General features: G+C 63.1%; 55 protein-coding genes (2 of these 55 cut by a window edge). 27 read left to right on the top strand and 28 right to left on the bottom strand.

Annotated elements, in window-relative coordinates; translation table 11 throughout:
- Positions 1-570, bottom strand: the 5' end (the start) of a protein-coding gene (gene hrpB / locus JHW44_RS02210; protein WP_089343763.1) for an ATP-dependent helicase HrpB. The gene continues 1,866 nt to the left of window position 1, outside the view; only the first 570 of its 2,436 coding nucleotides appear in the window; the start codon lies at positions 568-570; its stop codon lies off the left edge, out of view.
- 111 nt (positions 571-681) lie between these two features.
- Here hrpB and JHW44_RS02205 point away from each other — a divergent pair, with 111 nt between their 5' ends.
- Both JHW44_RS02205 and JHW44_RS02200 read left to right on the top strand, forming a co-directional pair.
- Positions 682-2,052 carry a YcjX family GTP-binding protein gene (locus tag JHW44_RS02205; RefSeq protein WP_089343764.1) on the top strand — a complete coding sequence of 457 codons (1,371 nt, stop codon included), beginning with the start codon at positions 682-684 and terminating at the stop codon, positions 2,050-2,052.
- The gene (locus JHW44_RS02200; protein WP_089343765.1) at positions 2,049-3,146 is read left to right on the top strand and encodes a YcjF family protein; all 1,098 of its coding nucleotides are present in this window, start codon (positions 2,049-2,051) and stop codon (positions 3,144-3,146) included. Before JHW44_RS02205 ends, JHW44_RS02200 begins: the two co-directional genes overlap by 4 nt.
- Here JHW44_RS02200 and JHW44_RS02195 read toward each other — a convergent pair.
- Positions 3,143-4,042, bottom strand: a complete 900-nt coding sequence (locus JHW44_RS02195) for a DMT family transporter (protein ID WP_245846965.1) — start codon at positions 4,040-4,042, stop codon at positions 3,143-3,145. The genes JHW44_RS02200 and JHW44_RS02195 overlap by 4 nt on opposite strands.
- A gap of 44 nt (positions 4,043-4,086) precedes the next feature.
- Positions 4,087-5,556 carry an MORN repeat-containing protein gene (locus tag JHW44_RS02190; protein WP_089343766.1) on the bottom strand — a complete coding sequence of 490 codons (1,470 nt, stop codon included), beginning with the start codon at positions 5,554-5,556 and terminating at the stop codon, positions 4,087-4,089.
- 121 nt (positions 5,557-5,677) lie between these two features.
- On the opposite strand from JHW44_RS02190, the gene JHW44_RS02185 reads away from it, so the two are divergent.
- The 4 genes from JHW44_RS02185 (at position 5,678) to JHW44_RS02170 (ending at position 10,721) form a co-directional block, all read left to right on the top strand.
- Positions 5,678-7,336, top strand: a complete 1,659-nt coding sequence (locus JHW44_RS02185; RefSeq protein ID WP_089343767.1) for an NAD+ synthase — start codon at positions 5,678-5,680, stop codon at positions 7,334-7,336.
- Positions 7,337-7,411: 75 nt separating this feature from the next.
- Entirely contained in the window at positions 7,412-8,350 is a 939-nt protein-coding gene (locus JHW44_RS02180) for an ABC transporter permease (RefSeq protein WP_089343768.1), read from the top strand.
- Complete coding sequence (locus JHW44_RS02175; protein ID WP_089343769.1) at positions 8,347-9,159, top strand: ABC transporter permease; 813 nt, start codon at positions 8,347-8,349, stop codon at positions 9,157-9,159. Before JHW44_RS02180 ends, JHW44_RS02175 begins: the two co-directional genes overlap by 4 nt.
- Positions 9,156-10,721: an ABC transporter ATP-binding protein gene (locus tag JHW44_RS02170; RefSeq protein WP_089343770.1), complete on the top strand. Its 1,566-nt coding sequence runs from the start codon at positions 9,156-9,158 to the stop codon at positions 10,719-10,721. The genes JHW44_RS02175 and JHW44_RS02170 overlap by 4 nt, the downstream gene beginning before the upstream one ends.
- A 4-nt stretch (positions 10,722-10,725) precedes the next feature.
- Here the strand turns inward: JHW44_RS02170 and JHW44_RS02165 are convergent, their stop codons facing one another.
- Entirely contained in the window at positions 10,726-12,360 is a 1,635-nt protein-coding gene (locus JHW44_RS02165; RefSeq protein ID WP_089343771.1) for an MFS transporter, read from the bottom strand.
- Positions 12,361-12,733: 373 nt separating this feature from the next.
- Here JHW44_RS02165 and JHW44_RS02160 point away from each other — a divergent pair, with 373 nt between their 5' ends.
- The 3 genes from JHW44_RS02160 (at position 12,734) to JHW44_RS02150 (ending at position 15,396) form a co-directional block, all read left to right on the top strand.
- Positions 12,734-13,549, top strand: a complete 816-nt coding sequence (locus JHW44_RS02160; protein WP_089343772.1) for a L,D-transpeptidase — start codon at positions 12,734-12,736, stop codon at positions 13,547-13,549.
- A gap of 142 nt (positions 13,550-13,691) precedes the next feature.
- Positions 13,692-14,414 (top strand): hypothetical protein, encoded by a 723-nt coding sequence (locus tag JHW44_RS02155; protein ID WP_089343773.1) that lies wholly within the window; start codon positions 13,692-13,694, stop codon positions 14,412-14,414.
- A 58-nt stretch (positions 14,415-14,472) separates the two neighbouring features.
- Entirely contained in the window at positions 14,473-15,396 is a 924-nt protein-coding gene (locus JHW44_RS02150; protein ID WP_245846966.1) for a lytic transglycosylase domain-containing protein, read from the top strand.
- Here the strand turns inward: JHW44_RS02150 and JHW44_RS02145 are convergent.
- Entirely contained in the window at positions 15,393-17,597 is a 2,205-nt protein-coding gene (locus tag JHW44_RS02145; RefSeq protein WP_089343939.1) for a primosomal protein N', read from the bottom strand. The two genes, JHW44_RS02150 and JHW44_RS02145, sit on opposite strands and share 4 nt — an antisense overlap.
- A 119-nt stretch (positions 17,598-17,716) precedes the next feature.
- Between JHW44_RS02145 and fsa the strand changes: the two genes are divergently transcribed.
- The 3 genes from fsa to JHW44_RS02130 are packed head-to-tail and all read left to right on the top strand — an operon-like array spanning position 17,717 to position 20,019.
- Positions 17,717-18,370 (top strand): fructose-6-phosphate aldolase, encoded by a 654-nt coding sequence (fsa, locus tag JHW44_RS02140; RefSeq protein ID WP_089343775.1) that lies wholly within the window; start codon positions 17,717-17,719, stop codon positions 18,368-18,370.
- 33 nt (positions 18,371-18,403) lie between these two features.
- Complete coding sequence (locus tag JHW44_RS02135) at positions 18,404-19,087, top strand: DUF484 family protein (protein ID WP_089343776.1); 684 nt, start codon at positions 18,404-18,406, stop codon at positions 19,085-19,087.
- Positions 19,084-20,019 carry a tyrosine recombinase XerC gene (locus tag JHW44_RS02130; RefSeq protein WP_089343777.1) on the top strand — a complete coding sequence of 312 codons (936 nt, stop codon included), beginning with the start codon at positions 19,084-19,086 and terminating at the stop codon, positions 20,017-20,019. Before JHW44_RS02135 ends, JHW44_RS02130 begins: the two co-directional genes overlap by 4 nt.
- On the opposite strand, the gene JHW44_RS02125 is transcribed toward JHW44_RS02130, so the two are convergent.
- On the bottom strand, positions 20,016-21,107 hold the full coding sequence (locus tag JHW44_RS02125) for a YeeE/YedE family protein (protein WP_089343778.1): 1,092 nt from the start codon (positions 21,105-21,107) through the stop codon (positions 20,016-20,018). The genes JHW44_RS02130 and JHW44_RS02125 overlap by 4 nt on opposite strands.
- A 99-nt stretch (positions 21,108-21,206) precedes the next feature.
- On the opposite strand from JHW44_RS02125, the gene msrA reads away from it, so the two are divergent.
- On the top strand, positions 21,207-21,809 hold the full coding sequence (msrA, locus tag JHW44_RS02120; protein WP_419182506.1) for a peptide-methionine (S)-S-oxide reductase MsrA: 603 nt from the start codon (positions 21,207-21,209) through the stop codon (positions 21,807-21,809).
- Entirely contained in the window at positions 21,806-22,678 is an 873-nt protein-coding gene (locus JHW44_RS02115) for a 50S ribosomal protein L11 methyltransferase (RefSeq protein WP_089343780.1), read from the top strand. Before msrA ends, JHW44_RS02115 begins: the two co-directional genes overlap by 4 nt.
- Positions 22,679-22,785: 107 nt before the next feature.
- Here JHW44_RS02115 and JHW44_RS02110 read toward each other — a convergent pair whose 3' ends face one another.
- Positions 22,786-22,980, bottom strand: a complete 195-nt coding sequence (locus JHW44_RS02110) for a DUF1127 domain-containing protein (RefSeq protein ID WP_089343781.1) — start codon at positions 22,978-22,980, stop codon at positions 22,786-22,788.
- A gap of 197 nt (positions 22,981-23,177) precedes the next feature.
- The gene (locus JHW44_RS02105) at positions 23,178-23,897 is read right to left on the bottom strand and encodes a 16S rRNA (uracil(1498)-N(3))-methyltransferase (RefSeq protein WP_089343782.1); all 720 of its coding nucleotides are present in this window, start codon (positions 23,895-23,897) and stop codon (positions 23,178-23,180) included.
- A gap of 15 nt (positions 23,898-23,912) precedes the next feature.
- On the opposite strand from JHW44_RS02105, the gene ubiA reads away from it, so the two are divergent.
- From ubiA to JHW44_RS02090, 3 genes are all read left to right on the top strand, one after another.
- Positions 23,913-24,851, top strand: a complete 939-nt coding sequence (gene ubiA, locus JHW44_RS02100; protein ID WP_089343783.1) for a 4-hydroxybenzoate octaprenyltransferase — start codon at positions 23,913-23,915, stop codon at positions 24,849-24,851.
- A gap of 63 nt (positions 24,852-24,914) precedes the next feature.
- A complete protein-coding gene (locus JHW44_RS02095) occupies positions 24,915-27,086 on the top strand; it encodes an OmpA family protein (RefSeq protein WP_089343784.1) in 2,172 nt (723 codons plus the stop codon).
- A complete protein-coding gene (locus JHW44_RS02090; RefSeq protein ID WP_089343785.1) occupies positions 27,083-27,412 on the top strand; it encodes a hypothetical protein in 330 nt (109 codons plus the stop codon). Before JHW44_RS02095 ends, JHW44_RS02090 begins: the two co-directional genes overlap by 4 nt.
- 65 nt (positions 27,413-27,477) lie before the next feature.
- On the opposite strand, the gene JHW44_RS02085 is transcribed toward JHW44_RS02090, so the two are convergent.
- The 3 genes from JHW44_RS02085 to smpB all read right to left on the bottom strand — a co-directional run bounded on the left by JHW44_RS02085 (position 27,478) and on the right by smpB (position 30,069).
- Positions 27,478-28,659: an amino acid aminotransferase gene (locus tag JHW44_RS02085; RefSeq protein WP_089343786.1), complete on the bottom strand. Its 1,182-nt coding sequence runs from the start codon at positions 28,657-28,659 to the stop codon at positions 27,478-27,480.
- Position 28,660: 1 nt separating this feature from the next.
- Entirely contained in the window at positions 28,661-29,515 is an 855-nt protein-coding gene (sseA, locus tag JHW44_RS02080; RefSeq protein ID WP_089343940.1) for a 3-mercaptopyruvate sulfurtransferase, read from the bottom strand.
- A gap of 80 nt (positions 29,516-29,595) precedes the next feature.
- Positions 29,596-30,069, bottom strand: a complete 474-nt coding sequence (smpB, locus tag JHW44_RS02075; RefSeq protein WP_089343787.1) for an SsrA-binding protein SmpB — start codon at positions 30,067-30,069, stop codon at positions 29,596-29,598.
- A 171-nt stretch (positions 30,070-30,240) separates the two neighbouring features.
- Here smpB and JHW44_RS02070 point away from each other — a divergent pair, with 171 nt between their 5' ends.
- The 3 genes from JHW44_RS02070 to JHW44_RS02060 all read left to right on the top strand — a co-directional run bounded on the left by JHW44_RS02070 (position 30,241) and on the right by JHW44_RS02060 (position 33,192).
- A complete protein-coding gene (locus JHW44_RS02070) occupies positions 30,241-31,227 on the top strand; it encodes a P1 family peptidase (RefSeq protein WP_089343788.1) in 987 nt (328 codons plus the stop codon).
- A 126-nt stretch (positions 31,228-31,353) separates the two neighbouring features.
- Positions 31,354-32,826, top strand: coding sequence for an NAD-dependent succinate-semialdehyde dehydrogenase (locus JHW44_RS02065; RefSeq protein ID WP_089343789.1), 1,473 nt, complete (start codon positions 31,354-31,356; stop codon positions 32,824-32,826).
- A 111-nt stretch (positions 32,827-32,937) separates the two neighbouring features.
- Entirely contained in the window at positions 32,938-33,192 is a 255-nt protein-coding gene (locus JHW44_RS02060) for a GlsB/YeaQ/YmgE family stress response membrane protein (protein WP_089343790.1), read from the top strand.
- Between the two features lie 66 nt (positions 33,193-33,258).
- On the opposite strand, the gene JHW44_RS02055 is transcribed toward JHW44_RS02060, so the two are convergent.
- Positions 33,259-34,008, bottom strand: coding sequence for a DUF1013 domain-containing protein (locus JHW44_RS02055; protein ID WP_089343791.1), 750 nt, complete (start codon positions 34,006-34,008; stop codon positions 33,259-33,261).
- Positions 34,009-34,196: 188 nt separating this feature from the next.
- On the opposite strand from JHW44_RS02055, the gene JHW44_RS02050 reads away from it, so the two are divergent.
- Positions 34,197-34,832: a ribonuclease T2 family protein gene (locus JHW44_RS02050; protein ID WP_089343792.1), complete on the top strand. Its 636-nt coding sequence runs from the start codon at positions 34,197-34,199 to the stop codon at positions 34,830-34,832.
- 21 nt (positions 34,833-34,853) lie between these two features.
- Here the strand turns inward: JHW44_RS02050 and JHW44_RS02045 are convergent, their stop codons facing one another.
- Both JHW44_RS02045 and JHW44_RS02040 read right to left on the bottom strand, forming a co-directional pair.
- Entirely contained in the window at positions 34,854-35,843 is a 990-nt protein-coding gene (locus JHW44_RS02045) for an NAD(P)H-quinone oxidoreductase (protein WP_089343793.1), read from the bottom strand.
- Between the two features lie 13 nt (positions 35,844-35,856).
- On the bottom strand, positions 35,857-36,513 hold the full coding sequence (locus JHW44_RS02040; RefSeq protein ID WP_089343794.1) for a COQ9 family protein: 657 nt from the start codon (positions 36,511-36,513) through the stop codon (positions 35,857-35,859).
- Positions 36,514-36,606: 93 nt separating this feature from the next.
- Between JHW44_RS02040 and rpsU the strand changes: the two genes are divergently transcribed.
- Positions 36,607-36,813, top strand: a complete 207-nt coding sequence (gene rpsU / locus JHW44_RS02035) for a 30S ribosomal protein S21 (RefSeq protein WP_022705914.1) — start codon at positions 36,607-36,609, stop codon at positions 36,811-36,813.
- A 65-nt stretch (positions 36,814-36,878) separates the two neighbouring features.
- On the opposite strand, the gene JHW44_RS02030 is transcribed toward rpsU, so the two are convergent.
- Positions 36,879-37,346, bottom strand: coding sequence for an Lrp/AsnC family transcriptional regulator (locus JHW44_RS02030; protein WP_089343941.1), 468 nt, complete (start codon positions 37,344-37,346; stop codon positions 36,879-36,881).
- A gap of 158 nt (positions 37,347-37,504) precedes the next feature.
- On the opposite strand from JHW44_RS02030, the gene ald reads away from it, so the two are divergent.
- Positions 37,505-38,623, top strand: a complete 1,119-nt coding sequence (gene ald, locus JHW44_RS02025; protein WP_089343795.1) for an alanine dehydrogenase — start codon at positions 37,505-37,507, stop codon at positions 38,621-38,623.
- A gap of 72 nt (positions 38,624-38,695) precedes the next feature.
- Here the strand turns inward: ald and mscL are convergent, their stop codons facing one another.
- The 3 genes from mscL to JHW44_RS02010 form a co-directional block, all read right to left on the bottom strand.
- A complete protein-coding gene (gene mscL / locus JHW44_RS02020; RefSeq protein ID WP_089343796.1) occupies positions 38,696-39,130 on the bottom strand; it encodes a large conductance mechanosensitive channel protein MscL in 435 nt (144 codons plus the stop codon).
- Positions 39,131-39,302: 172 nt separating this feature from the next.
- A complete protein-coding gene (locus JHW44_RS02015; RefSeq protein ID WP_089343797.1) occupies positions 39,303-39,944 on the bottom strand; it encodes a DsbA family protein in 642 nt (213 codons plus the stop codon).
- A 3-nt stretch (positions 39,945-39,947) separates the two neighbouring features.
- Positions 39,948-40,481 (bottom strand): DUF721 domain-containing protein, encoded by a 534-nt coding sequence (locus JHW44_RS02010; protein WP_089343798.1) that lies wholly within the window; start codon positions 40,479-40,481, stop codon positions 39,948-39,950.
- Between the two features lie 160 nt (positions 40,482-40,641).
- On the opposite strand from JHW44_RS02010, the gene JHW44_RS02005 reads away from it, so the two are divergent.
- A complete protein-coding gene (locus JHW44_RS02005) occupies positions 40,642-41,592 on the top strand; it encodes an A/G-specific adenine glycosylase (RefSeq protein WP_245846998.1) in 951 nt (316 codons plus the stop codon).
- Between the two features lie 10 nt (positions 41,593-41,602).
- Positions 41,603-42,742, top strand: coding sequence for an alkane 1-monooxygenase (locus JHW44_RS02000; RefSeq protein ID WP_089343800.1), 1,140 nt, complete (start codon positions 41,603-41,605; stop codon positions 42,740-42,742).
- Positions 42,743-42,746: 4 nt separating this feature from the next.
- Here JHW44_RS02000 and JHW44_RS01995 read toward each other — a convergent pair whose 3' ends face one another.
- From JHW44_RS01995 to JHW44_RS01970, 6 genes are all read right to left on the bottom strand, one after another.
- Positions 42,747-43,535 (bottom strand): hypothetical protein, encoded by a 789-nt coding sequence (locus tag JHW44_RS01995; protein ID WP_089343801.1) that lies wholly within the window; start codon positions 43,533-43,535, stop codon positions 42,747-42,749.
- A complete protein-coding gene (locus JHW44_RS01990; RefSeq protein WP_179217669.1) occupies positions 43,532-44,578 on the bottom strand; it encodes a GSCFA domain-containing protein in 1,047 nt (348 codons plus the stop codon). The genes JHW44_RS01995 and JHW44_RS01990 overlap by 4 nt, the downstream gene beginning before the upstream one ends.
- Before the next feature lie 106 nt (positions 44,579-44,684).
- A complete protein-coding gene (locus JHW44_RS01985) occupies positions 44,685-45,812 on the bottom strand; it encodes a site-specific DNA-methyltransferase (RefSeq protein ID WP_089343803.1) in 1,128 nt (375 codons plus the stop codon).
- A gap of 90 nt (positions 45,813-45,902) precedes the next feature.
- Positions 45,903-46,535, bottom strand: a complete 633-nt coding sequence (locus JHW44_RS01980) for a ribonuclease HII (RefSeq protein ID WP_089343804.1) — start codon at positions 46,533-46,535, stop codon at positions 45,903-45,905.
- Entirely contained in the window at positions 46,532-47,011 is a 480-nt protein-coding gene (locus JHW44_RS01975; protein ID WP_089343805.1) for an ureidoglycolate lyase, read from the bottom strand. Before JHW44_RS01975 ends, JHW44_RS01980 begins: the two co-directional genes overlap by 4 nt.
- A 23-nt stretch (positions 47,012-47,034) precedes the next feature.
- Entirely contained in the window at positions 47,035-48,285 is a 1,251-nt protein-coding gene (locus JHW44_RS01970) for an MFS transporter (RefSeq protein WP_089343806.1), read from the bottom strand.
- Between the two features lie 279 nt (positions 48,286-48,564).
- Here JHW44_RS01970 and JHW44_RS01965 point away from each other — a divergent pair, with 279 nt between their 5' ends.
- A complete protein-coding gene (locus JHW44_RS01965; RefSeq protein WP_245847005.1) occupies positions 48,565-49,251 on the top strand; it encodes a GntR family transcriptional regulator in 687 nt (228 codons plus the stop codon).
- Between the two features lie 18 nt (positions 49,252-49,269).
- On the opposite strand, the gene JHW44_RS01960 is transcribed toward JHW44_RS01965, so the two are convergent.
- Genes JHW44_RS01960 through JHW44_RS01945 form a run of 4 tightly spaced genes read right to left on the bottom strand, consistent with a single transcriptional unit; the run spans position 49,270 to position 54,719 of the window.
- The gene (locus JHW44_RS01960) at positions 49,270-50,445 is read right to left on the bottom strand and encodes an acetyl-CoA C-acyltransferase (RefSeq protein WP_089343808.1); all 1,176 of its coding nucleotides are present in this window, start codon (positions 50,443-50,445) and stop codon (positions 49,270-49,272) included.
- Complete coding sequence (locus tag JHW44_RS01955) at positions 50,442-52,538, bottom strand: 3-hydroxyacyl-CoA dehydrogenase NAD-binding domain-containing protein (protein ID WP_089343809.1); 2,097 nt, start codon at positions 52,536-52,538, stop codon at positions 50,442-50,444. The genes JHW44_RS01960 and JHW44_RS01955 overlap by 4 nt, the downstream gene beginning before the upstream one ends.
- Before the next feature lie 19 nt (positions 52,539-52,557).
- Positions 52,558-53,385 carry an IclR family transcriptional regulator gene (locus JHW44_RS01950; protein ID WP_089343810.1) on the bottom strand — a complete coding sequence of 276 codons (828 nt, stop codon included), beginning with the start codon at positions 53,383-53,385 and terminating at the stop codon, positions 52,558-52,560.
- A 5-nt stretch (positions 53,386-53,390) separates the two neighbouring features.
- Entirely contained in the window at positions 53,391-54,719 is a 1,329-nt protein-coding gene (locus JHW44_RS01945) for a TRAP transporter large permease (RefSeq protein WP_089343811.1), read from the bottom strand.
- 263 nt (positions 54,720-54,982) lie between these two features.
- On the opposite strand from JHW44_RS01945, the gene JHW44_RS01940 reads away from it, so the two are divergent.
- Positions 54,983-55,853, top strand: partial view of a L,D-transpeptidase family protein gene (locus tag JHW44_RS01940; protein WP_245846968.1) — the 5' portion only. The gene runs 377 nt beyond the window's last position; the window shows 871 of its 1,248 coding nt (coding positions 1-871); the start codon lies at positions 54,983-54,985; its stop codon lies beyond the right edge, outside the window.

Here is a 55,853-nt window from a genome sequence, read left to right as displayed (position 1 = left end):
AGGCAGGGGCCGATCCAGCCAGCGGGTCTCGACCGGAAAGGCCCGTCCTTCGGAGCGAATCACCGGCGCATCATCCAGCAGCGCGGCCACCGGCTCGGCCTCGAGCGTGGCGGACATGACCACCACCGCCAGATCATCGCGCAGCGCGTTGCGCGCCTCCCAGACAAGGGCCAGCCCCAGATCCGCGTTCAGACTGCGTTCGTGGAATTCGTCAAAAATGACGCAGCCGATGCCGCTCAATTCAGGGTCGGATTGCACCATGCGCGTCAGGATGCCTTCGGTGACGACCTCGATGCGGCTGCCCGCGACCGAGTCACCCCGCATCCGATATCCAACCTGCTGGCCGACCGTTTCGCCGAGTTGCTCGGCAAGACGTTCGGCGGCGGCACGGGCGGCAAGGCGGCGCGGCTCCAGCATCAGGATCCGACCCTTGATGCGATCCAGCAGCGCCAGCGGAACCCGCGTGGTCTTGCCCGCCCCCGGCGGTGCCACCAGAACCGCCCGCCCCTGCGCCATCAGCGCATCACACAGCGGATCAAGAACGTCATCAATGGGCAATTTGTTCTGCATGACCGTCTTATGTCGCATGGGCCTGACAAGAGGAACCCCGTGCCCGCCCTATGAAAAGCCTGCCGGGCTGCTTATCTTGCGGAAAAGAACCAGGGCAATGCGGCGGGCAGAATGGGAATCGGCAGCGAATTGATGCGGGGGCTGGGACTGGGCGATCCCGTGATCCGGCTGGGCGTGACCGGGCTGTCGCGGGCCGGCAAGACCGTCTTCATCACGTCTCTGGTGGCCAATCTGATGGATCGCGGCCGCATGCATGCGCTGCGCGCCGCCGCCGATGGCAGCCTCAAGGCCGCATGGCTGCAACCACAGCCCGACGACACCGTGCCCCGCTTCGACTATGAACGATATCTGGCGGCACTGACCGGCCCCCAGCCGCATTGGCCCGAAGGCACACGCCACGTCAGCCAGTTGCGCCTGTCCCTGCGGACCGAACGCAGCGGGTTCCTGTCGGGGCTGCGCGGGCCCCAGACCATCCATCTGGATATCGTCGATTACCCGGGCGAATGGCTGCTGGATCTGCGCCTGATGGAAAAGGATTTCAACGAATGGTCCGCCGAAGTTCTGGGCCGAATGCAGGGCCGCCCCGGAGCCGAAGATTACCAACAGAGCTTGTCCGAGTTGCCCGATGGCGACCGGCTGGACGAACCGACCGCCCAGAAACTGGCGCGCAGCTATACCGCGCATCTGCTCGCCTCGCGCGATGCCGGATGGTCCGATTGCACGCCCGGACGTTTCCTGATTCCCGGCGAACTGGAAGGTTCTCCCGCGCTGACCTTTGCCCCCTTGCCGGAACGGTTTGCGGGCAGCCGCATGCACAAGGAATTCCGGCGTCGGTACGAGGCCTATAAATCCCGGGTCGTCAAACCCTTCTTTCGCGACCATTTCGCCAGGATCGACCGGCAAGTGGTGCTTGTCGATGTGCTGGGCGCGATCCATCAGGGACCCGCGGCCATCGAGGACATTCGCCGCGCCATGGCCGAGATCCTTTCGGCCTTTCAGCCCGGTCGGGCCGGTTGGCTGGCGCAACTTCTGGGCACGCGGCGGGTCGAAAGGATCCTCTTCGCCGCCACCAAGGCCGACCATCTGCATCATGTCCAGCACAACCGCCTGACCGCAATCCTTTCGGCCATGCTGCGCGAAGCCCGTGACCGCGCCGATTTCTCCGGGGCCCGCAGCGAGGCGATGTCTCTGGCGGCCCTGCGAACCACCACCGAAGACATCATCCGTCAGGACGGCGAAGAACTCCCCGCCGTGCGCGGGCGACTGCTGGATGGACGCCAGGCAGCGCTTTATCCCGGCGAATTGCCCGCCGATCCGGTGGCCCTGCTGCAACCGGCACGCTCGGGCGCGACCGAATGGCTGGACGGGGATTACGCGGTGATGAATTTCGCCCCCGCCCCGATGACCGCCCGCCCCGGCGACGGCCCGCCCCATATCCGGCTGGATCGTGCCGCCGAGTTCCTGATCGGAGACCGGCTGTGACCGAAGACAAGAAACCCACCCGCCGCAGACCGGTTCTGGTCGAGATCGAGGACAGCCCGCAGCCGGAACGTGACATTCCTCCGCGCACACATCTGCATGAGGATCCCGGCCCCAATCCCGCCGACGCCCCGCCGATCGACAATGCCGATCCGGTGCTGCCGCGACCGCGCACGATGGAGATGGTCACCCGTCTGGTCGGGCGTCCGCCCTCGAAGCTGACCCGCTTCTTCATCAATTCGGGCGTGGCGCTGTTCACCTTTCTGCTGTCCATTGCGGCGCTGGATTTCATCAACAACCTGTTGAACAGCTATCCCGTTCTGGGTTGGATCGGGATCGCGCTGTTTGCCCTGTTCACTCTTGCCGCATTGGGCATGGCATGGCGCGAATATCGCGCCTGGGCACGCTTTGCCAAGATCGACGCGATTCAACGGCAGGCCGGTGCCGCGCTGGCCGAAGACAGCATCGAACAGGCCCGCAAGGTCTGCAACCAGCTGCAGCTGCTCTATCGCGACCGCCCCGAGTTGCAATGGCAGCGCCAGCGCCTGGCCGATCAGAAGGCCGATATCTTCGATGCCAACAGCCTGCTGACCATGGCGGAAACCGAATTGATGGCACCGCTGGACCAGCAGGCCAGACGGGAAATCGAGGCCGCCGCCCGCACCGTGGCCGCCGCAACGGCGCTGATCCCGCTGGCGCTGGCCGATGTCGCTGCGGCGCTGGCCGCCAATCTGCGGATGATCCGCCGCATGGCCGAAATCTATGGCGGACGCGCCGGAGCGGTCGGCGGATGGCGTCTGGCGCGCACGGTGATGACCCATCTGGTCGCCACAGGTGCCGTGGCCGCCGGTGATGACCTGATTCATACCGTTGCGGGGGGCGGCGTCCTTGCCAAGCTCTCGCGCAGATTCGGCGAAGGTGTGGTGAATGGCGCCCTGACCGCACGGGTCGGCATTGCCGCCATGGAGGTCTGCCGCCCGCTGCCATTCATGGCGCAGCCCCGCCCGCGGGTCGGGAATCTGGTGACGCGCGGGCTTCGGGGCCTGTTCGGGGAAAGCCCGGACGAGGCCGGAAAATCCCCGCCAAGGCAGGATTAGGGCCGGGGCGCGGCGACCTTCTTGCTGCGCGACAGCGTGAACAACCCCGACAGCAGGATCAGCGCCGATCCCACCACCATCGGCAGGGTCAGGCTTTCACCGAACAGAAGTATGCCGAAAGCGATGCCAAAAAGCAGCCGCGTATAGCGAAACGGCGTCACCGCCGAGACCTCGCCCGTGCGCATTGCCTTCATCAGCGAGAAATAGGCCGCGACCCCCGCGATCATTGCCCCGGCAAGGCAGAAGGCGGTCGCGGCATCAGGCCAGACGAATGCCGCACCCTGCCAGATTGCAAAGGCCGCACCGGAAAAGATCACCGCCAGAAAGCCGTAAAAGCCCAATGTCGCGGCCCCCATCCCGACAGGCGCGGCGCGGCTGGCCAGATCGCGACCGGCAAGACCCAGCATGCCGATCACGGCCAGCAGCGACAGCACCGAAAAGCTGTCGCCTCCGGGCTGGATGATGACCAGCACGCCGATCAGCCCGATGACGATCGCGGACCAGCGCCGCCAGCCCACCTTTTCCGAAAACACCAGCGCGGCACCGGCCACGACGACCAGCGGCGTCGCCTGCAGGATCACCGTGGCCGAGGACAGGGGCGTCAATGTGATCGCCAGCCCGTAAAACAGCCGGCCCGTCGCCTCGAAGGCAAAGCGGATGCGCATTGTCCGGTTCAGCACCTCGGGCGCGAACAGCTTTTCTCCGTTGAGCAGCGCAAGGCTGCCGAAGATGATCGACCCACCGCAGCCGAACAGGATCAGGATCTGCCCCAGCGGCAGGGTCGAGGCGCTGGTCTTGACCAGACTGTCCTCCAGCGCAAAGGCCAGCATGGCCAGCACCATCCAGAGGCTGCCCACCAGATTGCGGGTGTCGGCGGGGGGCGACAAACTTGTCATCAAGATCTTCCTGTTCTGACCGGCACCGCCGGTGGCGGCAAGGTCTATTCGCCAGAAGGCGCATCATCGGGCATTTCGGGCGCCTGCGTCGTCGCATCGCCATCGACAGGAACACCAGCCTCGATCAGGCGGTTGTCCTCCCATTTCCCGGCGGCGATCTGCCCGGTGGCATAGCGCATCATGCCCTGCCCCTGCCGCTTGCCGGATTCGAAATGCCCCTCGTAGCGGTCGCCATTGGCATAGGTTGCCACGCCATCGCCATCGATCTCGCCGGCCTTCCAGCCACCTTCATAGATGAACCCGTCCGGCGTCGTCAGCTTGCCCTGACCTTCGCGCAGCCCATTCACGAACTGCCCGGTGTAAACAGTGCCATCGGGATAGGTGGCCTGGCCCTCGCCGTGGCGCTGCCCGTCCTTCCATGCGCCGGTATAGACATAGCCGTCGGGATAGGACATGCGTCCCTGCCCGTCATTGCGGGCATTGCGGAAACTGCCCTCATAGACCATGCCATTGGCATAGCTGGCCTTGCCTTCTCCCTGAATGACACCCGCGGCCCATTGCCCTTCATAGGTCGAACCATCGGGATAGGTGATCTTGCCGGTACCATCCGGGCGATCGTCCTTCATCTGCCCCTCATAGACCGAACCATCGGGATAGGTGATCCGCCCGCGTCCCTCCATCCGGCCTTCGACCCATTGCCCGACATAGACGTAACCATCGGTGCCGGTGAATGTGCCCTGCCCATGCCGGCGGTCGGCCTTGAACTGGCCGTCATAGACATCGCCATTGGCATAGATGGCCACGCCATTGCCCTCGCGCTTGCCATTGAGCATCTGGCCTTCGTAGCGGTCGCCTGACGGCTGGACCAGAACGCCCGTCCCCGACATCTGCCCGGCCGACCACACGCCGTCATAGACCAGCCCGTCGGCCATGGTCAGCTTGCCCTTGCCGGCGCGCTGCCCCGCCAGCATGCTGCCTTCATAGATTGCGCCATCGGGATAGGTGATCTTGCCACGCCCCTCTTTGACGCCGGCATTCCATTCGCCTTCGTAACGATAGCCATTGGGCTGGGTCAGCACCCCCTTGCCCTGATGCAGCCCCTTGACGAAATCACCCTTGTAGACGGATCCATTGGCATAATGGGCCTCGCCCTGACCGGTGATTTCCCCGGCGATCCAGTCGCCCTCATAGGTGCCGCCATCGGCATAGGTGATCTTGCCCTTGCCGTCGGGTTTGCCCTTGGCGAAATGGCCGACATAGACCGATCCATTGGGAAATGTTGCCGTGCCCTGGCCCAGAATTTCACCCTCGACCCAGTCACCTTCGTATTTGTAGCCATTGGGCAGCGTATACAGCCCCTGCCCATGCTGGCGACCGTTCCGGAAGGTTCCCTCGTAGACCCCTCCATCATCATATTGCTTGGTGATGATCTGGGCATGTCCCGACGCCACCGCCGAAATCAGCACCAGCGCCGCCGCGCCTGCCCGGATTGCCGCCTGTCTCGTCGTTGCCATTGCCCGTTCACCTCATCTTTTGCCCCAAGGTCTACCGCAGCCGGGGACGACGCGCAAAGCCCGACTTTTCCTTTCCCGCATGTTCCCCTATCACAGTCTCGAAAAAACTGGAGGCAACGCCATGACCGACCGCTTTCGCCTGACCATCGGACAGCTGAACGCGACTGTAGGCGACCTGAGCGGGAACGCCGCGAAGGCGCGCGCCGCATGGGAGCATGCACGCGAGGCAGGATCAGACATGCTGGCGCTGCCAGAGATGTTCATCACCGGATATCAGACCCAGGATCTGGTGCTGAAACCGGCCTTTACCGAACAGGCCATCGCGGCGGTGATGGCTCTTGGCGAATCCTGTGCGGACGGTCCGGCCATGGGCATCGGTGCCCCCTGGCGCGATGGCGACAAGCTGTTCAACGCCTATTTCGTGTTCAAGGGCGGCAAGCTGGTCGCACGGGTGCTGAAGCACCACCTGCCCCACAAGCAGCTGTTTGACGAAATGCGCCTTTTCGACAGCGGCCCGATCAGCGGCCCCTATCCGGTCGCGGGCGCAAGGATCGGCAGCCCGATCTGCGAAGACAGCTGGTATTCCGATGTGGCCGAAACGCTCGAGGAAACCGGGGCCGAGATTCTGGTCGTGCCCAATGGCAGCCCCTATCACCGCGAAAAGCTGGACCTGCGCATGGGCCATATGGTCGCCCGCGTGGTCGAAACCGGCCTGCCCCTGGTCTATGTGAACATGGTTGGCGGACAGGACGACCAGCTTTATGACGGCGCCAGTTTCGTGCTCAATCCCGGCGGCAAGAAGGTCGTGCAACTGCCGCCCTTCATCGAGTCGCTGACCGAGGTCGATTTCATCCGCACCGCCGAGGGCTGGCAGGCCGAACCCGGCCTGATGGCACCGCAGCCCGATGCTTGGGAACAGGATTATCATGCGATGATGCTGGGGCTGCGGGAATATCTGGGCAAATCGGGCTTCAGGAAGGTGGTTCTGGGCCTGTCCGGCGGGGTGGATTCCGCGCTGGTCGCGACCATTGCCGCCGATGCCATCGGGCCGGAAAACGTGCGCTGCGTCATGCTGCCCTCGGAATATACATCCCAGGCCAGCCTTGATGACGCAGCCGATTGCGCCACCCGCCTGGGCACGCGGCTCGACACGGTGCATATCGACGGCGCGCGCGATGCGGTGGCCGATGCTTTGGCGCATCTGATGGAGGGCACCCAGCCCGATGTCACCGAAGAGAACATCCAGTCCCGCCTGCGCGGGTTGATGCTGATGTCCCTGTCCAACAAGTTCAACGAGATGCTGCTGACCACCGGAAACAAGTCCGAGGTGGCGGTGGGCTATGCCACGATCTATGGCGACATGGCGGGCGGCTACAATCCCATCAAGGATCTCTACAAGACGCGCGTCTTCGAAACCTGTCGCTGGCGCAATGCCAACCACCGCGACTGGATGATGGGACCGGAGGGCGAGGTCATTCCGCCCCAGATCATCAGCAAGCCCCCCACCGCCGAGCTGCGCCCCGACCAGAAGGATCAGGATTCCCTGCCCCCATACGAGGTTCTGGATGCCATCCTTGAAGGGTTGGTCGAAAAGGATCTGGCGCTGGGTGATCTGGTCGCTCAGGGCTTCGACGCCGAGACCGTGCGCAAGGTGGAAAGGCTGCTCTACATCAGCGAGTGGAAACGCTATCAGGCCGCCCCCGGCCCGCGCATCTCGACCCGCGCCTTCTGGCTGGATCGCCGCTATCCGCTGGTGAACCGCTGGCGCGACAAGCTCTAGATGCGCGCGCTGCCTGTCCGCTTGCCCCGCCACGCGCCGCTTTACCCCGCTCTGATCGCGCATTAGCGTTCCTGCATGCTGCGCTATTGCTTCCGCCGGGTCCTGACACTGGCGCTCAGCCTTCTGGCGGCGTCGGTGATCATCTTTCTGATTGTCGAGCTGGTGCCCGGCGATCCGGCCTCATTCATGCTGGGCACCGGTGCCCAGCCCGAGACGCTGGCCGCGCTCCGTCAGCAAATGGGTCTGGATCAGCCCCTGCCGCTGCGCTACGCGCAGTGGCTGCTGGCACTGCTTCAGGGCGATTTCGGGCAAAGCCTGACCTACAAGACGCCGGTCGCACAGATGATTCTGGATCGGATGCAGGTGTCGCTGCCATTGGCCGTCATGGCGCTGACGCTGGCCGCCGCCATTGCCTTTCCGGCCGGACTCTTCGCAGCCTCACGCCGGGGCAGGCCGGGCGATGTCGCGGTCATGGGTGCCACGCAACTGGGCATTGCCCTGCCGAATTTCTGGTTCGCCATGCTGTTGGTGCTGGTCTTTGCCATCAAGCTGCGCTGGTTTCCCGCCGGAGGTTTCCCCGGCTGGTCCCAACCTCTTGCGTCACTGAAATCACTGCTGCTGCCGGCGCTGGCACTGGCGCTGCCGCAGGCCGCCATTCTGGCGCGGGTGCTGCGTTCGGCCCTGATCGAGACCCAGCAGCAGGATTATATCCGCACGGCCCGCGCCAAGGGCCTTAGCGCGGGGCAGGTCTTGCGCCGGCACGCGCTGCGCAATGCCATGGTCTCGGTGCTGACGATCATGGGGCTGCAGTTTTCCTTTCTGCTTGCCGGTGCGATCATCATCGAGAACGTCTTTTTCCTGCCTGGGCTGGGCCGGCTGATCTTTCAGGCCATCAACCAGCGCGACCTGATCGTGGTGCAGTCCTCGGTTCTGGTGCTGGTGGCCGCGGTCATCGCCGTCACCTTTCTGGTCGATCTGGCCTATGCCGCCGTGGACCCGAGGCTGAGACGATGAAGCTGGGGCTGATGCTGGGCGCGGGCCTGACGCTGACCGTGATAGCTGCGGCGGGGCTGTCCTTTTTCTGGACGCCCGGAGACGTGGCGCAACTGTCCATTGCCGCGCGGCTGCAACCGCCCTCGGCAGATTACTGGCTGGGCACCGATCATTTCGGCCGGGACATCCTGTCGATGGTCATGCTGGGCGCGCGAGTATCCCTGGCGGTGGCGCTGGTCGCCGTCGGGATCGGCATGGGGCTGGGCGTGCCGCTGGGACTGCTGGCGGCGGCGCGTCGGGGCAGTTGGGTGGACGATCTGGTCATGCGTGGCAATGACCTTGTCTTTGCCTTTCCCTCGCTGGTGATTGCCATCCTGATCACGGCGGTCTTCGGGCCTTCGGCGGTCAATGCGATCATCGCCATCGGAATCTTCAACATTCCCGTCTTCGCGCGGGTCACGCGGGGCGGTGCCATGCCGATCTGGACGCTGGATTACATCCGCGCCGCACAGGTTTCGGGCAAGGGCGCACTGCTGATCAGCCTGCAACATATCCTGCCCAATATCGCCAATCTGCTGATCGTTCAGGGCACGATCCAGTTCTCGATGGGCATTCTGGCCGAGGCCGGGCTGTCCTACGTCGGGCTGGGGGCCCAGCCGCCGACACCAAGCTGGGGCAGGATGCTGGCCGAGGCGCAAACCATGGTCGCGCTGGCACCTCATGTCGCCATCATTCCCGGCCTGTGCATCGTGCTGACCGTTCTGGGGCTGAACCTGCTGGGCGACGGATTGCGCGACCGGCTGGATCCAAGACTGAAGGGGCAGGCATGATCCATCTGCAGAACCTGTCAGTAACGATCCATGGAAAGCCGGTTCTGGATGATGTCAATCTGGCGTTGGAGCCCGGCAGGATCACCGGACTGGTAGGAGAATCCGGCAGCGGCAAATCCATGACGGCGCTGGCAATCCTTGGACTTCTGCCCCGTGGCGCCCGCAAGACGGGCCGGGTGCTGCTGGACGGGCACGACCTGCTGGCCCTGCCCGATTCCGCTCTCTGCACGATCCGTGGCCGGCGCATCGGCATGATCTTTCAGGAACCGATGACCGCCCTGAACCCGCTGATGACCATCGGCGATCAGGTCGCGGAATCCCTGCGCCTGCATCAGGGCCTCGACCGGGCCAGCGCGCTGCGCCAGGCCCGCGACAGGCTGGACCGGGTTGGACTGCCCGCGCCGCGCTTCGCGCTGACGCTCTATCCGCATGAACTCTCGGGCGGGCAGAGACAGCGCGTCGCGATCGCCATGGCGATTGCCGAGCGCCCCGACCTGCTGATCGCAGATGAGCCCACAACCGCGCTGGATGTCACCACTCAGGCGCAGATCCTGCAGCTTCTGGCCGATCTGGTGCGACAAGAGGGCATGTCGCTGCTGTTGATCACCCATGATCTGGCCGTGGTCGCCGGGATTGCCGATCAGGTTGCGGTGATGAAAACCGGCAGGATCGTCGAGCAGGGACAGATGCAGGATCTGTTTCGGCATCCGCGCCACCCCTATACGCGGCAACTTCTGACAGCCTCGCAATATGCGCCGTCCCCGGCGCGGGTTACCCTGGGCGCGCCATTCCTGAAACTGCGTCAAGTGGTGCGGGAATACCGCATTTCCGGCAGGCCCCAGGTATTGCGGGCCGTGGATGGCGTCGATCTGACCCTGCATCGCGGTGAAAGCCTTGGATTGGTCGGGGAATCCGGCTGTGGCAAATCCACGCTGACGCGGGCCATTCTGGGACTGGACCCTTTGCAAGGCGGACGCATCACGCTGGACGGGCAGGATGTCGCCCTGCAGCACGCCCCCAGACGCGAGCTTCGCGCCAAGATGCAGGTGGTGTTTCAGGACCCCTTCGGCAGCTTTGATCCGCGCTGGCGGGTCGAGCGACTGATCGCCGAACCGTTCCATCTGACAGGACGGCCTCGCGACTGGCGCAATCAGGTGGCCGAGGCGTTGGAACAGGTCGGACTGTCCCCGTCGGATGCGCGCAAACATATCCATGAATTTTCCGGTGGCCAGCGTCAGCGGATCGCCATTGCACGCGCCCTTGTGACCCGCCCGCAGTTGATCATTCTGGATGAGGCCGTCAGCGCGCTGGATGTCCGGGTACGGGCGCGGGTTCTGGATCTGCTGTCGCGATTGCGCCGCGAACATGGCCTTGCCTTTCTGTTCATCAGCCATGACCTGTCGGTGGTGCGCGGCCTTTGCGAACGGATCCTCGTGATGCAGCAGGGCAGGATCGTCGAGGATGGCCCGGCGCAACAGGTCATGGAGACACCGAAATCCGCCTATACACGGCAGCTCGTCGCGGCGATGCCACGCATTCCCGCCGGATTGCAGGCGAATTGAGCGTCTAGGGAACCTCGATCTTGCCGATCAGCGGCACGTCATCACTGGGGGTGATGCTGTGGCGTTCGATCATCCGATGCACGACCGGATCCGCGTCGCCGCTATGCAGTTCGCGCAGCGCGATGGTCACCTCGGCATCCGATTTCGTGCGGCGCATATTGTGACGGACATATTCGTCCCAGGTCGCGATATGATAGCTTTCCGACCAGATTTCAGGGTGTTCCAGATCACGCAGCAGCGCCCAGTTGCGCGCCCCGTCGCGGCGGCGGATATTGCGCCGCAGCTTCATCAGCCGCAGGAACTCGGCAACGTCCTTCTGCGCAATCCTGTAATCGACCATGATCATGATCGGACCTGATCGTCCACGCAGGTCCAGTTGCAGAGCCGGCTCGCGAAAACGGTTCACCGGGTCCAGGTCCAACGCGCCGAATTCCGGTGCGCGCAGCCACAGCCCGATCAGCGCACCGAAGCCCAGCACCAGCCCCGCCAGCGTCAGTGCCATGGGCAGACCATGTGCCCCGGCGACACTGCCCCAGATCCATGAACCTGCCGCCATGCCGCCGAATGTGGCGGTCTGATACATTGCCAGCGCCCGCGCCACGACCCAGCGCGGCGTCGAAAGCTGCACCGTCACATTGAACAGCGACAATGCCATCACCCATGACGCCCCGGCGGGCAGCAGGGCCAGCCCTTGCAGCCAGACCAGATCGGTCTGCCCCAGGGTGATCAGCGCTCCGGCAAAGCCTGCAAAGGCGATGCGCACGATGATCTCATTGTTGTAGCGCGCCCGCACACGCGGGTTCAGCACCGCCCCCATGATCGCGCCCAGACCAAAGCAGCCCAGCATCATCCCGAACAGCATCGACCCGCCCTCGGGATGGCTTTTCGCCACCAGCGGCAACAGCGCCAGCGCCGCCACCGCCGCAAAGCCGAACAGCGCCGCGCGCAGGATCACCCGCATCAGGTTGGGCGACAGGGCCACATATCGCAGCCCGGCGGCCATCGCCGGCAGGAATGCCTCTGGCGGGGCGTTGCGCGGGGCAATATCGGGTTTCCAGCGCAGCAACGCCCCCAGCAGCGGCACATAGCTGACAGCATTGACGGTAAAGGCTGCCGCAGCGCCGAAAGCGGCCACGATCAGTCCGCCCGCCGCAGGGCCGATGCTGCGCATCAGGTTGAATCCCACCGAATTCAGCGTCACCGCCGCAGGCAGATCCGAGCGCGGCACCAGGTCACCCATGCTGGCCTGCCACGGTGGATTATAGAGTGCCTGCCCCGAACCGATCAGAAAGGTGAAGATCAACAGCGTCCATGGCGTCAGCCAGCCCTGCCAGGCCACCACGGCCAGGCAGGCCGATGTCACCGCCATGATCAACTGCGCCGCCAGCAGCAAGGTCTTGCGATCAAAGATATCGGCCAGCGCGCCGGACATGATGGCCAGCAGCATGATCGGCAATGTGTTCGAAGCCTGTACCAGCGCGATGAGCGTCGCGCTGTCGGTCAGCTGGGTCATCATCCATGCCGCGCCGACCGCCTGGACAAGCCCGCCGAAATTCGAGACCAGGGTCACGCTCCACAACACCCGGAAATCCCGGTGACGGAACGGCGAAAATGCTGAACTGGAGGTCTGGCTGGTCATCGTGTCATCGTCGCCCGCGCTATGTCGGGCCACAGTAGAATGCCCCGTCGGGATGGGCAATCGCTTGCCCCTGCAGGACAGGGACGGCCTGAAAGGCATCACCCGGGCTGCAACCCCAACCGGCCATGCAATGTTGTGAAATGCGCAGCTGCATTGATTACTTTCACGTGAAAACTGGGGTTCTCGGGCCACAGAATCGCGCCAAACAAGGACCGTTTCCGCCCGCGGGGTTGACCGCATCCGCGAGAGCAGGCTCAAGGGAAACTGCTCGAATCATGCGCGATTCCGCATGCATGTATGCTATTTGAACAGTGATTGTTGCCACGGATGTGCTTCTGCCGGTGTGTCCGTATGTCAAAAAGGAATAGACACGATGCGCCTCGCTCCCCTTTACGCAGCGCTGGCCCTTGGGCTTGCTGCCTGCGCCCCGACGACACAAGGCACCCCCACGGCGAACGTGGACAGCGCCGACGCCGTCCCGGCAATCTACAAGGCCCGGATCGATATTGGACCCGATGGAGAGCCCGTGACAATTCCCGAGGTGCGCGCCGCCTATCTGACCGAACGCAACCGCCGTCAGCGCGTGGCCTATAACGGGCCGGAAGCGCCCGGCACGATCGTCGTCGATCCCTATGCGCGGGTGTTGTATGACGTGCTGGAAAACGGCGAGGCCATGCGCTTTGGCATCGCGGTGGGACGCGCCGGCAAGGGCTTCAACGGCAATGGCGTCATTTCGGTCAAGAAGAAATGGCCCAGCTGGACCCCGACGCAGAACATGATCCGCTCTGAACCCGAGCTTTATGCACAATTCGCGGGCGGCCTGCCGGGCGGGTTGGACAACCCCTTGGGATCGCGTGCGCTCTATCTGTACCGCAATGGTCGCGACACCTACTATCGGATTCACGGCACGATGGATCCCTCTTCGATCGGAAAGGCGACCTCGGCCGGCTGCATCCGCCTGTTCAACCAGGACATCATCGACCTGTTTGACGAAACCGAACTTGGCAACCGCGTCAAGGTCCGCTCGCAGGCCGAAAGCATCCAGCTCGAAGGCGAGATGGTCGAAACGCCGGAAGGCTATGTCATCCCGGCCAGTGAGATGGCTGCAGCCACCGCAGCCGCGCCCGCGGGAAGCTCGGCGGTCGTTGCCGCGACCTCACCCGTGGAAAGCGCGGTTCCGGCCCGCTGATACGCTTGTCCTCCGGTCTTGGGGTGACAGATCAGGATCATGGCCCCCGGTGCAGACACCGGGGGCTTTCCAATTGCAAATCGCTGCAATCTTTCGCACTCTGGCCCCCGAACGGCTGCGGAACACCGGAAAGAGAAAGAACATGCCGAACTATGTGCGACGTGAACGGGACCTGCTGGGACCGCGCGAATACGATCTGGCCTCCGGCAGCCGCTGGCCCGCCATCACCAAGCTGGATGATACCGCCTTGCTGCGCCTGATTTCCGATCTCGAGGCGGCGCTGGCCACTGCCTCGACCGAAACAGAAACCGACGGGCTGTCGGCGGCGGGGCTGCTGAAAAATGCCCTGCACCGCGCCAGAGGCGAACGGCGCAAGCGCGGCCTTGCCGCGACGCCCCCGAACCCGGTCAAGACGCCCGCGACCATCAAGGCAGCACGCAGCGGCGCAACCGGGACACGCCGCGTTCCGGCGGGGCGCAAGAAGACATCCAAGACCCGCAAGGCAGATCTGCGCACCAGCCAGCGCCGCGCGCCGAAACCCGCGACGACCAAGACGCCCAAGGCTGAGCCCGCGCCGGCAAAACCGGCCCTCACCCATGTCGTCACCGAACCCGCGCCCAAGGCCGTGCAGAAGACCGCGCCGAAATCCGTCAGGCCGGCACCAAAAGATGCCAAGGCCACGAAGAAGATGGAAAAGGCGCTGAAAAAGGCCGAAAAACAGGCGCGCAAGGCGGTCAGGAAAATGGACGAAAAGGCTGCGAAGGCAGCACGCAAGGCCGCCCGCAAGGCCACGAAAGAGGTCGAGAAGGCCATGGCCCAGATCGCCCGCGCGGCCTCGAAAAGGAAATCGAAATCCAAGAAGTAAACCCGGCGGACTGATCTCGATGACCGCCGCGACAGTTTTGGATCCGAAAGGACATCCGGTGCGACGCTTTCTTGCAACAATTCTTCTGACGCTTGGGCTGGCCTCTCATTCTGCCATGGCGCACCCGGCCGTGGATGCCATCGCCGGCCGCGCGCCCGCCAGGCAAAGCGACAAGCTGCGCTGCACCGATGACGGGCGTGACTGCGTTCGCCTGACGCATTATGTCGAGGATATCTGCAAGCTGATCGAACGCAATGCCGCCGAACGCGGGCTTGATCCGAACTTTCTTGCCCGCCTGCTGTGGAAGGAAAGCCGGTTCGAACCCGGCGCGATCAGCCCCGCCGGTGCGCAGGGCATTGCCCAATTCATGCCGGGCACGGCCGATCTCTATGATCTGCATGATCCATTCAACCCGGCCCTGGCGATCTCCACCGCGGCCTGGTACCTGCGCTACCTCGCGGATACTTTCGGCAATATCGGACTGGCTGCCATAGCCTATAACGGCGGCGAGGCCCGCGCCGCGCGCTTTATCGCCAGGCAGTCGACCCTGCCTTATGAAACGCTGGACTACGTGGAATCGATTACCGGCCACAATGCCTGGCGCTGGCGCGACAATCCGCCAGCCCGTGAGGAACTGCACCTGGAGTTGAATGGCGAGACCGAATTCCGCCCTGCCTGCGTCAAGCTGGCCGGCAATCGCAATCTGCGCGAATTTACCACGCAGCCCCGTGTCTATCCCTGGGGGGTGATCGTGGCCAGCCATCCCGAACGCTCGGGTGCGGCAAAGCAGGTCGCACGGCTGAACCGCACCCTGCGCCCGATTCTGGGGGGCAAACGAGTCGGATATGTCCGCAAGAAGCTGAGCGGCCTGCCGCGCGCGGTCTATACCGCGCAGATCGGCTATGACAGCAAATCTGCGGCCAATTCCTTTTGTCTCAAGCTGAAACGGCTGGGCGGACGCTGCATCGTGCTGAAGAACTAGAGAAAGCTCTGCGGGTCGATATCCACCGACAGGCGCAGATTGGCAGGCGGACGATGCGGTGCCAGCCAGTCCGCTATGGCCGATTGGACAGGAGCCTGACGGGGCGCATGGATCAGCATCCGCATCCTGTGACGCCCCCGGACACGCGCGATGGGCGCAGGGGCAGGCCCCCAAAGCTGGGCTCCGACATCCAGCAGCGGCCTGGCATTCGAGGCCAGCAAACGCGCGAACTGCGCGACCACCTCCAGATCGGGGTGGGACAGAATGATCCCCGCCAATCGCCCGAAGGGCGGCATCCCTGCCGCCCGTCGCGCCTCGGCCTCGGCATCCCAGAAGGCCTCATCCTGCCCTGACAGAATCGCACGAATCACGGGATGATCGGGTTGATGCGTCTGAAGCAGTGCCATCCCCGGCGCCTTGCCCGATTGCCGCCCGGCGCGACCGGCCACCTGTCGCATCAGCTGGAAACTGCGCTCTGCCGCGCGCATGTCGGCGCCCTGCAGGCCCAGATCGGCGTCGATGACACCGACCAGCGTCAGCCGGGAAAAGTTATGTCCCTTGGCGACGATCTGCGTGCCGATGATGATATCGGTGTCGCCTTCCGAGATCTCGGCAATGGTTTCCTTCAGCGCACGAGCCGAATGGAACAGATCCGAGGACAGGACCGTGGCCTTGGCGTCAGGGAAACGCGTCGCGACCTCATCGGCGATACGTTCGACCCCCGGCCCCACGGGGGCAAGCTTGCCCTCGACCTTGCATGACGGGCATACGGTCGGGATCGGGCGGGACTCTCCGCATTGATGGCAAACCAGCCGGTTCTGAAAGCGATGTTCGACCATGCGCGCATCGCATTGATGGCAGGCAATCTGCTCTCCGCAGGCGCGACAGACGGTGACGGGCGCAAAGCCACGACGGTTCAGGAACAACAACGCCTGTTCGCCCCGCGCCAGACGCGCCTCGACAGCAGAGGCCAATGACGGAGAAATCCAGCGCCCCGAGGGCATCTCTTCCGAGCGCAGGTCGATTGCCGCCATCTCGGGCAGTTCCGCCTCGCCAAAACGCGATTTCAGGTCCAGCCGCGCATATTTCCCGTTGGCCGCGTTGACCCAGCTTTCCAGACTGGGCGTTGCGGAGGCCAGAACCACATGCGCCCCGGCGATCGAGGCCCGCAGCACCGCCATGTCGCGGGCGCTGTAGAAAACCACGTCTTCCTGCTTGTAGCTGCTGTCATGTTCTTCATCGACGACGATCAGCCCCAGATCGCGAAACGGCAGGAAGAGGGCCGAGCGCGCACCGACGACCAGACCGACCTCGCCGCGCCCGGCCATATGCCACAGGCGACGGCGCTCACCGCGCGTGATACCGCTGTGCCATTCGCCCGCACGCGCCCCGAAACGCGCCTCGACCCGGTCCAGGAATTCCGCCGACAGGGCGATTTCCGGCAACAGGACCAGCGCCTGCCGCCCCTGCGCCAGACATTCCGCCACAGCCTCCAGATAGACCTCGGTCTTGCCCGAGCCGGTCACGCCGCGCAGCAAGGTGGTGCCATAGGTGCCCCTGGCAATCGCGCCGCGCAGCGCATCCGCCGCCACCTGCTGATCGGTGGACAAAGGTTTGCCGGGCAGCGTCGGATCGAGACGCGGATAGGGCAGATCGCGCGGTGCTTCAATTTCGGCCAGGGCACCCTGCGTCACCAGCCCCTTGACCACGGATGTCCCGACCCCGGCAAGCTGCGCCAGTTCCGACGGCGCGAAACTGGCCCCGCCATGTTCGGCAATGACATCCAGAACACGCTTGCGGGCCTCGGTCAGGCGCTGCGGCTCCTGATTGCCCGGCACGATGACCCGACGCGCGGCCGGCGGCTGGGCCAGATCCGGCGCGCGGGTGGCCATGCGCAGCATCAGCGGCGGCGGCGTCAGCGTATAGTCGGCAGCGCGGGTCAGGAAATCGCGAAATTCAGGGGAAAAGGGCTGGGCATCCAGAACCCGTGCCACGGTGCGCAGCTTGGCCAGATCGAAATCGCCGGTTCCCTCACCCCAGACCATTCCCAGAACGCGGCGTGGCCCCAGAGGCACCAGAACCAGCTGCCCTTGCCGCACACCGCCCTCGGGGGCCAGATAGTCCAGCACGCCGACCGGCTCGCAGGTCAGAACGGCGATCCGGGCGCGATGGGGGAAATAGGCGGGCTGCTTGTCATTCATCCCGGCGATAAAGCCGCGAGCGGCCTCGGGTTGCAAGCCCGTGCAAAAGGGTTGCGCCTCTTTCCGTGCGCGCCCATGTGGAGTATGACCCGAAACGAACCGCAAAGAGGAGCCGGGCCATGAAATTCTTCGTCGATACCGCCGATGTTGCCGCCATCAAGGAACTGAACGATCTGGGCATGGTGGATGGCGTCACCACCAACCCCTCGCTGATCCTGAAAGCAGGCCGCGACATCACCGAAGTCACGCGCGAAATCTGCGAAATGGTCGATGGTCCCGTATCGGCCGAAGTCGTCGCCGAAAAGGCCGATGACATGATCCGCGAAGGCAAGACCCTGGCCAAGATCGCCGACAATATCACCATCAAGGTGCCGTTGACCTGGGACGGCCTGAAAGCCTGCCGCGTGCTCTCGGATGAGGGCCATATGGTCAATGTGACGCTGTGCTTCTCGGCCGCGCAGGCAATCCTGGCCGCCAAGGCCGGCGCGACCTTCATCAGCCCCTTCATCGGTCGCCTGGACGACATCCATCTGGACGGCATGGATCTGATCGCGGACATCCGTGAAATCTATGACAACTATGGCTATGAAACGCAGATCCTTGCAGCCTCGATCCGCTCGGTGAATCACATCGTCGAAGCCGGCAAGATCGGCACCGATGTCATCACCGCGCCGCCCGCCGTCATCAAGTCCATGGCCAACCATGTCTTGACCGACAAGGGTCTGGCACAGTTCAATGCCGATTGGGCAAAGACCGGTCAGAAGATCGGCTGAACAGCTGCACGGCAGCGATGAAAAGAGGCGGGAATGGCAGTAGGACTGGATCAGGAAACACGTGACAGGTTGCTGGCCGATCCCGCTGCCCTTCTTGCAGATCGCGACGTGATGCGTGCATTGGTCGCGGCGCGCGAAGCAGAGCTGGGCGACAATGTCATCGACATTCGCGGCCGCGCGATGGAAGCGCTGGAAAGCCGGCTGGAACGGCTGGAAGCGCAACATGAGAACGTCATTGCCGCGGCCTATGACAACCAGTCCGGCATGGCGATCATCCACCGCGCGGTGATCGGCCTGCTGGAGACCTCCGATCTGGGCGAATTCGTCGACAGCCTTCAGGCCGAGATCGCCCCGCAGTTGCGCATTGAAACGCTGAGGCTGATCATCGAATCCGACCCGTTGCTGGCCGATCTTCCCGAAGACGTGGTGACCGTGCCCGAGGGGTCCATTGCCCGCATCATCGAGGCCGGACGGCGCGCCCCGCGCGGCGATGACATCATCCTGCGCCCCGCCCCGCCGGTCACCCGGCCAATTCACGGGCGCACCGTCGCCTCCGAGGCCCTGCTGCCGTTGAATCTGGGGGCGACACGTCCCCGGGCCATGCTGCTGCTGGGCAGCGCCGATGCGCAGCGCTTTCAGCCGACCCATGGCACCGATCTGCTGCGGTTCTTTGCGCAGGTCTTCCGGCTGGTCCTGCTGGGGCGGCTGACGACATGACAGAGTCCGGTCCGCTGGCACTCTCTCCGGCCATGTCGGATGCGCTTGCCCGCTGGCTGGAGACCGAGGCGGCAACCCGCGACCGTTCAGACCATACGATCACGGCATATCGCGGCGACTTGCTGGCGTTCCTGTCCTTTCTGGGCGGCTATCTGGGCGAGGCCGCAACGCCGAAATCGCTGGCCAGCCTGACGCAATCAGAGATGCGTGCCTTTGCCGCATCGGAACGCGCGCGCGGCTTTGGCGCCCGCTCTCTGGCACGCCGGCAATCCGCGATCCGCAGCTTTCTGCGCTGGATCTCGGACCGCGAAGGATTTGATCTTTCCGCCGCCCTGTCCGCGCGCAGCCCCAAATACGCCAGATCACTGCCGCGCCCGCTGACCCCCGAACAGGCAAGGGGCGCGCTGGATATCGTATCCACCGGACATGACACGCCATGGGTTTCAGCCCGGGACGTGGCCGTGATGACCCTGCTTTGGGGGTGCGGATTGCGAATCTCCGAAGCCCTCAAACTGAATGGCAGTGACTGGCCCTTTCGCGAGGCGCTGACCATCACGGGAAAGGGCGGGCGGCAGCGCCAGGTGCCGGTGCTGCCGGTGGCGCGCGATGCGGTGGCGCAATATCTGCAACTGTGCCCCTGGCCCCTTGTTGCAGATGAGGCCCTGTTTCGTGGCGTCAGGGGTGGCCGGCTGGACAGCGGGCTGATCTCGGCGGCCTTGCGCAAGGCCCGTGCGGCGCTGGGGCTGCCGCCGACGGCAACGCCACATGCGCTGCGCCATTCATTTGCGACCCATCTTCTGGCCGCCGGGGGCGATCTGCGCACGATCCAGGAATTGCTGGGTCATGCCAGCCTGTCGACCACGCAGGTCTATACCGGCGTCGATGACGCGCAACTCATGTCCGTCTATCGCGCGGCCCATCCGCGCAGCTAGTGCTGAACCTGAACCGGGGCATGGGCGGATGCGGCAGCGCGATCCACCAACCGATCGGCGATCCATGCCCCCAGAAAGAAGAAGACCGTGGCCAGACACAGCGGCCCGACAAAGATCGACACGCCGGTCACGCCCGCCCCGATGGCACAGCCCCCGGCCAGCACCCCGCCAAAGCCCATCAGCGCCCCGCCAATCAGTGAACGAAGCATCTGCGGCACGCTGTGATATCCCTCCAGGCGCAGTTCCCGCCCGACCAGGCCGCCCAGGAAAGAACCGGCAAAGACACCGGGAATCAGCCCCAGGCTGAAGCTGAGCGCAAAGCTGCCGGTCATCAGTGACAGCATGATATTTGCCGATGGCGCGGCAAAAGTGGCCGACACGACACCCAGAGGTTCGAATGAAACCAGCGATTGCGTATAGGTCAACACCCAGCCGAGGCTGATCGCCAACCCGGCCAGCAGAGCGAACAGCGATTTTCCCCAGCCCGCCTGCGCGCGTTGCACCAGCAGCAATGCCGCGACCATCAGCACCGCCCCGATCGCCAGCCCCAGCCAGGGCCCTGCGCCGACGGAGCCAAGCAGCTCGACATTGCGCCCGCCCGGCGTCATCGACAGCCCGTTGACCCATCGTCTGACGGGTGCCAGGAAACCGCCAATCGTGAATTGCGCCGTCAGGGCCAGCACCAGGCCTGCCAGCAGGCAGCGCAGGTTGCCCGTCCCCGCCAGAACCAGCAGCCGTCCCGAACAGCCCCGCGCCAGCACCATGCCGACGCCAAAGACAAGCCCGCCCAGAACCGCGCCCGACCAACTGCCCGCGAAATTCATCAACTGCGCGGTATCGGCATCGAACAGCCCGGTCAGCCGCGCCGCCTGCGCCGAAAGAATCGCCGCAGCCACCGCCAGCAGCCAGATCGCCAGCCGCGGCCCGAGGCGACCGCGTGACAGCTCGACAGCAGCCGAGCGCAGGCAGAAGGCCGATCTTTGCGCAGCAAAGCCGAAGATGGCGCCTGTCACCCCGCCGACCAGCAAGGCGGTTGTCAGATCGCCAAAGCGCTCCGATATTTCGGTCATGGGGGTCAGCAGATCCATGTCGTAGCTCCGGGGTGGTCTTGATTGCAGGGCCGGCAGAACATGACCTCTTGTCACACCGACCGCAAGCGAACCCTTGCGCCCACTCATGCGTTCGCGATGATGAACCGGAAGGATGAAACGATGACAACACATGCGATTTTCAATCGTCCCCTTGGTGTTCAGGCGCCACATGGCTTTGACCAGGCCGTCTTCGGCATGGGATGCTATTGGGGTGTCGAACGGTTGTTCTGGACGCAAAGAGGCGTCTGGCTGACCGAGGTCGGATTTGCCGGCGGCAACACGACGAGCCCGACCTATGAGGATGTCTGCACCGGCCAGACCGGCCATGCCGAGGTGGTGCGGGTCATCTTTGACAGTTCGTTGATCAGCTATGAACATCTGCTGCGGCTGTTCTGGGAAAACCACGACCCCACCCAGGGTGACAGGCAGGGCAATGATCGTGGCAGCCAATATCGCAGCCTGATCATGGTCTTCAATGCCAGCCAGCGTGCCGCGGCCGAGGCCTCGCGGATCGACTACGGAAACCGCCTCGCCGTGGAAGGCCTGGGCAAGATCACCACCCAGATCATCGACGAATCCCCCTTCTGGCCCGGCCCCGAATCGCATCAGCAGTATCTGGAAAAGAACCCGGACGGATATTGCGGGCTGAAGGGCACGGGGGTAGAGGCATCCATGCCCAACGCGGATCAAAACCTATGACAACATTCTCTGCCCTGACCCATGTCGCCGGGCGCGACGCCGCCGAAAGCCTGTCCGAGGCCTGCGAAGACCTGACCCCCGAGCCTGTGGGCACCGGTGTCTTCGAGATCGAGGACGGTTCCGGGCGCTGGGAAGTCGGTGCCTATTTCACGGAAAAGCCCGATGACGTCGCCCTGTCGCTGCTGGCGGCGGCCTTTGGGGCCGAGCCTTTTGCCGTCTCGGAACTGCCCGAGGTGGATTGGGTCGCCCATGTCAGGCGCGAGTTGACGCCAGTCGCCGCCGGGCGGTTCTTTGTTCACGGCAGCCATGACACCGACAGCATCCCCGAGGGGGCCGAAGCCCTGTGCATCGAGGCCGCCATGGCCTTTGGCACCGGCCATCACGGCACGACCAAGGGCTGTCTGGAGGCCATCGACCGCCTTGCCAATGACGGCTTCCAGCCGCATCGCATCGCCGATATCGGCTGCGGCACGGCGGTTCTGGCGATGGGCGCGGCGCGCATCTGGCCCGTCACCGTTCTGGCCAGCGATATCGACGAAGTTGCCGTTGATACCGCCGAGGCGAACGTGATCGCGAACGGGCTGGATGGGCGCGTGATCTGCATCGAGGCTGCCGGATTCGATCATCCGACGCTGGACAATGCCGCGCCTTTCGATCTGGTTCTGGCCAATATTCTCAAGCAGCCGCTGATCGATCTGTCAGCGGATATGGCGCGCCATGTTGCACCGAACGGGAAGATCGTGCTTTCGGGCATCCTGACCACCCAGGCGCAAGAGGTGGTCGAAGCCTATCAGGCCGTCGGTTTCACCCTGGATCGTCGTGACGACCTGGGCGAATGGACGACCCTGACCATGACCCGCAATTCCTGACCGAAAGAGCTGGCGGAAAAACCGGCACCGGCCAGTCAGGACATCCAGACACGAAAAAACCCCCGCTGCGACCGCAATGGGGGTTCGTTCGTCTTGATCTTGCGGCCTTAGTGGGCGCGCGCAATCCGCTCGATATCGCCGCGGGTCAGACCGATATCGTCCAGTTCGCGATCGGTCAGGCGATTCAGCTCGCGGCGGGTGACGCGGGCATCATTCCACGTCGCGATCATCGAGAAAAAGCGTGCGACCGCGTTACCAAAACCACCAACTGCCACGTTGCGGTTCATCTCAATGGCGGACATCTTATCACCTATTCTCATAATGCCCGATTGTCGGGCGTGTTTCGGATAAGAAGCAAATAGATTGTGCAACTGCAGAATTGTAGAGGCGGAATCGGCAATCCTGATATGCATTTTGCGCAGCACAGACACGATTCGCGCCCGTTGCTGCGACGCAGCGAGCCCAACCCTCACTTTGCCTGTATTGATGCCGTTCGGCGCTAGGCCCAGTCCCCCAGCGCCGCCTGCCACAGGGCAAGTGACGCAACGGCAGCCGTATCAGCTCGCAGGATTCGCGGCCCAAGGCTGATTCGAGTCACGAATGACAGGCCGATCAGCCGCTTTCGTTCGGCCTCGGAAAAGCCGCCCTCGGGGCCGATCAGGATGGCCCAGGGACCACGCGGCAGGGTCGCAAGCGTTTCCGCCGGACCGGCCAGGGCCTCGTCACACCACAGGATCCGGCGCGACTCATCCCAGTTGTCCAAAAGGCGCGCCAGCGGCACCAGTCCGTCAACCGGGGGCACATAGGTCCCGCCGCATTGTTCGGCCGCTTCGACGGCATGGGCCTGCAGCCGATCCTGGCGGATGCGCTCGGAATTGGTGAAATCGGTCTGTGTCGGCACGATCCGCGCAGCGCCCATCTCGGCTGCCTTCTCGACGATGAAATCGGTGCGCGCCTTCTTGATGGGTGCGAAGATCAGCCAGAGATCGGGCGGGTCACGTTGCGGGGCGGTTTGCGCGACCGGCTCCAGCACGCCGCCGCGCTTGCCGATTTCGCCGATGATTGCGGACCATTCGCCCTGCTGCCCGTTGAACACGGCAATCCGCTCGCCCGCGCGCAGCCGCATGACGCCGGACAGGTAATGTGCCTGCGCTGCTTCCAACTGCACGGGTTGTCCCGCCGCCAAAGGGTGATCTATGTACAGTCTGATCTTTGCCATAACAGGGCGGACGCTATGCAAAACCAGACGGAAAGACCAGATGCGGTCTTTGATGCGCCACGGGGAAACTGGGTGGACCGCCATGCGCCCGCCGCCTGGCGGCCCTGGCTGCGCCTGTCGCGGGCCGACCGGCCCATCGGCACCTGGCTCTTGCTGTTGCCCTGCTGGTGGGGCATCGGACTGGCGATGATGGCCCATGGGCCGCGCCTGTTCGATCTGTGGATCGCGCTGGCCTGCGCCATCGGCGCCTTTGTCATGCGAGGGGCTGGCTGCACCTGGAACGACATCACCGACCGCAAGATCGATGCGCAGGTCGCCCGCACGAGGTCGCGCCCCCTGCCCTCGGGGCAGATTTCGCTGCGCGGGGCCTATCTGTGGCTGATCGCGCAGGGGCTGCTGGGTCTGGTGATCCTGCTGACGCTGGGAACAACCGCCATCTGGATGGGGGTTCTGTCACTGGCGCTGGTGGCGATCTATCCCTTTGCGAAACGCTTTACGTGGTGGCCCCAGATATTCCTGGGGCTGGCCTTCAACTGGGGCGTCATGCTGGCCTATGCCGCCCATGCCGACCGCGTCGACATGGCTGCCTTCATTGCATGGCTGGGTGGGATTTCATGGACGATCTTCTACGACACGATCTATGCCCATCAGGATGCCGAGGATGACGCCCTGATCGGCGTGAAGTCCACTGCACGGCTCTTCGGCGACAACAGTCCACGCATCCTGGCCGGCTTTGCGGTGCTGACGGTCGTGCTGCTGGCCGTCGCGATATCACTTTCGGGTCGCAATCTCTTGATCGCCTTTGCCGGGCTGGCCGGATTTGCCGCACATCTGATGTGGCAGCTAAGACTATTCAAGCCAGATCAAGGCGATACATGCCTGCGCCTGTTCCGCTCCAATCGCGATGCGGGGTTGATTCTTGGGCTGTTTCTCGCCATCGCCGGGCTGGCATGATTGCGCCATGAGGGGCGGAGGGCTAAACCGTCCCGACCAGCCACAGCCCATGGTATCCCGCATATGTCACAATCGCGCCGCCTCTCAGCCCCGCTGACCACGATCTTCGTTCTGGCAGGCGTGGGCGGGCTGTGCTGGTGGGGGGCAAGAGAAGCCAGTGACTATATCGAGAAACGCTCGCATGACGATGTAACACTGGCCTTGTCCACATCCGGGCAGGATTGGGTTCAGGTCAGCACCGATGGCCTGCAGGTCCGCCTGGAAGGCACTGCCCCCTCCGAGGTCGAGCGATTTCGCGCCATGACCCAGGCCACCACTGCGGTCGACGCCGCACGCATTGTCGACGCGATGACCGTCGCACCGACCGAAGTCCTGACTCCTCCTGAGTTCAAGATCGAATTGCTGCGCGATGACGATGGGATTTCACTGATCGGTCTTGTGCCTGCCTCGACCGACCGGCCCGAACTGGTCAGCCTGCTGCAACATGAGACTGCGGCCCCCAGGATCGCGGATCTTCTGGAAAGCGCGGATTATGATGTGCCCGATGGCTGGAATGACGCCATGACCTTCGGGATCCGCGCCGCGCAGATGGCGACACGCGCCAAGATCTCGATCAAACCCGGACAGGTCAGGGTCTCGGCCATTACCGACAGCCGCGCTGAAAAGGGTCGGCTGGAAACCGCATTGAAACGCTCTCGCCCTGAAAGGGTCGAACTGATCACCGAGATCTCCGCTCCGCGCCCGGTCATCGCACCCTTTACCATGCAGTTCCTCATTGATGAGGACGGCGCACATATGAATGCCTGCGCTGCCGACAATCCCGAAGGCCAGGCCAGAATCCTGGACGCGGCGGTCAAGGCCGGGCTGCAAGGCAAGCCCGGCTGCACCCTGGGACTGGGATCGCCCTCTCCGAACTGGGCCGAAGCAGTGGTGCAATCCATTGGCGCGGTCGCAGAACTGGGGCTGGGCGCTGTCACGATCTCGGATGCCGATATTGCCCTGACCGTCCCCGCATCGGTACCCGAGGAGCAATTCACCCGGATCGCGGGCGGGCTTGAACAGAAACTGCCGCCGGTATTTTCGCTGCATGCCACGCACAACCGTGCCAGCGACGCCCCCGAGGGGCCGGCAGATTTCATCGCCATGCTCAGCGAAGATGACATCCTGTCCATGCACGGCCGTATCACCGACGAACGCATGGGCGAGGCGGTAGACAGCTTTTCAAGATCGCGCTTCAGCAGCGTGAACAGCACATTGCGCAGCGACGGAGAAGTTCCCGAAGGCTGGACCCTGCGCATCATCGCCGGGCTGGAAGCACTGGATGAACTGGCCAGCGGAACAGTCGAAGTCACCCCCGAGCTGATCACCCTCTCGGGCACCTCGGGCCACCCCGATGCCGCCGAGCAGATCGCCGCCGGCCTGGGGGCGCGGCTGGGTGCAGGGGCGCGCTACAACCTGTCGATCCGTTACGACAGATGGCTGGATCCGGCGCTGGACCTGCCCGATGGCGAGGAATGCGTCGATCGCCTGAACATCATCCTGTCCGAATCCGAAATCGGCTTTGAACCCAGCAAATCGACCATTGCCGGCGATCCCGGGCCGACACTGGCGCGGATGAGCGATGCCATGGTCGATTGTGGCGAGTTCCAGATGGAAGCCGGTGGCCATACCGATTCCCAAGGCTCGGAAGGATTCAACGCCGATCTGTCCCGCGCCCGCGCCCAGACCCTTGTCGCTGCGATGAAAGAGGCGGGAATCGACGTCAGCAACATCACGGCAAGGGGCTATGGCGAAAGCCAGCCCATTGCCAGCAATGACACCGAGGAAGGGCGCGAGGAGAACCGGCGCATCGAATTCCGCCTGATGTCGCCCTATCCGGTCCGCAATGAACCGTTGTCTTCGCCGATCGAACTGAACGGCATCACGACTGCGACACCGCGCAATCCATCGGGCAACGTGAAATTCGTCCCCGAGACAGGAGATACCGACGAGGGCATCGAATTCGAAGGTCCGCAGCTTCCGCAGATCACCATCGCCCCGGTCGCCAGCGGCATGGTTCCCGCCACGGTCGGGGTCAGCGAAGAGTTCCAGACGATGAAGGAACGCGAAGAAAACATGCGAATCCCCGTCCAGACGCCCGATGAGACCACACCCCGCCCCTCTCCGCGACCGGAAGAGGCTGAACAAGCCAATGCCGAAGAAAATGCAGAAGAAGAACAGGACGGCACAGAATGAACCGCACCGAATTCATCACCGTCACGGCAATCATCCTGTTCGCGGCCTTTGTCCTGGGGTGGTTTGCCAGCTGGCTGGTCCATCGCATCACCCGACCGACCAGAGCCAGCATGAGTGAGCTGGACCTGATGGCGCAGCAACTGCACGAGGCCGAAGAGGCGCGCGATCAGGCCGTGGCCCGGTTGGAGGAACGCGAGGCCGATCTTGCCAGCAAGCTGGCCGGGGCCGAACTTGAGCTGCAGGCAGCCATGGATGGCCTGCGTGAAAGCCGGGCAGAGGTCAAGGAATTGCGCGACTATATCGAACAGAAGCTGGCGCGCCGCTGATTCACCAACAGAACGAATAACGGGGGCACGACGGCCCCCGTTTTCCTTTTTCTTCCGGTTCGTGATCAGATCCCGGCGTCAATGATCGCACGCGCCAGAACCGGCACCGTGTCGCGGTTCAGACCCGCGATGTTCAGCCGCGAGTCCCCGACCATATAGATGGCCGAATCGGTCTTCAGCTTTTCCACCTGCTCCGGCGTCGCCCCAAGGCGCGAGAACATGCCGCGGTGATGAGCGATGAAATCGAAGCGGTCGCTGCCCGACAGTTCGCGCAGTTCGGATGCCAGCTGCGAGCGCAGCCCCAGCATGCTATTGCGGACATCTTCCAACTCGGCGGCCCAATCGGCGCGCAATTCCGCATCCGTCAGGATGGTCGAGACGATGCGCGCACCGTGATCGGGCGGGAAAGAGAAGGTCTGGCGGTTCAGAAAGGCCATCGCGCCCTGCGACAGATCGCGCGCGGCGGTGTTCTCGGCCAGCGCCATCAGAATGCCCGTGCGTTCGCGATAGATGCCGAAATTCTTGCTGCAGGATGCCGCGATCAGCACTTCGGGCAGGCTGCTGGCGACCAGACGCGTCGGCGCGGCGTCGGCGTCCAGCCCGTCACCGAACCCCTGATAGGCAATGTCGATCATCGGCACGGCCCCGGTCTTTTCCAGAATCGCGACGACTTCCTGCCATTGCTCCATCGACAGGTTCGCACCCGTCGGGTTGTGACAGCAGCCATGCAGCAGGACGATGTCACCCTTGCCTGCCTTGGCGATATCGGCCTTCATCCCGTCGAAATCGACGCCACGGGTTTCGCTGTCGAAATAGCGGTACTGCTGAACCGGCAACCCCATGAACTTCATGATCGACAGGTGGTTGGGCCAGGTCGGGTTGGACACATGCACCGTCAGGTCCGGGTTGGCCATGCGCGCGAGTTCCAGCGCCTGCCGGATGGCACCGGTGCCCCCGACCGAGGCGACCGAGGCCAGACGGTCGCCCGGCACCTCGCCCAGCACCATGTTGGCCATGGCATTGCGGTATTCGGCCTCTCCGGCCAGACTGGTGTAGGCCTTGGTGGTCTGGGCCTCCCAGATGCGCTGTTCGGCGGCCTTGACCGCGCGCATGACCGGGGTAACGCCCTGCGGATCCTTGTAGACCCCGACGCCCAGGTCGATCTTGCCCTGACGGGTATCCGCCTTGAATTCCTCGATCAGCATCAGGATCTTGTCAGCGGCTTGCGGTTTTAGGTTCGACAGCATCTCAGGCGTCTCCGGTTGCGATATTCAGGTCGGGAAAGCTGCCCCATTCGGTCCAGCTTCCGTCGTAGAGCGAATGGTTGCGGTTGCCGATGCGCTCCAGCGCCAGCGACAGGATCGCCGCGGTCACGCCGCTTCCGCATGTCGTGATGGCGGGACGGTCGGGATCGACACCGGCAGCCTCGAAGGCAGCGCGCAATTCCTCGGGGGATTTCATCGTGCCATCGGCATTGAGCAACCGGCCATAGGGCAGATTGCGCGATCCCGGGATATGGCCGGAACGCAGGCCCGGGCGCGGCTCTTCCACCTCGCCGCGGAACCGCTCGGGAGAGCGGGCATCGATGATTTCATGGTCACGCAGTTTCGACGCCGCCGCCACCTGCGTGACATCGCGGACCAGCCCGGCCTGACGCTGAACGGTGATATGGCGGTCGCGCAACATCGGCGGCATGTCCTCGACCGCGCGGCCCTCGGCCTGCCATTTGCCCAGACCGCCGTCCAGAACAGCGACATCGGTCTTGCCCATCAGTCGAAATGTCCACCAGACCCGCGCTGCGCTGTGCACGTCGGAATTGTCATAGACGACGACCTGATGTCCGTCGCCGATTCCCATCGCCCGCATCCGGCTGATGAACAGTTCGACCGGCGGGGCCATATGCGGCAGGGTGCTGCGCTTGTCCGAAATCGCATCAATATCGAAAAAGCGGGCATTCGGGATGTGGCAGGCATCATATTCCACCCTGGCGTCACGCCCCGTCGCCGGCATGTGCCAGCTGGCGTCGATAATTCGCAAGTCAGGATCGGAAAGATGGGCTGCCAACCATTCGGTCGAAACCAGAGTTTTCGGATCGTCCTGCATCCCGTCCCCCATTGCCTGAAAAAATCCTTGGCACGCGCCTGATTTACAGACCAATCGGACAGGCTGCAATGGCGCGGGCGTCAGCCTTGCTTCAACAGCCGCTGCTTTTGCCGGTTCCAGTCGCGTTTTGCGCTTGTTTCACGCTTGTCTGCGGCCTTCTTGCCCTTGGCGACACCGATTTTCAGCTTCACCAGCCCCTTGTGATTGAAATACATCACCAGCGGCACCAGCGTCATGCCCTCGCGCCCGACCGCCTGCCACAGGCGCGACAACTCGCGGCGGCTGACCAGCAGCTTGCGTTTGCGCCTTTCGTCATGGCCGAACACACCGGCATTCAGCAGCGAGGCGATATAGCTGTTGATCAGCCACAATTCGCCATCCTCGATGCTGGCATAGCTTTCGGCAATGTTGGACTGTCCGCTGCGCAGCGACTTTACCTCGGACCCGGTCAGCACGATGCCCACCTCGAGATCGCTCTCGATGAAATAGTCGAAACGCGCCCGCCGGTTCTCGGCAATGACCTTGTAATTCGTATCGTCGCTTTTCTTGTTCATGACGGGGTTAGATAGGCATGGCGATGCCCGCTGTAAAGAACGCAAAGCGATGCCTCATGTCACGGGGCTGGCATTTGCCGCTGTCTTGCGTTCAGAATGCGCCCACATAGCGGATCAGAGGCGCCGTGGTTCTGTTGCGAAACAGGTTCATGCGCCGGAATTGGGGGGACCATGAAACCCGGAGAGAAAAACCTGATCACCGATGTCGCGGGGCTTGTGGTCGGCAATGCCAAGGATGACGCGCTGAACTCCGGTGTCACCGTCCTGACCGCCGCAAAACCGTTTTCGGCATCGGTTCATGTCATGGGCGGCGCCCCGGGCACCCGCGACACCGAGCTTCTGGCCCCGGACAAGCTGGTGTCACAGATCGATGCGCTGGTGCTTTCGGGTGGCTCGGCCTTTGGACTGGCCGCCTGTGATGGCGTGATGCAGGGGCTGCGCATGGACGGGCGCGGCTTTGCCGTGGGCGAGGCACGGGTGCCCATCGTTCCCGGCGCCATCGTCTTTGACCTGCTGAATGGCGGCGACAAGGACTGGCAGGACAATCCCTATCCTGCGCTTGGCCAGCGCGCCTATGCCGCGGCCCGGCGGGATTTCGACATCGGATCCGCCGGTGCCGGCACCGGCGCCATGACCGGTCGTCTGAAAGGCGGGCTTGGCTCGGCCTCGGCAGTGCTGGACAATGGCCTGACCGTGGGCGCGCTGGTCGTCGTCAATGCCCTGGGCCAGGCCACGGTCGGGGAAGGCCGGCATTTCTGGGCCGCGCCATGGGAACTGGAGCAAGAGTTCGGCGGGCTGGGCCTGCCCCCGCAATTCCCCGCCGCGCAAGAGCCCGCGCCGTCAAAACGGCTGGGCGAGGCCACCACCATCGCCATCGTTGCCACCGATGCCGATCTGGACAAAGCCGCGCTGCAGCGCCTGGCCACGGCCGCGCATGACGGATTCGCCCGGGCGCTGGTGCCCAGTCACACCCCGTTTGACGGCGACCTGATCTTTGCTGCCGCGACCGGCGAAAAACCGTTGCGCGATCCGGTGGCGGATCCCTTCGTGCTGGGCCATGCGGCAGCAACGGTGCTGGCGCGAGCCGTGGCGCGGGGCGTTCACGCCGCCCGGCCCGCCCCCGGTGACCTGCAGCCCTGCTGGTCGCAGATGCGATGAAGGCCACCCCAGAGATCTGGCCACCCCGACTGCCTTCAGGGCGGCCAGCGAATGTGATTGGCCGCTTTGACAATCACTAATCAAACCGTTTAATATATTGACCACACAGAAGCCGGAGACGCCGTTGTGACCAAACATTCCACTGATCTTGAAACTCTTCTGCGCGATCCGTCGCTGCTTGAAACCCGCGCCTTTGTCGCCGGAGAATGGGTCGATGCCGCCGATGGCGCAACATTTGATGTCGTCAACCCCGCGCGGGGCGATGTCATCGCCAAGGTCGCCGACCTGTCGCGTCAGGAAGTTGCCACCGCGATCGATGCCGCAGCCGAGGCCATGAAGGACTGGGCCGCGCGCACTGCCAAGGAACGCGCGCAGTTGATGCGCAAATGGTACGACCTGATGATGGAGAATCAGGACGACCTGGCCCGCATCCTGACCGCCGAGATGGGCAAACCCCTGGCCGAGGCCAAGGGAGAAATCGCCTATGGCGCCAGCTTCATCGAATGGTTCGGCGAAGAGGCCAAGCGCGTCTATGGCGAAACCATTCCCGGCCATCAGGCCGACAAGCGCCTGACCGTGATCCGCCAGCCGATCGGCGTCGTCGGCTCGATCACGCCCTGGAACTTCCCCAATGCCATGATCGCGCGCAAGGCTGCGCCGGCGCTGGCTGTCGGCTGTGGTTTCGTTGCCCGTCCCGCCGCCGAAACGCCGCTGTCGGCGCTGGCGATGGCAGTGCTGGCCGAACGTGCCGGTCTGCCCAAGGGAATCCTGTCGGTTGTCACCTCGTCGCGCAGCAGCGAGATCGGCAAGGAGTTCTGCAGCAACCCCAAGGTGCGCAAGCTGACCTTTACCGGCTCGACCGAGGTCGGCCGCATCCTGCTGCGCCAGGCCGCCGATCAGGTTCTGAAATGCAGCATGGAACTGGGCGGCAACGCGCCCTTCATCGTGTTTGACGATGCCGATCTGGATGCTGCGGTCGAAGGCGCGATGGCCTCGAAATTCCGCAACAACGGCCAGACCTGCGTCTGCGCCAACCGCATCTATGTGCAGGCCGGCGTCTATGATGAATTCGCCAGGCGCCTTGCCGCGGCTGTGGACAAGCTCAATGTTGGCGACGGGCTGGAAGACGGTATCACCACCGGACCTCTGATCAACGCCAAGGCGGTCGACAAGGTCGAGGAACATATCAAGGACGTTCTGGACGGCGGCGGCAATGTCGTCACCGGCGGCGAGCGTCTGGACGGATTGTTCTTCAAACCGACGGTCCTGACCGGCGTGAACGACAACATGAAGGTCGCCACCGAAGAAACCTTTGGCCCGCTTGCCCCGCTGTTCAAGTTCGACACCGAGGAAGAGGTTGTCGAAAAGGCCAATGCCACGATCTTCGGTCTGGCCTCATATTTCTATGCCCGTGACATCGGCCGGATCACGCGTGTTCAGGAAGGGCTGGAATATGGCATTGTCGGGGTCAATACCGGCATCATCTCGACCGAAGTCGCACCTTTCGGCGGGGTAAAACAGTCGGGCCTTGGCCGCGAGGGCAGCCATCACGGCATCGATGACTATCTGGAAATGAAATATATCTGCCTGTCGATCTGATCGCCGGGACTGAATGTTTCGACAGCGCGGCGGGAACGGATTGTTCCCGCCGCGCATTTCATTTGCAGGGGCGTCATCTCGATGGCGCGAAGGAAATGAAAGGAACAGGGCATGGAAGGTTTCGGTTGGTTTCTGTCAATCATCCTGGGCGCAATTGCCGGCTGGATCGCCGAGCAGATCATGAAGAGCGAACACGGGCTGATCATGAACGTCATACTTGGGATCGTCGGCGCGATGCTGGGCAACTGGCTGTTCGGCCTGATCATTGGCGGCACGGCGGGCGGTGTCATAGGCCAGCTGGTCGTGGCCGTGATCGGTGCCTGCATCCTGATCTGGCTGGGCAGGTTGATCAGGAATCGCGGCTGACAGGACAATGAAAAAGGCCGGCGCAGGGAAACTGCACCGGCCTTCATTCTGGCTGGATCGTGGCGATCAGCGGTCGTCGTCTTCCTCGTCGCCATCACTTTCGGGCAGATTGAAGAAGCTGTCGGCGTCCAGTTTGGGCTCGGGCTTGTCGTTGTCCTCGTCCTGGCTGAGCGAGAAGTTCTCAAGCCCGGCAATCGCGGTCGGCAGGCGCGGCTCTTCCGGCATCGACAGCGAGGTTTCGGTGCTGACCAGCTTGCGCCGCTCATCATCGCTCATGACCTCGCCCGAGGCACCGCGTTTCTTGGCGGCTTTCTGCACGGCGGCGTCCAGCTCGGTCTGGCGGCACAACCCCAGCGCGACCGGATCGATCGGCTGAATGTTCTGGATGTTCCAATGCGTGCGCTCGCGGATCGCATTGATGGTCGGCTTGGTGGTGCCGACAAGCTTTGCAATCTGGGAATCGGCCAGTTCGGGGTGGAACTTGACCAGCCACAGGATCGCGGCGGGACGGTCCTGACGTTTGGACAGCGGCGTATAGCGCGGACCACGACGCTTTTCCTCGCCTTCGGCGGCGGGATTGTGTTTCAGGCGCAGCCGGTAGGCTGCATTTTCCTCGCCCCGCTTGATTTCCTGCGGGTCCAGCTGGTTCGAGGCCACGGGATCATATCCCTTCACCCCGGCGGCCACATCACCATCGGCAATGCCCTGCACTTCCAGCTCGTGCAGACCGCAGAAATCACCGATCTGCTTGAAGCTGAGCGTGGTGTTATCGACCAGCCAGACGGCGGTGGCCTTGGCCATCAATGGCTTGTTCATGTCAGTCTCCTTCGCATCTCTGCCCCGCTCACGACCCCCTCGGGCCGGGAAAACGGCTTTCGGCGGATGCCATTCCTCGTTTTCTGGGGGAATTCGTGCGGGATATAACGATTCGGCGGCGATTAGAAAAGAGGATTCGCACATTCCCATATGGACCTGAGGCAGTATCCCGCTAATCTGACGCAACCATGACCCAGTTTCTTTCCCTTGTTCTTCTTGTTCTGATGTCGCTGGCTGCATACGCAGGTGATCAGGCCGGTGACTTCGATTATTATGTCCTCTCGCTCAGTTGGTCACCGACATGGTGCAGCGAAACCGGCGATGATCGTGATGCGGATCAATGCGATATCGGCCGCAAGACGGATTTCATCGTGCATGGCCTGTGGCCCCAATACGAACGAGGCTGGCCGCAGGATTGCAACAGCGTGGAACGTGATCCTTCGCGCAGGCAGAGCAATGCCATGGCCGATCTGATGGGCTCGGGCGGGCTGGCCTGGTATCAGTGGAAAAAACACGGGCGCTGCACCGGACTGACGGCAGCCGACTATTATCAGGCCACCCGCGATGCCGCCGAGAAGATCGTGATTCCCCCGGTATTCGATGATCTGGATCGCGATATCCGCCTGCCGCCAGCGGTGGTCGAGGAAGCCTTCATCGAAGCCAATCCCCTGCTGGAACGCGACGGCGTCACCATCACCTGCCGCAGTGCGGCCCTGCAAGAGGTGCGCATCTGCCTGACCCGCGATCTGGAACCGCGCAAATGCGGGCCGGACATCCGCAGCGACTGCGCCCTGCCCCGCATCCTGATGGAACAGGTGCGCTGACAGGGACAATCGCGCGTCAGATCAGTCGCCCGCGACGTTCAGGACGATCTTGCCGATATGCTCGCTGCTTTCCATGCGGCGATGGGCCTCGGCCACGTCCTTCAGCGCGAATTCGCTGTCCATGACAACCTTGACCGCGCCGCTGGAGATCAGCGGCCACAGTTGCTTGCGCACGGCATCGGCGATTTCCGCCTTGGCCGTATCCGATTGTGGGCGCAGGGTAGAGCCCGTCACCGTGAGACGCTTGGTCATGATATGGGCAAAGTTCAGCTCGACCTTGGGGCCCTCGAGGAAGGCGATCATCACCAGACGGCCATCCAGCGACAAACAGCGGATATTGCGCGGGATATAGCTGCCGCCGACCATGTCCAGAATCAGGTCCGCACCACCTGCTGCCGCGACGCGCTTGACGAAATCTTCATTGCGGTAATTGATCGCGGTCGCACCAAGATCGCTGATCACCTGACATTTCTTGTCGCTGCCAGCCGTCGCGAAGACCCGCGCGCCAAGGGCCTGACCGATCTGAATGGCCATCATGCCGATGCCCGAGGTGCCGCCATGCACCAGAAACCGCTCTCCGCCTTTCAGCCCGCCGCGCTGAACGACATTGGACCAGACGGTGAAGCTGGTTTCGGGCAGGCAGGCGCCCTCTTTCAGCGACAACCCGCGCGGAATGCGCAGGGCGTGGTCAGCGTGACAGACCGCATATTCGGCATAGCCGCCACCAGGCAGCAGGGCGCAGACCTGCTCTCCCTTGCGCCAGCGGGTGACGCCAGCCCCCAGACCGACGATTTCGCCCGAAGCCTCGAGCCCCGGCAGATCCGAGGCATCGGGCGGCGGAGCGTAGCTGCCCTTGCGCTGCAGAACATCCGGGCGATTGACGCCGGCATAGGCGATCTTGATCAGAATCTCGTCATGGCGCGGCACCGGCACCGGACGGCGCACCATCTGCAGCACATCGGCGTCGCCGGGGGCGGTAATCTCGACCGCGTTCATCGCATCGGGGAACATCGCAAATCCTTAGCTATAGTCTTGTTTTTCCGGGCAGGTTCCGATCACGGGGCGCACGCATCCAGCCAAAGGCCGCGCGCCCCAGGCTTTCCGCCCCGGGCAGTTTCGACAGACGCGACTTGATCGTCTCGAAGCGCATGACCCCGTCAATCCGGCGATCAATGAAATCGCGCGTTTCCTGATGGTTTTCGGAACTGTCGCCCAGCCAGAACAGCACGGTCGCACTGATGACCGCCGACAGGGTCGCACGTTTCGAATACCAATTGGCATCCTCGGAAGTATCGCCCAGCCCGACCCAGATGGTATCGGCGGTTTCCCAGACCAGCCGGGCCGCCAGCACGGCATTCTGTGGCAGCGCCAGCACCGCCGCCCCGGCCCGCACCAGTTCGGGATCGACCAGGGTCAGCCGGTGCCAGACGGCCTCGGCCACCCGGTCACGAAACCGTCCTTCGGGCGGGGTCTGTTCCAGCCATTCGCGCAGCGCGGCATCGGCGCGGCGATGGTAAGCCGCCGCCAGACCTGCCCCACCCTGCGGGAAATGCACCCGTGCCAGCGCCGGGGACAGTCCGATGTCGCGTGCGCCCGCCAGCAGGGCACGCTCGTTCATTCCGTCGAATGGCACGTGGTTGAGTGCAGCCTGCAACAATCGGTCGCGATCTGTATCGGTCATATCCGCCTCATCTGGACAAAGCTGTCTGTCACTGTTAATGGAACGCTTCCTGCAATCTTTGCAACTCTAACCTAGGAAGGTGGTGACAACCACATGCAGGTCAACGTTCGCGACAACAACGTCGAACAGGCGCTTCGTGCCCTGAAGAAGAAACTTCAGCGCGAAGGTGTGTTCCGTGAAATGAAGCTTCGGCAACATTTCGAGAAACCGTCGGTCAAGAAAGCCCGTGAAAAGGCCGAGGCCGTCCGCCGCGCCCGCAAGCTGGCCCGTAAAAAGGCACAGCGCGAAGGCGCGCTGTAAGACGACGCGATCACGCGTAATCAGCGACCCCCGTAGCCTGGCTGCGGGGGTTTGCTATTTTCTGCCTATGGCTGAACGGGAATCGCCGTGGTGCGAAACACCGTGCGCAGCGCAAAGGACGAATGCATTTGCGCGACGCCGGGCAGCCGGGACAGATGCTGGCGGTGGATACGGGCGAAATCATCGGTATCCTCGACCACGATCTTCAGCAGATAATCCGCCGTGCCCGCCATCAGGTGACATTCCAGCACGTCCGGGATTGCCCGGACCGAACGTTCGAACCCGTCCAGCACCTCGTCGCTTTGCCCGGACAGGGTGATTTCGACAAAAACCGTCGTCTGGCGACGCAGGGCGCGGGCATCGAGCAGCGCGACATAATCCGAGATCACCCCGGTTTCTTCCAGGCGCTGCACCCGGCGGTGGCAGGCGCTGGGGGACAGGTGAACCCGCGCGGCCAATTCGGCATTGCTGATTCGCCCCTGTTTTTGCAACAGGGCCAATATGCGGCGATCGATTGCGTCTATCTCGGACATTGTCGCAGTTTCTTCGAATTTGCCGGGACAATCCAGCAGGTTCTTGACCATGATCCCATGTGACGCCCCCAAAGTTCGCAGCACCTGCCAGAGGATTCCTGCCACAATGAGGTTACAAACGCATCGCCACAACCGTATGCGAAGGGAGAGGTAACATCATGAAAATCGGCTGCCCCAAAGAGATCAAGCCACAGGAATTCCGGGTCGGGCTGACCCCTGCCGCAACGGCAGAGGCCGTGCTGCGGGGCCATGAGGTGATCATCGAAACCGAGGCCGGGACAGGTTCGGGCTTCACCGATGAGGATTACATCGCCGTCGGAGCAAGGATCGCCGGAACCGCCAAGGATGTGTTCGAGCAAGCCGAGATGATCGTCAAGGTCAAGGAACCGCAGCCTATCGAACGCAAGATGCTGCGCGAGGGGCAGCTGCTGTTCACCTATCTGCATCTTGCCCCGGACCGCGCCCAGACCGAGGATCTTCTGGCCTCGGGCGTGACATCGATTGCCTATGAAACGGTAACCGATTCGCGTGGTGGCCTGCCGCTGCTGGCGCCGATGTCCGAGGTCGCAGGACGACTTGCGCCGCAGGTCGGATCCTGGGCGCTGCAAAAGGCCAATGGCGGGCGCGGCGTTCTGATGGGCGGCGTTCCCGGCGTCAGGCCGGCCAATGTCGTGATCATCGGCGGTGGTGTCGTCGGTGCGGCGGCCGCGCGCGTTGCGGTGGGCATGGGAGCCAATGTCACGGTGATGGATCGCTCGGTGCCGCGCCTGTCCTATCTGGACGATGTCTTCATGGGCAAGCTGACCACGCAATATGCCAATGCGGCGACCACTGCGGAACTGATCCAGACCGCCGATATGGTCATCGGCGCCGTGCTGGTGCCCGGCGCGGCAGCCCCGAAACTGATCACGCGCGAACAGTTGTCCACGATGCATCCCGGTGCCGTGCTGGTCGATGTTGCCATTGACCAGGGCGGATGTTTCGAAACCTCACGCGCGACCACCCATCAGGATCCGATCTACGAAGTGGAGGGGGTGGTGCATTACTGCGTAGCCAACATGCCCGGCGCGGTGGCGCGCACCTCGACGCAGGCACTTGGCAATGCAACGCAACCATTCCTGCTGGCACTGGCGGACAAGGGCTGGCGTCAGGCCATCAGCGACGACCCGCATCTGCGCGCGGGGCTGTCGACGCATCAGGGCAAGCTGACCTCACTGCCCGTGGGCGAGGCGCTGGGGATCGACGCGATCCCTGCCGATCAGATTCTGGCTGGCTAGCAACGTCAGTTTACCAAGAAAAACGGCGCAGCCTTATGGTTGCGCCGCAAAAAACCCACAGAACTGCCGAAATCAGGCAGCCCGAGTCGCCAGAAGGTCGCGAATCTGCGCCAGAAGCTCTTCCTGCGTGGGGCCTGCGGGGGCCTCTTCGACCTTTTCCTCTTCGATCGCCATCGACTTGGCACGGTTGACCGCCTTGACCAGCATGAACACGACCCATGCCACGATCAGGAAGTTCAGGACCGCCATCAGGAAGGAGCCATAGGCAAAGATTGCCGCACCGGATTCGCGCGCGGTCTCAAGGCCGGTTCCGGCTGCAACCTCGCCTGAAAGAACGATATATTTGTTCGTGAAGTCAACGCCACCGGTCACCAGACCGATAATGGGGTTGATCAGGTCATCCACCAGCGAGGTGACAATCGCCGTGAATGCGGCGCCGATGATGATACCCACGGCCATGTCCATGACATTCCCGCGGGCGATAAATTCCCGAAACTCTTTAAGCATCTTTTCAGCCGTCCATTTTACAAGTGCGAAATGCGCAACACTGACGACTGTAGGTCGAAATCGGCCACAGGCCAACTGTCCCGTTGGGTCAATACGATCGGGACAGTTCATTTGTCCCGCTTCCGGCAAGCGGGACGCCCCTTTTTGGAAGAGGCGTCCCCTTGGAAGGGGTTTATTCGCCGGCCTCGTCCAGCTTGGCCTCGATGATCTCTTTCATGTCATCCCAAGGCCGGTTGCTGACCGTTTCACCGGCGATGATGAAGGTCGGCGTGGCATCGATTTCATCCGCCGTGGCGTTCTTCTGAAAGGTCGCGATCAGCTGCTCGGCCTTGGCGCCGTCATCCCAGCAGGCCGTCATCTGGTCTTCAGTCATGCCGGCCTTCAGGCCGATCTTGCGCAGGTTCGTGGCGATTTCGTCACCCGAACCACCGGCAAGCCATTTCTTCTGCTCGTCAAACAGCATGTCCGAGACAGCGTAATATTTGTCGTCGCCGCCACAGCGCGCCAGCATTCCCGCCCAGAGTCCGACCTGATCGAAATAGACGTCACGCTGGATGAAGCGGACCTTGCCGGTGTCGACATATTCCGCCTTGAGCTTGGGCCAGTTCTCGCTGTGGAAATTGGCACAATGCCCGCAGGTGAAGCTGGCATATTCAATGATGGTGACAGGCGCGTCTTCGGCCCCCAGCGCGATGTCAGGCAGAACCTGCACATCCGTCGTTTCCGTCGCGGCGTCTTGCGCAAAGGCGGTCGGGGCAAAGGCCGGCAGCGCCAGCGCGAGAGTCAGAGCCGTCGCGGCAGAGCGGATCAGCATGAGTTATCCTTTCGGTTTTCTTCTGGAAGAGAGATTCAGCGCCAGCCGGGCCATTGCCTGGGCCAGCTGGTCGTCTTCAAACTGGGCCGCCACCTCGGCCGCCCGTTTCTGGTCTTGTGGATCAGGCCGGGGCTCCGGTCGCGGCGCAGGCGCGAACTGGGCCTGACCCTCGGAAAATCCGCTGGCTGCGGTCTGGGTCAGCGTAATCCTCTGGATGGCATTATAGCCATAGCAGGCATTCACCTTCTCGCGCAGCTGCGGCAGCTGCATTTCCACCATCGGTGCCGCCGGGCCGGTTGTCAGCAGGGTCAGCGTCGCGCCGAACCCGCCCCGACTATAGCTGATGCGGACGGGTCTGGTCGTGCGTGCCAGCTGTTCGCCGGCGATCTCGGGCCAATGGGTCAGCAGACGCGCCACTGCAAAGCCGCGACCTTCCGCGACCTTCTGAACCCTGTCGCCCAGCAGCGTCGCGGCAGCTTCGAAGCCGCGACGCCTGCGCCGACCGGGGTATTTGGTCTTGTCGAACCTCTGTGCCATCTTCGCCTGATCGGTTATCCCAGCTATATCCTTAATCAGCAGGGTGCTGGGAGGAAAGCACACAGCAAGGCACGAGGGCTGATATTTGCGTGACATCAAGGTGATCTCTGACCAGCTTCTGCACTGGTATGACCGGCACGCCCGCGATCTGCCCTGGCGGATGCGGCCGGGAACCGGCACCCCCGATCCCTATCGGGTCTGGCTGTCCGAGGTGATGCTGCAACAAACCACCGTGGCTGCGGTCAGGGCCTATTTCCAGCGTTTCACCACGCGCTGGCCCGCTGTCAGCGATCTGGCCGCCGCCGATGATGCCGAGGTCATGGCCGAATGGGCCGGGCTTGGATATTATGCCCGGGCACGCAACCTGATGGCCTGCGCACGCGCGGTGACCGCCCGGGGTGGCTTTCCCCGGACGCGGGCGGGATTGCGTGAGCTGCCCGGAATCGGCCCCTATACCTCGGCCGCTATTGCCGCGATTGCCTATGATCAGCCCGAAACCGTCGTGGACGGCAATGTCGAGCGCGTCGTCTCTCGGCTGTTTGCCGTCCAGACACCGCTGCCCGGCTCCAAGCCGGAACTGACGCGTCTGGCGGAAACGCTGACCCCGAGCAACCGGCCCGGAGATTATGCGCAGGCGATGATGGATCTGGGCGCGACCATCTGCACCCCGCGCAATCCGGCCTGCGTGATCTGCCCGTTGCAACAGGATTGCGATGCCCGCGAACAGGGCATTGCCGCCGCGCTGCCGCGCAAGACACCCAAGCCCCCCAAGCCCGAACGTCAGGGCATCGCCTGGATCGCCCGTTCGGGTCAGTCGATCCTGCTGGAGGAACGACCCGCCAAGGGGCTGCTGGGCGGCACGCTGGCGTTTCCATCGGCTGGCTGGGACGGCAGCGACCAGCCGCCCCCCGGGGCGGCAAGTTGGCGCGAAATGGGGCAGGTGCGCCATGTCTTTACCCATTTCAGCCTGACCATGACCGTCATGCTGGGCGATCTGACCGGCAATCCGGAACGCGGCCAGCTTGTTCCCATTGCGCAAATCGACCGGAACGCCCTGCCCGGCCTGATGCGCAAGGTCTGGGATATGGCGCAGGGCGAGATCGCGGCGTAATATTGCGCCCATGAGCAAGCCCGACCCCAAATCCCTGCCCGCCGCCGCGCCCTTCTGGATGTCGGTCGTCATGATCCCGCTGGTGATTCTGGCGGCCACCCGCGGCGGGTTCTGGTGGCTTTTGCTGCCCGGCTATGCCTGGTATCTGACCACGGCCATGGATGGGGTGCTGGGTCTGAACGAAAACAACCCCGACCCCGAAGCAGAACTGTCGCAATTGTTCTGGCACCGCGCCGTCACGCTGATCTGGTTTCCGCTGCAATTCCTGGCGATCTTCGGTTCGATCTATCACGCCACCCATGGCGGCCATCTGTCGGGACTGGAACAGCTTGGCCTGTTCTTTGGCATCGGCGTCCTGTCGGGCACGATCGGCATCGTCTATGCCCATGAGCTGCTGCATCAGAAAACCAGACTGGAGCGCTGGTGCGGCGATCTGCTGCTGGCCACGGTTCTCTATTCCCACTTCCGGACCGAACACCTGCTGGTGCATCATTCCTGGGTCGCCACCCCGCGCGATGCGGTATCCGCGCGCTACAATGAAGGATTCTATCGTTTTTTCTGGCGGGTTCTGCGTGAAAGCCCGGTCAGCGCATGGCGCGCGGAAACCCGCATGCTGGCGCGCGCGAAACGCAGCATCTGGGACCGGCGCAATCCCTTCTGGCGCTATGCTGCGCTGCAACTGGGCATGCTGGCGCTGGCCTTGGTGCTGGGCGGGGTGACCGGCCTGATGCTGTTCGTCTTTCAGGCCTTTGTCGCCATCTGGCAGCTGGAACTGACGAATTATGTCGAACATTACGGCCTGACCCGCCGCCATCTGGGTGACGGGCGCTATGAACATATCATGCCGCGCCACAGCTGGAATGCCGCGCATACGGCGTCGAACTGGCTGCTGATCAACCTTCAGCGCCATTCGGACCATCACTACAAACCCGACCGCCGCTTTCCGCTGCTGCAGACCTATGACGAGGACGAGGCGCCGCAACTGCCCCTTGGCTATCCGGCAATGACCTTCGTGGCGATGGTCCCGCCCTGGTGGCGCAGGCGCATGAACCCGCGCGTGCGGGCATGGCGGCGCAAGTTCTATCCCGACATCGAAGACTGGAGCGCTTACAATCAGGGCAATCTGCCCATGCCTCGTTCGGCGCTGTAGGCCCCTAGACGGCGGGCAGAGCCTCCATGATCTGATCCAGAACCAGCCTGCCGTAATCCAGATTGCCGTGGGCGAAATCGGTCTCGGGCTGGGGGTCTTCGGAATGGGGCGACAGACGCAAGGCTCCCCGCATCAGATCCGCACGCGTAAAGACATCATGCTCCAGCGCCTCTTCAGGCCAGAAGACAAGCCGCGCCCGCGCATCCAGCACCGCATGGGCCGCGTCCTGAAAGCAATTACGCCAGTGCAGGGCATCGCCGCGCCCGACCAGATCAAGATAAGCCGCGAACCGCCCCGGCGCGGCGACACAATCAGCCGATGGCATCGGTTCGGGCAGCATCAGCATCGGCTTGCCCAGATCCGCCAGTCGCGCCGCCAGTCTTGCCGCCACGGAATTGCGCACCCGCCGGCGCAGAGCCTCTTGCAGGAACCTGCGGCTGACAAGCTGGCAATCGACATCACCACCCTTTACCGAGGGAAAATCAAGGCTGCGATGTTCGGCACAGATCGCCGCCACGCTTACCCAGCCAAAGCCCCCTACAATGACAAAGGCGTCATATCCGGTGACATCCAGTTCGCGCACCAGATTGTAGAATTTCATCTCGGCGGCGATTTCGGGACTGTCAGGCACAAGAATGCCGTCGCGCAGGTTCAGACGCGCCATATTGCCCGCAAGCAGCCCCATGAAATCCATATCCCATGCAGGCCAGTTTTCGGGATCGGACACATAGGCCAGGCGGGGGCCGGCAATATGCGAATTGCCGATGATCAGCAGCCGGGGCAGATCGGTCATCGGCCGAATGCCTCCAGCATGGCGTCTTCGCAGATCAGGTCATCTGGCGCGGCACCCTCCCTGGCGGGTTTCTCCTGCAGGTGCAGGCCATGGGCAGCAAGGAATGACCGCATCACCGTCTCCACGCCTGCCTCGGTGACCTGCCGCAGATCCTCGGCATAGAATTTCCCGGCCGCGGCCGGATTGGTGACGATTTCATATGAAGGAAAGTAATCCACATCCAGGTTGCCAGCAGCCATATCCCCCGCGGCAGCCCGCAGGGTGGCCTTGGAATATTGCGTCGCGGGCAGAACATGCTGCCCCGACGCCGTGGCCGTGAGCGGCACCGGAGAAACGGTCAGCAACAGCTTCATCCCCGAGTTGAACCCTTGCAGACGGCGGTACAGCCCCTCGAGATCTTCATGAACCTGCGGATAGCTGAAGTTCACGAACTCATGCTGCGCGGGATCGAAACTGCCCGCGACCACCCCCGGACAGGTCGGATAGACGCGCCCCGTGTTGCGGCAGCGCCATGCCTCGGTCAGGCCCAGAGTGAAGACAAAGACATCTGCCTGCGCCAGCATCGCCCCCACGCGTGACAGATGCCGCTGCCGGATGGCCATGACCTCTTCGACGCTGTCCAGCCCCTCGGGGTCCAGACCGGGCCGGAAGGCATCATGAAAACGCCCCTCGCGCGACCAGACATGCAACGGATCAGGCTGACCCGAGTCGATTTCGTCCAGCAACTGGATCATCTGCCGGGCGGTATAGATATTGCCGTAGCGCCCTGAATAGAGCCCGAAGCCATATCGCCGCGAAAACTCCGGGGCGATGCCTTTCGGGGCTGGCTCGGCATCCAGGACGGTCAACCCGGCATCGCGCAGCGCACGCCCCAGATGCTGGGCAAAGCAACTGCCCGCCGTCGCAATGGCATCGCTGGCGGTCAGGGAAAAGGCCGGATGATGGATATCGCTGACCGCATCGGCAGCCTGTGTCGCGACGCCATGGCGCCAGAAGGCCGAAGGGGGAAGACTGGAATAGGGATGCACCATGATTGCAGACATATGCCTTTCCGACCGCGAAAGAAAAGGCCCCGCCATAAGATATGGCGGGGCAAGGCGGCTCCACCCACATCACATATGAGGGAACAGCGGCGAAACTGCTGAACTATCAGTTGGGGCGGCTGACCTCATCGGCCATCTCGGCGCGGATCTGCTGCCGCAACAGATCGATGGGAATCATCTTTCCTTCCCGGCGATAATGCCAGTAGGTCCAGCCATTGCAGGACGACGAACCTTCCAGTGCAGCACCGACCTGATGGATGCTGCCCTTGACATCATTGCCGACCAGACTGCCATCGGCACGCACCTTGGCCTTGTGTCGATTGCCGATCGAATAGAGTTCCTCGCCCGGGCGCAACATGCCGCGTTCGATGACCTGTCCAAAGGGAACGCGCGGTTCGGCCCGCTTGGCCTTGACCGTGGCAATGGAATCGGCGTCCAGCCGACGCACGCGATCGATGCGTTTCTGCGCCACCTCACGATAGGCGGCCTCGCGCTCGATGCCGATGAAATCACGGCCCAGCATCTTGGCGACCGCCCCGGTGGTGCCGGTGCCAAAGAACGGGTCCAGAACGACGTCGCCCGGATTGGTGGTGCCGACCAGAACGCGATGCAGCAGGGCTTCGGGCTTTTGCGTCGGATGCGCCTTGTCGCCCTTGCCGTCCTTCAGACGCTCACCGCCATTGCAGATCGGCAGCACCCAGTCGCTGCGCATCTGGATGCCTTCGTTCAGCGATTTCAGCGCCTCGTAATTGAAGGTGTATTTCGAACGCTCGGATTTCGCGACCCAGATCATGGTCTCATGCGCATTGGTCAGCCGCTTGCCGCGGAAATTCGGCATCGGGTTGGATTTGCGCCAGATCACGTCGTTCATGATCCAGAAACCCTGGTTCTGCAACTCTGCCCCGACGCGGAAGATATTGTGATAGCTGCCGATGACCCACATCGCGCCATCAGGCTTCAGAACCCGCCGTGCGGCGGCCAGCCATTCGCGGGTAAACTTGTCATAGGCGGCAAAGCCGGAAAACTGGTCCCATTCGTCATCGACGGCATCGACCTTGGAATTGTCAGGCCGGAGAAGATCCCCCCGCAGTTGCAGGTTGTAGGGCGGATCTGCAAAAATAAGATCCACGCTCTCTTCGGGCAACGAATTCATCAGCTCGATGCAGTCGCCTGCCAGGATCTGGTTCAGCGGTAAGGGCTGTGCGGACGCCGCACGTCTGTGCTTGATCTTCATCTTCTCTGCCTCTTGAACTGCCGACTTTTGCCGATCTGTAAGTCCCTAAAGATGAGTCACCGGCGAATCGCCGTCAATTTCTTTTTTGAATCAAGAGGTTGATGAAGCGGCTTTACACAAGATATTGTGGACCGGCTTGAACGAACGTCTATGATGAGGGGTGACCCCCAAATCTAGAAGTGCGCGTTTATGGGCCGGAGTCGGATAGCCCGCATTCGCTTCCCATCCATATCCGGGATACTGTTGCGCCAAATCCACCATGATGCAATCGCGCAACACCTTGGCAAGGATCGACGCGGCCGCAATCGTCAGGCTGCGCGCATCCCCCTTGACCACGGCCTCGCCGGAAATGCCCAGATCGCGCGGCACCTTGTTGCCGTCAACCAACACATGACAGGGCGTGGTCTTCAAGCCCGCAACCGCACGGCACATCGCAAGATGCGAGGCGTGATAGATGTTCAACCGGTCGATCTCGGCCACATCCACATGGGCCACGGCCCAGTCGCAACTTGCCATGATCTCGCGCGCCAAGGCTTCGCGCCGGGCAGCGGAGAGCTTCTTGGAATCATTCAGGCCCTCGGGGATATTGTCGCGGTCCAGCACCACGGCGGCCGCCGTGACCGGACCGGCCAGCGGGCCACGTCCGACCTCATCAACACCGGCGACAATCCGGCTGCCCCGTGCCATAGCGGCCATCTCGAAACTGAAATCGGGCTGGGTCATTCGGTGATCATAACGGGGGCGATCCGCCGTTCCTCAAGGTTGTTGCCGGGCCCCTCGCGATCCACGACCAGAAAATCGGCGGCGCGATCCAGGGGTGTCAGCACGCCATGCCAGATACCGGGCCGCAAGTTCAAGCCGACTTTCGCAGGAACGCGAAAGGCCAGTGGCAGCCCCGGCCGACCGTCGATATCCGGCGCGACGATAGACATCCAGGGATCCGGCCCCAGCGGCATGAAGGCCTGCGACCCCAGAGGATGACGCTCCAGCAGATCACAGGAATAGGGCAGGCTGACTGGCTGCGACCGAAAGATCGAAATGATCGCATCACCGCCCGCGCATTCCACCCTCGCCAGCGCGTGATGGCGTTCACAGCGCCCGCCATTGATCAGAAGATCCGCGCTGTCGCGTTGGCTGATCACATCGCCAAAAGGGGCAAATGCCTCTGCGGTCAGTGGTGTGATCCCTATCCCGGTCATGGTCTGCCCCCTGCCATCCCGCCTCAGTGAAACCCCGCCGCCGCAGGTTGTCGCGGCAGAAAGATCGTCAGCACGCCCAGCACCGGCAGGACCGAACACAACAGGAAGACCCTCTCGATACCCTGCAAATCGGCCAGAACCCCCAGTGCGGCGGCCGCGATTCCGCCCATCCCGAAAGAGAACCCGAAGAACAGTCCGGCAATCATGCCCACACGCCCCGGAACCAGTTCCTGCGCATAGACCACGATCGCGGGGAAGGCCGAAGACAGGATCAGCCCGATGATCACCACCAGCGCCCCCGTCGCCACCAAACCGACATGGGGAAGCGCCAGGGAAAAGGGCAGAACACCCAGAATGGAAAACCAGATAATGCGCAGGGGGCCGACCCGGTCACCCAGAATGCCGCCCAGCATAACGCCCGCGGCCATGCCCGCAAAGAAGAGGAACAGGAATATCTGCGCGCCCTGCGGTCCGATGCCGAATTTCTCGATGGTGAAAAAGGTGAAATAGCTGTTCATCGAGGCGGTATAAATATTCTTGGTGAAGGTCAGGATTGCCAGAACCACGATGGATCGGATCACCACGTTGCGCGGCAACCGCAATGCCGTATCGGGCCGGGAAACGGCACTGCGTCGCCGACCCTCGGCCCAGCCTCCGATCCGCCACAAGACGGCGACCCCGGCAGCGGCGGCCACGGCGAACCAGGCCACGGCAGGCCGCCCCAGGGGCACCACGATGAATGCGGCCAGCAGCGGTCCGATCGATTGCCCGAAATTCCCGCCCAGCTGGAACAATGATTGCGCCGTGCCATAGCGTCCGCCCGAGGCCAGCCGCGCCACGCGCGAGCTTTCGGGATGGAAGACCGCCGATCCCATGCCAATCAGCATCGCCCCGGCCAGCAGCATTTCGTATCGATGTGCCAGCGCCAGCAAGAGAACGCCGCAGAATGTCGAGGCCATTCCGACAGAAAGGGACCTCGGCTGGGGATGCCGGTCTGTCACGATCCCGACCACGGGCTGCAACAGCGAAGCGGTCACCTGAAAGGCAAAGGTCATGATCCCGACCTGGGCGTAACTCAGCGAGAACTCGGCACGCAAAAGCGGATAGATCGCCGAAAGCATCGACTGCATGACGTCATTGATCAGATGGCACATGCTGATGCCGATCAGAATCGGCCAGACCGTTCCCGCCGCGGGACCACCCGAACCGGGCGATTTCGCGGAATCCGCAATACCGGCACTTTCCGGTTGTACTGCACTTTCTGTCGCTGACATGGCCCTATCCGATATCAATAATTGCCTGATGCGCAATTATCAGTTCGAAAACAAATTGAAAATAATAAGCAAGCACAACCATAACGTTTATCAGATTGTCTTTTCGTTCAGGTCGGCAGCGAAATTCATCTTTTTGTCTGTTTAGACAGGTTCAAAAGGATATCCATCAGTTTAGAAACAATATTCGAGCAAGTAGCGAGTTCATTTGTGATGACCAAGATTCCGGGCAAGGTTGCCAGATCACTCCGGCCGGTCGTTTCGGGAAATGGTGTGAAGCGTATGAATACATGGCAGTCCGTGCGGGCCGAAGTGTTGCGGCGTATCCGATCACGGGAATGGCCTCCGGGCGAATTGATTCCGACCGAACAGCAACTGGCGGTTCAACTGGGCTGTGCGCGGGCGACGGTGAACCGCGCGCTGCGCGAACTGGCCGACAATGGCATCATCGAACGCCGCCGCAAGGTCGGCACCCGCGTCACGGCCACGCCATCCCGGCGCACGACATTGGAAATGTCGGTCATCCGCGACGAGATCGAGGCGATGGGCGCCGAATACGGCTATAGGCTGACCTCCTTCAGTCGCTCATATCCGACCGAGGAGGCCATGCGCGCGCTGCAGGTCAGTTCGACCGACGAATTGCTGATCATCAAGGCCAATTACACGGCCGACGGGGAACCGCATTGCTGCGAGGCCGTCTGGCTGAACCCGCGCACATTGCCCCCGCTGACACGCGAAGAACTGGAAGATCAGCCGGCCCATGACTGGCTGGCCCGCAATGTGCCGCTGACCCAGGGCCGCTTCTGCATCCTGGCCGAAGGGGCCACGGGCGATTGCGCGACCAACCTGGGGGTTGCCGCCGGAACCCCGGTGCTGACCATCGAGCGCATCAACTGGAGTGATGCCACCCCGGTTTCCTTTGCACGACAGTTCTACCCCCCGAAACACCGCCTGATTTCCGAAGATTGAACCAGGCGGCGACCCGCGTCAGCAGAATTCGAACAGGCCGGCCGCGCCCTGCCCGCCGCCGATGCACATGGTCACGACACCCCATCTTGCCCCACGCCGGCGCCCTTCCCGCAGGATATGCCCTGCGGTGCGCGCGCCGGTCATCCCGAACGGATGGCCGATCGAGATCGCGCCGCCATTCACGTTGAAACGTGCGGGGTCGATCCCCAATTCATCACGGCAATAGAGGCACTGGCTGGCAAAGGCCTCGTTCAGTTCCCACAGGTCGATATCCGCGACCGTCAATCCCGCGCGTTCCAGCAAACGTGGCACCGCGAGCACCGGACCGATCCCCATTTCATCCGGTGCGCAGCCCGAAACCGCAAAGCCGCGAAATGCCCCCAGAGGCTGCAGGCCCTGCGATGCCGCCAGTTCGGCCTCCATCACCAGCAGGGCAGCGGCCCCATCCGACAATTGCGATGCATTTCCGGCGGTAATGAACTGCCCCTCGCCCCGAACCGGCTTCAGCTTGGCCAGGGCCTCGAATGTCGTGCCCGGGCGATTCCCCTCATCCGCGCTGATGGTGATCTCTTCCTGCCGGGTTTCGCCGCTTTCCTTGTCGGTCACCAGTTTGGTGACACGCATGGGAAGGATTTCATCATCGAACAGGCCCCGCTTCTGTGCGCTGGCGGTACGGGCCTGCGACTGCACCGCATATTCGTCCTGTGCCTCGCGGCTGATGCCATAGCGGCGCGCGACATTGTCGGCGGTCTCGATCATCGTGACATAGAGATCGGGGCGATGCTGTTCGATCCATGCCTCGCGCGAATTCCGGGGTGTCGGCTGCACCATCGAGATGCTCTCCACCCCGCCCACCAGCACCGCGCGGGCGCCCTCTTGCGCCACCATATGCGCGCCCATGGCCAAGGCCTGCAGCCCCGAGGCACAAAAGCGGTTCACCGTCGTTCCGGCGATACTGTCGGGCAGACCGGCCCGGACCGTGGCCTGTCGGGCGATATTGCCGCCGGTGACATATTCCGGATAGCCACAGCCCCAGATGCTGTCCTCGATCAGCGCGGGATCAATTCCGGCCCGGTCGACCACGGCCCGCGCCACTTCCGAGGCCATGACCGCGCCATGGGTCATGTTGAAGGCACCTCGCCCCGCCTTGCCGATCGGCGTGCGGGCGGTCGAGACGATCACCGGCTCTTTCATGCTGTCTTCCCCCTGTTCAGATCGGCGAAATCCCGTCCGCTTTCGACAAGCTGGCGCAGCAGTGGTGCCGCCTGCCAGAAATGATCATCCTCGCGGGAATAGCCTTCGATATCCTTGAGAATGCTCGCCAGACCATATTGATCGGCCCAATGCATCGGCCCGCCGCGCCAACGCGGGAATCCATAGCCGTTCAGCATGACCACATCGACATCCAGCGGGCGCAGCGCGGTGCCATCCGCGACCACGCGCGCGCCCTCGTTCACCATTGCGGCCATATATCGGGCGACGATCTCGTCATCGGTGAAGCTTTTCTCGACCAGCCCCAGCTCGCCCCTTACCTGCGTCAGCAGATCGGCCAGTTCGGGGTCTTCGCGCCCCCCCGGACTGTCTTCATCATGGATGTAATAGCCACGCCCGGTCTTGCGTCCCAAACGACCCAGCTCATACAGCCGGTCGGCAAAGACGGGAATGCGGTCGCGGGAATGGCGGTCCGGCGCCCTGCGCTGACGCGTGAAATAGCCGATATCCAGCCCCGCCAGGTCAGAGACCGCATAGGGCCCCATGGCAAAACCGAAGGCGGTCACGGCCCGGTCGATCTGATAGGGCGAGGCACCATCCAGCACCATGGCATCCGCCGCCGCACGATAGTGGGTCAGGATCCGGTTGCCGATGAAGCCGTCGCAATTTCCTGCCCTGACCCCGATCTTGCCCAGACGTCGGGCCAGCAGAAAGCCGGTGGCGACGACATCCGGCGCGGTCTTTCCAGCGGCCACCACCTCCAGCAGGCGCATGACATGGGCCGGAGAAAAGAAATGCAGCCCGATCACGTCCTGCGGGCGCGAGGTCATTTCCGCGATGCGATCCACATCAAGATACGAGGTATTGGTGGCCAGCACCGCACCCGCTTTGGCCACCCGGTCCAACGCCGAGAAGACCTGCTGCTTGACTTCGATCTTCTCAAACACCGCTTCGATGATCAGATCGGCATCGGTCAGAGCGTCATAACTATCGGCGCTGGTAAATTTCTCGGCCAGAATGGCATCGCATCTGGATTGCGTGATCTTGCCGCGCTTGACCGCCCCGCGCAGGATACCGGCCACGGTTCCGGCGGCCCTATCGGCGGCGGGCCGGTCACGTTCTGTCAGCGTCACGGCCAGACCGGACAGCAGGGCCGAGGCCGCGATCCCCGCCCCCATCGTTCCGCCGCCAATCACGCCCAGCTGCGTCAGATCGCGGGGCAAAACGCCTTCCAGCTCTGGCAGATGCGCCACGGCGCGTTCGGAAAGGAAAGCATGGATCAGGGCCGAACGCTGCGGGCTGTCCATCAATTCCGTGAACTTCTCGCGCTCTTGCGCCAGTCCTTCCGGCAATGGCAGCAAGCCCCCCTCGACCACTGAATCCACGGCGCGCAGTTGAGCGATCTGCCCCGGATACCTTTTGGCCAGCCTTGCCCGCAATCCGGCCACCAGATCCTCATCGATTTGCGGCGGAGCCATTGCCGCACAGGGCCGCGGACCGGCCTGCGCGTCCACAAGCGATTGCGCATATTCGCGGGCCGCCTCATTCAGATCGCCTTCGGCAATGCGGTCGATCAGACCGATCTTCAACGCCTCTTCCGCCCCGATCCGGCGCGCCGAAGTGATAAGATCAACTGCGGGAGCAAGCCCGACAAGACGGGGCAGACGTTGTGTTCCCCCTGCCCCCGGCAGAATGCCAAGCGTGACCTCGGGCAGTCCCATTTCGGCTCCGGCCGCGGCAATCCGGTAATGCGCACCAAGCGCCACCTCCAGCCCGCCACCCAGCGCCGTGCCATGCATTGCCGCGATGACGGGCTTGGGCATTGCCTCGATCTGGGCGATCACATCGGGCAGCAAGGGTGGTTGCGGCGGCTTGCCGAACTCCGAAATATCCGCGCCCGCGATCCAGGTGCGACCCGCGCATTGCAGGATCGCCACCCGAGCCAGATCGTCTCCGGCGAAACGCCCGATTGCGTCGGCCAACCCCGCGCGCAATGCAGCCGATGCCGCATTCACGGGCGGATTGTTGATTTCAATGATCGCGATAGCGCCGTCGCGGGCATAGGTCGCTGTCATCGGAAAACCTCACTACTCACTATTCACTCGGGGATGCCGCCCAGGCCGGGGTCTCGGGCTGGCCCATCATGCGTTGCAATTGTCGAACGGCCTGTTGCAGCCTTGGCCCCACGGTCTGATGGATCGTCCTGTCTGGCAGCGCCTCATCCTGCGCACCGCAGGTAAAAGCGGCCGGACCAGCCATCCGGCTGGATCTGAAGGGCACCGACACTGCCGAGATATTCGCGGAATGGCGCAACTCGTGACCGATCACCGCATAGCCCTGCGCAATCAGCTGACCATGCCCCTCGCGGCGCAGATCCGACAACGGCCGTCCATCCGGGCAAGGTTCGGGATGATCCGCCATCAGGCCGGAAAATTCGGCCATGGTCGTGGCCCCCAGAACCGCCAGCCCCGAGGACGAGGCCCCGATCGGAAGCCGGTGCCCCACCTCCAGCCAGATCGAGGCGACATTGGCAGGCCGCCATGTTCGCACCAGTGCCAGCTTGTCGCGATCGCGCACCGCGAACAGAACCAATGTGCCGGTTTCATCGGCAAGGGCCTGCATCATCTCTTCAGCCGGGTCCAGAAATGACAATGACGCCGCCGCGACATGCCCCATGGCCAGCAGAGTCGGCCCCGGACGATAGAGGCCATTGCGCTGCGGTTGGGTCAGATAGCCCAGACATCCCAGCGTGAAGGTCAGCCGCGACACCGTCGATTTCGGCAACCGCGTGCGTTCGGCGATCTCGGCATTGCTCAGACCGTCATCGCCTGCCCGAAAGGCACGCAGCACGGAAAGCCCGCGCGCCAGAGTCGTCGCGAAATTGCGGTCCTGTTCATAATCGGGTCGGATTGGTTCTCTCATCTCGATCACATCGAAGCCGGAATGAAGGTCGCGATGACCGGGAACAGCAGCAACACCAGCAAGACCAGCACATCGACCATCAGGAACCGCGCGACGCCGGCAAAGATTCCTTCAATCGGAACCTCGCGGGTGACATTGCCGATCACAAAGACATTCAGCCCGACAGGCGGTGTGATCAACCCGATCTCCAGCAGCTTGACCACGATGACCCCGAACCAGATCGGGTCCATGCCGAATCCATGCACCAACGGCACCAGGAAAGGCAGCGACAGCACCAGAATTCCGATGGAATCCACGAACATGCCCAGCACAAGGAAAACCATCACCACAAGGCACAGCATGGTGAAATAGGTCATGCCGTTTCGCTGCGCCCATGTCACGATTGCCTCGGCCGCGCCGGACAGTTCGACAAAACCAAGGAACAATTTGGCGGCAACAACGATCAGCAGGATCGCACCGGTCTGAATCAGGCTTTCCCGAATGCCATGCCACAGCACGTCCAGCGTCAGGCGCTGCTGCACGAATCCGATGATCAGCGTCAGCACCACGCATGTCAGCGCAGCCTGGGTCGCGGTCAGGATGGCGCTATGGAGTCCCCCCAGGATCACCACGAACAGCAACAGTGCCGGCCAAGCCGCAAGGGCGGCCTCGGTGCGGCTGACGGCAGGGCCCTCACATGGCGGGGCACAGTCGGGTTCGCTGCTGACCCACCAGACGATGACCAGCAGCATGCCCGCCAGGGACAGCAGTCCCGGCAGGATGCCCGCCATGAACAGTTGCGCAATCGGGGTTTCGGTAAAGAAACCGTAAAGGATGAACAGGATGGAGGGCGGAATCAGCGACCCCAGCGTCCCGCCCACCGCGACCGATGAGGTTGCCAGTTTCGGATCATAGCCCTGGCGCAGCATTTCCGGCACGCAGATACGCCCCATGGTCGAGGCGCAGGCGACCGAAGACCCCGAGATCGCCGAAAAGCCACCACAGCCCATCACGGCCGCCATGGCCAGCCCACCGGGCAAACGACGCAACCAGACGGCCGCGGCATCATGGATACGCGTCGTCACCCCTGCATAAAAGGCGATATTGCCAAGCGCGATGAACAGGGGAAGCATCAGAAGATCGCCGGAATGGATCAGATCGACCAGCCCCGAGGTCATGGCAAGGACGGATTGAATCAGCGTCGCACCCTCGGTTGCCCCCGGCACACCCAGCGCAAACAGCAGCAGACTGCCCGTAACCGAAACGCCCCCGACGACCAGCGCCACCGGAAGGCGCAGCCACAGCAACCCCAACGCCAGAAGCGCGCCGAGAAACCCGATATTCGCCGGCAACATTCTAGACCGTCTCCTGCGTGTGACGGCCTTCGCCAGATGAAACCGTCCGCTCCGCTGTCGCGATATGCATGCTCAGCCCTGCCACGGCGTGTGATGAACGCGTGATTGCATGGTCCTTGCTCCTTCCACCGTTTCACTTTGCAGCCTTCCATTCCACTATGCGGAATACAATAGCAAATTGACCATAATGTGACTGACAGGCTATCTGGCGCACTGCTGTTCAACCCCCGATGCTACAGGGAACATTATCGGAGTCCTCTTCCATGCCCCGCCTCCTTTTCGGCCCTCTGCTTGCGCTTGTGGCCGTCGTCTCCGCGCATACAGCGGCTCATGCACAAAGCGACCTTCCCTTTACCGCCGAGGATATCGAGGCCGCGGCCTATACCGGCGGCGACCTGCCTGCGGGGCGTTCGGCACTGACGGCCAAGGTCCAGGTGCTTCTGGATCGCTCGGGCACCTCGCCCGGGGTCATCGACGGATTCAAGGGCGGGATGAGCAAAAGCGCGATCATGGCCTTCGAGCGCCGTTCTGGGCTGCCGATGGATGGCGTCATGGATCCGCATGTGTGGAACCTGCTGCAAAGTTTCGCCCATGAGCCGGTGACCATGCGCTATACGATCACCCCCGAGGACGGCGAGGGGCTGGTCGAGGCGATTCCCGCCGATTATGCAGAAAAGGCGCAGATGTCCGCGATGGCCTATACCAGCATCGCCGAACGCCTGGGCGAGCGTTTTCACATGGATGAGAAATTCATCGCATTTCTCAACCCCGGCATCCCGATCATTCCCGGTGCAACCATCAGCGTCGCCGCACCCTCTTCGCCCATCCGAGCCACGGTGACCCGCATCATCGTCGACAAGGCCAATCGCCGCGTCGCCGCCTATAATGCCAAGGGCCGCATGATCGTGGATTATCCCGCGACCATCGGCTCGGATGCAACGCCCTCGCCCTCGGGCAACCATCACGTCGTGACCGTCGCGCTGAACCCGAATTATACCTATAACCCGCAGCGCAACTTCACGCAGGGCAAGAACGACAAGCCGCTGATCATCCCGCCCGGCCCCAATGGCCCGGTAGGATCGGTCTGGATCGACCTGTCCAAGCCCAGCTACGGGATTCACGGCACACCCTCGC

Source organism: Paracoccus seriniphilus (assembly GCF_028553745.1).
GTDB lineage: Bacteria > Pseudomonadota > Alphaproteobacteria > Rhodobacterales > Rhodobacteraceae > Paracoccus > Paracoccus seriniphilus.
Note: the sequence above shows the minus strand (reverse complement) of the source record. Positions and strands in the feature narration are given on the sequence as shown.

What these genes read in the sequence shown, in the direction of transcription:
- JHW44_RS02205 (WP_089343764.1), top strand. Translation starts at nt 682, where the DNA reads ATGGGAATCGGCAGCGAATTGATGCGGGGGCTGGGACTGGGCGATCCC.
- JHW44_RS02195 (WP_245846965.1), bottom strand. Translation starts at nt 4,042, where the DNA reads ATGACAAGTTTGTCGCCCCCCGCCGACACCCGCAATCTGGTGGGCAGC.
- JHW44_RS02190 (WP_089343766.1), bottom strand. Translation starts at nt 5,556, where the DNA reads ATGGCAACGACGAGACAGGCGGCAATCCGGGCAGGCGCGGCGGCGCTG.
- JHW44_RS02185 (WP_089343767.1), top strand. Translation starts at nt 5,678, where the DNA reads ATGACCGACCGCTTTCGCCTGACCATCGGACAGCTGAACGCGACTGTA.
- JHW44_RS02180 (WP_089343768.1), top strand. Translation starts at nt 7,412, where the DNA reads ATGCTGCGCTATTGCTTCCGCCGGGTCCTGACACTGGCGCTCAGCCTT.
- JHW44_RS02175 (WP_089343769.1), top strand. Translation starts at nt 8,347, where the DNA reads ATGAAGCTGGGGCTGATGCTGGGCGCGGGCCTGACGCTGACCGTGATA.
- JHW44_RS02170 (WP_089343770.1), top strand. Translation starts at nt 9,156, where the DNA reads ATGATCCATCTGCAGAACCTGTCAGTAACGATCCATGGAAAGCCGGTT.
- JHW44_RS02165 (WP_089343771.1), bottom strand. Translation starts at nt 12,360, where the DNA reads ATGACCAGCCAGACCTCCAGTTCAGCATTTTCGCCGTTCCGTCACCGG.
- JHW44_RS02160 (WP_089343772.1), top strand. Translation starts at nt 12,734, where the DNA reads ATGCGCCTCGCTCCCCTTTACGCAGCGCTGGCCCTTGGGCTTGCTGCC.
- JHW44_RS02155 (WP_089343773.1), top strand. Translation starts at nt 13,692, where the DNA reads ATGCCGAACTATGTGCGACGTGAACGGGACCTGCTGGGACCGCGCGAA.
- JHW44_RS02145 (WP_089343939.1), bottom strand. Translation starts at nt 17,597, where the DNA reads ATGAATGACAAGCAGCCCGCCTATTTCCCCCATCGCGCCCGGATCGCC.
- fsa (WP_089343775.1), top strand. Translation starts at nt 17,717, where the DNA reads ATGAAATTCTTCGTCGATACCGCCGATGTTGCCGCCATCAAGGAACTG.
- JHW44_RS02135 (WP_089343776.1), top strand. Translation starts at nt 18,404, where the DNA reads ATGGCAGTAGGACTGGATCAGGAAACACGTGACAGGTTGCTGGCCGAT.
- JHW44_RS02130 (WP_089343777.1), top strand. Translation starts at nt 19,084, where the DNA reads ATGACAGAGTCCGGTCCGCTGGCACTCTCTCCGGCCATGTCGGATGCG.
- JHW44_RS02125 (WP_089343778.1), bottom strand. Translation starts at nt 21,107, where the DNA reads ATGGATCTGCTGACCCCCATGACCGAAATATCGGAGCGCTTTGGCGAT.
- msrA (WP_419182506.1), top strand. Translation starts at nt 21,207, where the DNA reads ATGATGAACCGGAAGGATGAAACGATGACAACACATGCGATTTTCAAT.
- JHW44_RS02115 (WP_089343780.1), top strand. Translation starts at nt 21,806, where the DNA reads ATGACAACATTCTCTGCCCTGACCCATGTCGCCGGGCGCGACGCCGCC.
- JHW44_RS02110 (WP_089343781.1), bottom strand. Translation starts at nt 22,980, where the DNA reads ATGTCCGCCATTGAGATGAACCGCAACGTGGCAGTTGGTGGTTTTGGT.
- JHW44_RS02105 (WP_089343782.1), bottom strand. Translation starts at nt 23,897, where the DNA reads ATGGCAAAGATCAGACTGTACATAGATCACCCTTTGGCGGCGGGACAA.
- ubiA (WP_089343783.1), top strand. Translation starts at nt 23,913, where the DNA reads ATGCAAAACCAGACGGAAAGACCAGATGCGGTCTTTGATGCGCCACGG.
- JHW44_RS02095 (WP_089343784.1), top strand. Translation starts at nt 24,915, where the DNA reads ATGTCACAATCGCGCCGCCTCTCAGCCCCGCTGACCACGATCTTCGTT.
- JHW44_RS02090 (WP_089343785.1), top strand. Translation starts at nt 27,083, where the DNA reads ATGAACCGCACCGAATTCATCACCGTCACGGCAATCATCCTGTTCGCG.
- JHW44_RS02085 (WP_089343786.1), bottom strand. Translation starts at nt 28,659, where the DNA reads ATGCTGTCGAACCTAAAACCGCAAGCCGCTGACAAGATCCTGATGCTG.
- sseA (WP_089343940.1), bottom strand. Translation starts at nt 29,515, where the DNA reads ATGCAGGACGATCCGAAAACTCTGGTTTCGACCGAATGGTTGGCAGCC.
- smpB (WP_089343787.1), bottom strand. Translation starts at nt 30,069, where the DNA reads ATGAACAAGAAAAGCGACGATACGAATTACAAGGTCATTGCCGAGAAC.
- JHW44_RS02070 (WP_089343788.1), top strand. Translation starts at nt 30,241, where the DNA reads ATGAAACCCGGAGAGAAAAACCTGATCACCGATGTCGCGGGGCTTGTG.
- JHW44_RS02060 (WP_089343790.1), top strand. Translation starts at nt 32,938, where the DNA reads ATGGAAGGTTTCGGTTGGTTTCTGTCAATCATCCTGGGCGCAATTGCC.
- JHW44_RS02055 (WP_089343791.1), bottom strand. Translation starts at nt 34,008, where the DNA reads ATGAACAAGCCATTGATGGCCAAGGCCACCGCCGTCTGGCTGGTCGAT.
- JHW44_RS02050 (WP_089343792.1), top strand. Translation starts at nt 34,197, where the DNA reads ATGACCCAGTTTCTTTCCCTTGTTCTTCTTGTTCTGATGTCGCTGGCT.
- JHW44_RS02045 (WP_089343793.1), bottom strand. Translation starts at nt 35,843, where the DNA reads ATGTTCCCCGATGCGATGAACGCGGTCGAGATTACCGCCCCCGGCGAC.
- JHW44_RS02040 (WP_089343794.1), bottom strand. Translation starts at nt 36,513, where the DNA reads ATGACCGATACAGATCGCGACCGATTGTTGCAGGCTGCACTCAACCAC.
- rpsU (WP_022705914.1), top strand. Translation starts at nt 36,607, where the DNA reads ATGCAGGTCAACGTTCGCGACAACAACGTCGAACAGGCGCTTCGTGCC.
- JHW44_RS02030 (WP_089343941.1), bottom strand. Translation starts at nt 37,346, where the DNA reads ATGTCCGAGATAGACGCAATCGATCGCCGCATATTGGCCCTGTTGCAA.
- ald (WP_089343795.1), top strand. Translation starts at nt 37,505, where the DNA reads ATGAAAATCGGCTGCCCCAAAGAGATCAAGCCACAGGAATTCCGGGTC.
- mscL (WP_089343796.1), bottom strand. Translation starts at nt 39,130, where the DNA reads ATGCTTAAAGAGTTTCGGGAATTTATCGCCCGCGGGAATGTCATGGAC.
- JHW44_RS02015 (WP_089343797.1), bottom strand. Translation starts at nt 39,944, where the DNA reads ATGCTGATCCGCTCTGCCGCGACGGCTCTGACTCTCGCGCTGGCGCTG.
- JHW44_RS02010 (WP_089343798.1), bottom strand. Translation starts at nt 40,481, where the DNA reads ATGGCACAGAGGTTCGACAAGACCAAATACCCCGGTCGGCGCAGGCGT.
- JHW44_RS02005 (WP_245846998.1), top strand. Translation starts at nt 40,642, where the DNA reads ATGCGGCCGGGAACCGGCACCCCCGATCCCTATCGGGTCTGGCTGTCC.
- JHW44_RS02000 (WP_089343800.1), top strand. Translation starts at nt 41,603, where the DNA reads ATGAGCAAGCCCGACCCCAAATCCCTGCCCGCCGCCGCGCCCTTCTGG.
- JHW44_RS01995 (WP_089343801.1), bottom strand. Translation starts at nt 43,535, where the DNA reads ATGACCGATCTGCCCCGGCTGCTGATCATCGGCAATTCGCATATTGCC.
- JHW44_RS01990 (WP_179217669.1), bottom strand. Translation starts at nt 44,578, where the DNA reads ATGTCTGCAATCATGGTGCATCCCTATTCCAGTCTTCCCCCTTCGGCC.
- JHW44_RS01985 (WP_089343803.1), bottom strand. Translation starts at nt 45,812, where the DNA reads ATGAAGATCAAGCACAGACGTGCGGCGTCCGCACAGCCCTTACCGCTG.
- JHW44_RS01980 (WP_089343804.1), bottom strand. Translation starts at nt 46,535, where the DNA reads ATGACCCAGCCCGATTTCAGTTTCGAGATGGCCGCTATGGCACGGGGC.
- JHW44_RS01975 (WP_089343805.1), bottom strand. Translation starts at nt 47,011, where the DNA reads ATGACCGGGATAGGGATCACACCACTGACCGCAGAGGCATTTGCCCCT.
- JHW44_RS01970 (WP_089343806.1), bottom strand. Translation starts at nt 48,285, where the DNA reads ATGTCAGCGACAGAAAGTGCAGTACAACCGGAAAGTGCCGGTATTGCG.
- JHW44_RS01965 (WP_245847005.1), top strand. Translation starts at nt 48,565, where the DNA reads ATGAATACATGGCAGTCCGTGCGGGCCGAAGTGTTGCGGCGTATCCGA.
- JHW44_RS01960 (WP_089343808.1), bottom strand. Translation starts at nt 50,445, where the DNA reads ATGAAAGAGCCGGTGATCGTCTCGACCGCCCGCACGCCGATCGGCAAG.
- JHW44_RS01955 (WP_089343809.1), bottom strand. Translation starts at nt 52,538, where the DNA reads ATGACAGCGACCTATGCCCGCGACGGCGCTATCGCGATCATTGAAATC.
- JHW44_RS01950 (WP_089343810.1), bottom strand. Translation starts at nt 53,385, where the DNA reads ATGAGAGAACCAATCCGACCCGATTATGAACAGGACCGCAATTTCGCG.
- JHW44_RS01945 (WP_089343811.1), bottom strand. Translation starts at nt 54,719, where the DNA reads ATGTTGCCGGCGAATATCGGGTTTCTCGGCGCGCTTCTGGCGTTGGGG.